29 protein-coding genes and 3 tRNA genes are annotated in these 47854 nt (G+C 55.4%); 20 read left to right on the top strand and 12 right to left on the bottom strand.

The features are described from left to right. Positions 1 to 90: 90 nt before the first annotated feature. Together ACUHMQ_RS12215 and ACUHMQ_RS12210 are read right to left on the bottom strand one after the other, a co-directional pair. Positions 91 to 1617: an ImpA family metalloprotease gene (locus ACUHMQ_RS12215; RefSeq protein ID WP_445295737.1), complete on the bottom strand. Its 1527-nt coding sequence runs from the start codon at positions 1615 to 1617 to the stop codon at positions 91 to 93. 206 nt (positions 1618 to 1823) lie between these two features. Then, positions 1824 to 2765, bottom strand: coding sequence for an MBL fold metallo-hydrolase (locus ACUHMQ_RS12210; protein WP_445295736.1), 942 nt, complete (start codon positions 2763 to 2765; stop codon positions 1824 to 1826). Between the two features lie 232 nt (positions 2766 to 2997). On the opposite strand from ACUHMQ_RS12210, the gene ACUHMQ_RS12205 reads away from it, so the two are divergent. Both ACUHMQ_RS12205 and ACUHMQ_RS12200 read left to right on the top strand, forming a co-directional pair. Beyond that, positions 2998 to 3930, top strand: coding sequence for a hypothetical protein (locus ACUHMQ_RS12205; RefSeq protein ID WP_445295735.1), 933 nt, complete (start codon positions 2998 to 3000; stop codon positions 3928 to 3930). Between the two features lie 68 nt (positions 3931 to 3998). Beyond that, positions 3999 to 4772, top strand: coding sequence for an inositol monophosphatase family protein (locus ACUHMQ_RS12200; RefSeq protein WP_445295734.1), 774 nt, complete (start codon positions 3999 to 4001; stop codon positions 4770 to 4772). Between the two features lie 128 nt (positions 4773 to 4900). On the opposite strand, the gene ACUHMQ_RS12195 is transcribed toward ACUHMQ_RS12200, so the two are convergent. The 5 genes from ACUHMQ_RS12195 to ACUHMQ_RS12175 all read right to left on the bottom strand — a co-directional run bounded on the left by ACUHMQ_RS12195 (position 4901) and on the right by ACUHMQ_RS12175 (position 17078). Then, positions 4901 to 11848: an autotransporter-associated beta strand repeat-containing protein gene (locus ACUHMQ_RS12195; RefSeq protein ID WP_445295733.1), complete on the bottom strand. Its 6948-nt coding sequence runs from the start codon at positions 11846 to 11848 to the stop codon at positions 4901 to 4903. Between the two features lie 500 nt (positions 11849 to 12348). Next, the gene (gene hrpA, locus ACUHMQ_RS12190) at positions 12349 to 16419 is read right to left on the bottom strand and encodes an ATP-dependent RNA helicase HrpA (protein WP_445295732.1); all 4071 of its coding nucleotides are present in this window, start codon (positions 16417 to 16419) and stop codon (positions 12349 to 12351) included. 260 nt (positions 16420 to 16679) lie between these two features. Then, positions 16680 to 16756: transfer RNA gene (locus tag ACUHMQ_RS12185), tRNA-Asp, on the bottom strand. Positions 16757 to 16787: 31 nt separating this feature from the next. Next, positions 16788 to 16862 (bottom strand) — tRNA-Val (locus ACUHMQ_RS12180). 139 nt (positions 16863 to 17001) lie between these two features. After that, positions 17002 to 17078: transfer RNA gene (locus ACUHMQ_RS12175), tRNA-Asp, on the bottom strand. Between the two features lie 198 nt (positions 17079 to 17276). Between ACUHMQ_RS12175 and ACUHMQ_RS12170 the strand changes: the two genes are divergently transcribed. From ACUHMQ_RS12170 to ACUHMQ_RS12100, 15 genes are all read left to right on the top strand, one after another. Further along, a complete protein-coding gene (locus ACUHMQ_RS12170) occupies positions 17277 to 18176 on the top strand; it encodes a type II secretion system protein N (RefSeq protein WP_445295731.1) in 900 nt (299 codons plus the stop codon). Continuing rightward, positions 18173 to 20257, top strand: coding sequence for a type II secretion system secretin GspD (gspD, locus tag ACUHMQ_RS12165; RefSeq protein ID WP_445295730.1), 2085 nt, complete (start codon positions 18173 to 18175; stop codon positions 20255 to 20257). Before ACUHMQ_RS12170 ends, gspD begins: the two co-directional genes overlap by 4 nt. Next, positions 20254 to 21726, top strand: a complete 1473-nt coding sequence (gspE, locus tag ACUHMQ_RS12160) for a type II secretion system ATPase GspE (protein ID WP_445295729.1) — start codon at positions 20254 to 20256, stop codon at positions 21724 to 21726. The genes gspD and gspE overlap by 4 nt, the downstream gene beginning before the upstream one ends. 269 nt (positions 21727 to 21995) lie before the next feature. After that, positions 21996 to 22151 (top strand): hypothetical protein, encoded by a 156-nt coding sequence (locus ACUHMQ_RS12155; protein WP_445295728.1) that lies wholly within the window; start codon positions 21996 to 21998, stop codon positions 22149 to 22151. Positions 22152 to 22252: 101 nt separating this feature from the next. Next, complete coding sequence (locus ACUHMQ_RS12150) at positions 22253 to 23455, top strand: methyl-accepting chemotaxis protein (protein WP_445295727.1); 1203 nt, start codon at positions 22253 to 22255, stop codon at positions 23453 to 23455. 137 nt (positions 23456 to 23592) lie between these two features. Beyond that, complete coding sequence (locus ACUHMQ_RS12145) at positions 23593 to 23958, top strand: response regulator (RefSeq protein ID WP_445295726.1); 366 nt, start codon at positions 23593 to 23595, stop codon at positions 23956 to 23958. 63 nt (positions 23959 to 24021) lie between these two features. Continuing rightward, positions 24022 to 26223, top strand: a complete 2202-nt coding sequence (locus tag ACUHMQ_RS12140) for a chemotaxis protein CheW (RefSeq protein WP_445295725.1) — start codon at positions 24022 to 24024, stop codon at positions 26221 to 26223. 154 nt (positions 26224 to 26377) lie between these two features. Further along, positions 26378 to 26863, top strand: coding sequence for a chemotaxis protein CheW (locus ACUHMQ_RS12135; protein ID WP_445295724.1), 486 nt, complete (start codon positions 26378 to 26380; stop codon positions 26861 to 26863). Positions 26864 to 26885: 22 nt separating this feature from the next. Further along, entirely contained in the window at positions 26886 to 29621 is a 2736-nt protein-coding gene (locus ACUHMQ_RS12130; RefSeq protein ID WP_445295723.1) for a methyl-accepting chemotaxis protein, read from the top strand. A 247-nt stretch (positions 29622 to 29868) separates the two neighbouring features. Then, positions 29869 to 30693, top strand: coding sequence for a CheR family methyltransferase (locus ACUHMQ_RS12125; RefSeq protein ID WP_445295722.1), 825 nt, complete (start codon positions 29869 to 29871; stop codon positions 30691 to 30693). A gap of 5 nt (positions 30694 to 30698) precedes the next feature. Beyond that, on the top strand, positions 30699 to 31301 hold the full coding sequence (gene cheD / locus ACUHMQ_RS12120; protein WP_445295721.1) for a chemoreceptor glutamine deamidase CheD: 603 nt from the start codon (positions 30699 to 30701) through the stop codon (positions 31299 to 31301). 57 nt (positions 31302 to 31358) lie between these two features. After that, on the top strand, positions 31359 to 32435 hold the full coding sequence (locus ACUHMQ_RS12115) for a protein-glutamate methylesterase/protein-glutamine glutaminase (RefSeq protein WP_445295720.1): 1077 nt from the start codon (positions 31359 to 31361) through the stop codon (positions 32433 to 32435). A 274-nt stretch (positions 32436 to 32709) separates the two neighbouring features. Next, positions 32710 to 33651, top strand: a complete 942-nt coding sequence (locus ACUHMQ_RS12110; protein WP_445295719.1) for a diguanylate cyclase domain-containing protein — start codon at positions 32710 to 32712, stop codon at positions 33649 to 33651. A gap of 159 nt (positions 33652 to 33810) precedes the next feature. Continuing rightward, positions 33811 to 34890: a sensor domain-containing diguanylate cyclase gene (locus ACUHMQ_RS12105; protein WP_445295718.1), complete on the top strand. Its 1080-nt coding sequence runs from the start codon at positions 33811 to 33813 to the stop codon at positions 34888 to 34890. 254 nt (positions 34891 to 35144) lie between these two features. Beyond that, a complete protein-coding gene (locus ACUHMQ_RS12100; protein WP_445295717.1) occupies positions 35145 to 36278 on the top strand; it encodes a response regulator in 1134 nt (377 codons plus the stop codon). A 248-nt stretch (positions 36279 to 36526) separates the two neighbouring features. Here ACUHMQ_RS12100 and ACUHMQ_RS12095 read toward each other — a convergent pair whose 3' ends face one another. After that, entirely contained in the window at positions 36527 to 38224 is a 1698-nt protein-coding gene (locus ACUHMQ_RS12095) for a SpoIIE family protein phosphatase (RefSeq protein WP_445295716.1), read from the bottom strand. A gap of 8 nt (positions 38225 to 38232) precedes the next feature. Continuing rightward, the gene (locus tag ACUHMQ_RS12090; RefSeq protein WP_445295715.1) at positions 38233 to 38541 is read right to left on the bottom strand and encodes an STAS domain-containing protein; all 309 of its coding nucleotides are present in this window, start codon (positions 38539 to 38541) and stop codon (positions 38233 to 38235) included. A gap of 422 nt (positions 38542 to 38963) precedes the next feature. Here ACUHMQ_RS12090 and ACUHMQ_RS12085 point away from each other — a divergent pair, with 422 nt between their 5' ends. Beyond that, on the top strand, positions 38964 to 39350 hold the full coding sequence (locus ACUHMQ_RS12085; protein WP_445295714.1) for a hypothetical protein: 387 nt from the start codon (positions 38964 to 38966) through the stop codon (positions 39348 to 39350). A 125-nt stretch (positions 39351 to 39475) separates the two neighbouring features. Here the strand turns inward: ACUHMQ_RS12085 and clpB are convergent, their stop codons facing one another. Beyond that, a complete protein-coding gene (gene clpB, locus ACUHMQ_RS12080; protein WP_445295713.1) occupies positions 39476 to 42058 on the bottom strand; it encodes an ATP-dependent chaperone ClpB in 2583 nt (860 codons plus the stop codon). A 71-nt stretch (positions 42059 to 42129) separates the two neighbouring features. On the opposite strand from clpB, the gene ACUHMQ_RS12075 reads away from it, so the two are divergent. After that, the gene (locus ACUHMQ_RS12075; RefSeq protein WP_445295712.1) at positions 42130 to 43245 is read left to right on the top strand and encodes a glycerate kinase; all 1116 of its coding nucleotides are present in this window, start codon (positions 42130 to 42132) and stop codon (positions 43243 to 43245) included. On the opposite strand, the gene ACUHMQ_RS12070 is transcribed toward ACUHMQ_RS12075, so the two are convergent. Both ACUHMQ_RS12070 and ACUHMQ_RS12065 read right to left on the bottom strand, forming a co-directional pair. Beyond that, a complete protein-coding gene (locus tag ACUHMQ_RS12070; protein WP_445295738.1) occupies positions 43237 to 44352 on the bottom strand; it encodes an acyltransferase family protein in 1116 nt (371 codons plus the stop codon). The genes ACUHMQ_RS12075 and ACUHMQ_RS12070 overlap by 9 nt on opposite strands. A 53-nt stretch (positions 44353 to 44405) precedes the next feature. Next, positions 44406 to 46223: a DUF885 domain-containing protein gene (locus ACUHMQ_RS12065; protein WP_445295711.1), complete on the bottom strand. Its 1818-nt coding sequence runs from the start codon at positions 46221 to 46223 to the stop codon at positions 44406 to 44408. A gap of 189 nt (positions 46224 to 46412) precedes the next feature. Here ACUHMQ_RS12065 and ACUHMQ_RS12060 point away from each other — a divergent pair, with 189 nt between their 5' ends. Continuing rightward, complete coding sequence (locus tag ACUHMQ_RS12060) at positions 46413 to 47513, top strand: PLP-dependent cysteine synthase family protein (RefSeq protein WP_445295710.1); 1101 nt, start codon at positions 46413 to 46415, stop codon at positions 47511 to 47513. Positions 47514 to 47854: the final 341 nt, after the last annotated feature.

The raw sequence follows: 47854 nt of genomic DNA, 5'->3' as shown, positions 1-47854 counted from the left end.
AAAGCTCGTCACTGAGCATCAATCGGGGCATAGCAAACCCGCAGGGTGATTGGTATAGGAACCGTAATTCTGCGGGTTTGCTGCGCTTCTTCAATATACCGAAGTCAAAACGTCAACAGACCCTAGTTCAATTTGCAGTGCTTTACCGGGAACTGCTAAGCGACCGACCGTAGTAAAGCCATGTTCTGCTGGCAATGTAACTGTTACCGTTTCATCCGCGGTTGAAACAGGCAAGCTGGCTGCAGTACTGGACGCGAAGGTGCCAAGGTCCGTTTGTGCAACGTTCTTGTTCCGTACGTAGGCAACCCAGGTATCCGCAACGATCGCTTTTTGGAAGGCGATGGTTTGGTTCGCTTTATCGAGTGGGTATTTGATCTGTTTACGCGTTACGTCGGCCCATAGTGCAATCAACCTTAGTAGTGTGGTGTTGGAGGTAGTGAAGATATTCCGCCCCCTTTGGTTGAATTCATCGATCTGGTTGCGAAACACTTCTGCAGGCTTAAGCAATTCAGTTTGAAGACCAGGGACGTCTGTGCAATTGTTACCAGAACACTTGCTCCAGTCGTAGTCTGTGCGGAAGCTTTCATTGGCTAGCCTGTTCAATAGTGGCAGTACATCCGTAAACTGGGTTGTAACGGTGAGGTTGTTCGCACTGCTGCGGCCTGATGCTACAGCATCTGCCTGCCAATAGTTGCCATTGTCACCACCGAACGAGAGGCCCATGGCGGCCAATGTTTGTTGGCCAGAATCGCTTTGGCTCCAATTGCCGGTATGCAGATAGAGCACGGGTTTGCCAGATTTGATTAGTGCACGGATATTGGCCTCAAGACTCGGGCTTGCTGTTACTCCGCTTCCAACCACTAATAGCTGTGCTTCCTTTGCACAATTTGAATCAGCGATGAAGTCACAATTTAAGTTGGTTGCTTTCACTTCCGCTTTGTTCAAACCAGTTAAGCCCTGATTGGCGTCGAGCCCAACCCAGGCTAAGCGCAATGAGCTGGACAAGGTACTGTCGGCATCGCCTTGAACCAGCCAGCTCAGTAAGCGTTTGAATTCGGGTATATGTGCTGTGTTGCTGCCGTTCTGGAATTGCTCCAATACATTGACACCATACCCGCCGCTACGACCGCCTTCTGCAACGCTGATACTGGCTAATACATTGCCTTTGTCTCCCACAATCAGTGGCTGTGCCTGTTCGTTATTCGAGGGCAATACAAATTGGCTTTGTTGGCCGGGCCGATATTCACTGCTTACACCTTTGCTTATTGCTGCAATCCGAGCAGTCTGCTGATCTGTGATCTGTGATCTGTGATCTGTGATCTGTGATCTGTGATCTGTGATCTGTGATCTGTGATCTGTGATCTGTTGAACAAAATCGCGTGCCCGAATAGCCACTTCCTTTGCATCATTAAGTGCACTTGGATCTCCACTGACTAGTGCTGCATCGAGTGCAGAACTGGGCGGTGTAGTAGGTGGGACAGTGGGCGGGACAGTAGGTGGCACAGTAGGTGGCGTGACCGGAGTAGTGCTTGTATTGCTATTACTGCCACCACCGCCGCCACAAGCGGTCAGCAATGCAGTGAATAAGAGGCTAAGTAGAAGGCTGGAGCGGCGCATCGGTCAAGATTCCTCGGCAAGTAACCCGGTAACTTCGTTCGAGTCACCGGAAAGCGCGCGAAATCTATCATGACGAATGCATTAATATGCGAATGCTCTGATAGTCTGTTGGAATAATTTCTCTGTGAAAACAGTTACCTATGTACCTGCTAGTAAGAGCAGCTTGGGTTGCAGAGTACCGGGCAAGCGTACCTCAATGAACGCACTTACGGCGCATTGCGAGGAAGTGGAATACAGTCCAGATCGTTGGCGAAAGACAGCTTACCTTGGTAATACTTACGTATGGCTTGTTGGGTATCCTGCTCACGTCCGAGCGTCCGATTCATACGATGCGACAGTAGCAGCGTCTTGATACCGCTTGCCGCTGCGATTTCTCCAATGCGCGAGGGTGGCATATGCAGCGCGCGTTCAACACCTCGGGCACCCTCCGGTACCGCATTGTGGGCGACGAGCAGGCCAGCTCCCTGCGCCAGCTTCTGCAACGCATCACCATTGCCATTCGTGTCGCCCGAAAAAACCACGGAACGATCGCCGAGCGTTACTCGCCATGCCAGTGCTGGTACCGCCCCATGTGTTACACCGGCCGCTGTCAATGTCAGGTCACCTTCCTGATAAGGTGTCAGGGTTGCACCCTCTTCGGGCAGGACATCTTGCGGTTGCAGACGGTAAGCCGGGTCGTCATTACCGGATACAAAGCTGTCCAGATAACGGTATGCGCCATCGGGAGACGCAAAAAGCGCTTTCAACCAATCGGTGGTTGCGGGAAAACGACTGCTGCCATCCGGCCCGAGAATGGGTAGATCTTTGTTGCGATCACTGAAGAAGCCATTCTTCACAAAGGCTGGCAGGTCAGCGCTATGGTCTGCATGGAGATGCGTCAAGGCGATTACGTTCAGCGTCTCATAGCGTGCGCCTACCCGACCAAAATTCACTGCACTGCCTGGCCCTGCATCGATCAGTACACGTGCATTTCCCTTATCCCAAATCAAATAGCTGCTCTGTGCCCGGCCATTAAGCTCCGGCCCACCAGAACCCAGGACTTGAAGATAAACCCCGTTTGCAGGGCATCGGCTTGGTGCTGCCAAGGCGATTGACCCGGACAGGACAGACAACGCAAGACACAGTGTCTTGAAGGCGGATGTATACATGAAGGGAGCTTTCGGATTGTTGACTACATTGAGTCATATGACCGTTGCCAGTCATTTGTCTGCTTAAGTGCTCAAGCATTATTGGCATCGAAGTCAGCATTTCGTACAAGAAATACGACGAAGATGCAGACTGATTGTGTTAACGCATAGGGGGTGCTTGCAATTGGGGGCTTCCATGCGGATGCTGTGAGCACAAAGACAAGCTGTAAAAGTGTATGGGAGGAGAAAAATAATGAACAATCCACGCCGGTCCAATCGGCCACTAGCTCAAATCCGGGCTGTTGGTGGGGTATATGTCGATCAGGTCGTGGCCGATTTTCGCGCATTACCACCTGAGGCTGAAAAGCTGCCTCGATATGCCGAAGCCAAACAGCTGGCGGATGACTGTGACAACCTTGACTGGCAGCAGCTGTTCACCCTCGAACTATGGGTATTGCAGCTGATGCCGAAGCATCAGTTGGAAGAGCGGGCTGCTGTGCTAGGGCAGATATTTACCAATGCTGCCAACGAACGCCCGGTGGAGACTGAAGAGGAGTATGAGGATCGCCTACGTTGCTGGGCGCTCAACATGCAGTCGGAACGTCAATGGGTGTTCCGCAAGAATCTGTTGCGGGAACAGGAAGCATGGCGTTTGAGAAAGCGGCTGGGCGAAACGCTTTTGTGGGTTACGGTGCTTGCTTTGGCTTTAGCCTGCTTTAGTTCACTGGTCGAAATGCCGGCAGTCGCTATTTTGGCGATGGTGTCCTGGCTTGGGATAAGTGGTGGCTATGCCAGTATCGCACGCAGGGCCCAGCCCGCCAGCGCCACCCGGCCTGGCGAGACGAACAGTGGTACCGCGTTTGGTAATCTGTGTGCGCTGGATGTGGGGCAGGGCAGTGTGGTACAGGCTATGCTGCTTGCCGGTTTGTTCGCAACGGTGGCTTATGGGCTGCTTGCCAGCGGACTATTGGGTCAACTGCTGCAGGATGGTGTCAACAACACGCTGTTCCCCCAGTTTTCCCCAATAAATGAGCTGGGCTTGCCGCTACCCAAAAGTGGTGACGATGTCGCCAAGCTTGGTGTATGGAGTTTTCTCGCCGGTTTCGCTGAGCGTCTTGTGCCGGATGTATTGGACAAACTCAGTGGCAAAGGAGGCGCGAAGGCTGATCCGTCTACCGCAGAATAAAGAGATCAGGGGTTTCGGCCAACCCCTCGTTTATCATAGGCAGCCCCAAGTTTATCTAAGAGCCGACCATGTCCCACGCTGCTGACTTTCTGCCCACTGCCCTTCGTTTGGCCAATGCTGCCCGTTCCGTCATCCTTCCTTACTACCGTTCTGGATTGGCAATCGACGACAAGGCCGATGCCAGCCCTGTGACATTGGCCGATCGTGGCGCTGAGCAAGCCATGCGTGCGATCTTGAATGCCGAGCTGCCTGAACACGGCATCATCGGCGAAGAGTTCGGCAATGAACGTGATACGGCGGAATGGGTGTGGGTGCTCGACCCGGTGGATGGCACCAAGAGCTTTATCGTGGGCCGTCCCACCTTCTGCACTTTGATCGGCTTGCTGCATTACGGTAAGCCGGTGCTGGGCATTATCGACCAGCCTGTGCTTGCTGAACGTTGGGTAGGCGTATCGGGGCAGTCCACCACGCTAAATGGTGTACCTGTGAGTACAGCGGAGACAAAAGATCTTGCCAAAGCCCGCCTTGGTTCGACGGGGCCGCAATATCTTACGGGTACTGTGGGTGAGCGCTTCAACGCGCTTGCGGCAAGTTGCCGTTTCACAGTCTGGGGGGGGGATGCGTATCTATATGCGTTGCTGGCCCAAGGTGGGTACGATTTGGTGGTAGAAAGTGGTCTGAAATTGCATGACTTCGCAGCACTGGTGCCTGTAGTACAAGGCGCGGGTGGCTTGATGACCGATTGGCAGGGGGAGCCGTTGACTCAGGCGTCAGCAGGGCAGGTGTTGGTTGCTGCGAATGCGTCATTGCATGCGGCAGCGAAAGCGGTCCTAACAGCTTAGAAGCTGTTCAAAGTCTGCTGCGCGTTAGCGATACGGCGTTGAAACGCCCTCGGAACACTTTGTAATTCGGCTTCCTCGGGCGTTCCCGCGTTGTGCTTGCCCTGACTCGCGAAGCGTTGATCTGGTTTCTAGAAAGTCTTCAGTGCCCCTATCTTGATGGCGTGATCACTGTTCGAACGGCTGCTCAGACCACGATACCGTGCGCTGATGCTGAAGGTTGAACTAAGCCGCTTGTCGTACGCGATATCGGTCAGCAAGGCATTGCGACCTGTCCTTGGGCCTGCAGTTTCAAAGGGCAAGGTTCCCGGCGCACTGGCGAAACTGAGCTGTGTGGTTGGAGGCGTTGCATGGTAGTAGTGCTGCCACCCAAGCTGAGCTGCCAGATACGATTGGTCGTGCAGATTCAGTTTACTCCGCAGGCCGAGCACCGACAGTGTGCTGGTCGTAGCGTGTGCGCTACCCGTTAGCGCAGCTGCACCACCAGATTCGGTCAGGGCGGCTTGTTTGACCCGAACGCTGGCCAGCATCGCAACTGGTTCGATTTCGGTAGCAGACCCTATCGGGACACGATAAGCGATTTCGGCAAATGCCTGCCGTCCCTTCACATCGTAATTTGCTGTCAGCGTATTGCTGATCGCACCAACCTGCACACGGCGGGTGCTATCCATCTCACCCTGGTTCCACCCCAAGCCACCACGTAATTGCAAGGTTTTCGACCGGCTGCCGGCATAGAGAAGCAGTTGCTTGTTCTTCAGGGTTCCATTGCTTGAACGGGCGTCGATATCCAGGTCGGTATCAGTAAATGCACCTGCTAAACCGATGCGCCAGTTACCTGCCGTTACTGTATCCAGACCGACGACAACGCCCTTTTGCTTGCGGTCCAACTTTGCGGCGTTGCCATCGTCTTTATGTTTACCCCAGTTATGGACCAATTGGGCCCATGCGCCGGACTCGCTATCGGTTGCGCCATATAGCCGTGATAGTGCGGCTTCACGCGATATGCGTGCATCCTCCCGCCCGGCAAGGTTGGAAGCGGTATGGATTTCCCCCGATGTGGCGTCAAAAGCAGCGCGTGCATTGGTTTCATCCATGGCAACTACTGCGTCATAAAGGCTGTTGCCGGCTCCGAGGGACTGCAGGCCGTCCGCTGTGCCGCGCTGATTCGGTGTCTGGGCAACCGTGCTGAAGGCCACGCTGTTACGGTTCAGCTGTAAATAGACATTGGTTGCATCGTATGCCAGTGCCGGGTTAAGAAACGCCAGATTGCTGGTGACCTGGTCGAACTTGCCGTTGACTGTGCCGGTAACGGTGGCGATCGTATAAGTAGTGGAAGCCTTGTAATCCCCATTGGCTGCCAACACCCGAACCGTACCGCCGGTGATGGTCATCTTGCCCGTGCCTTGCAACAGGTCGTTGTGCCCCGCTGCATCGACTTCAACTTCATAGATCGAGCCCGGTGTGAAATTGATGTCGTTGCTGACCTTGAGCACGCCGATTGAGTTACCCGGCGCGGTAATGCCACCATTGTTCACGGTGAGCCCACCTAAGGTGCCATTACCACCTACGGTGCCGCCGGTATCCACCATGACTGCAGATGGCAGCGACCCGTTGACAGCAAGCAGGCCGCCATTGACGGTAGTCCCTCCGGTAAAGTTGCTTGTACCGGTCAGGTTCAATGTGCCGGTACCGCTCTTGATCAATCGACTGGTACTGTCGCCTGCCAGTACGCCCCCAAACTCAGAGTCTGTCGTCTGGAGCAGCGTCAGCGTCCCATTGTTGAGGTTCAGCGTCCCAGCTGGGCCCGAGAGCCCTGCTACGGTCTGGCTGCGTCCTCCGAGGTCAAAATTACCCGAGGTAAGGACGAGTGTGGTGACAGGGTTCAGGTCCGCCGCCAGGATAAGTCTGCCGCTTTTGACGATGGTTGCACCGGTATAGGTGTAGGTACCGGTCAGGCGTACCAAGCCGGCGCCTTCCTGCCGTAGTTCGCCATCGCCAGACAAAGCCCCGGTGTAATCGTAGTCATCTGATCGTGCAAAGATCAGTGTGCCATCGTTGCGTATGGCGCCGGCGAGGTCCCCGCTGGCTCCGCCATTGCCGATCTGCAATGTGCCATTACGTTGCAATGTCACACTGCCGGCCAAGCGGCCTGTCAGCAGCACGCTGCCGGCGTCTATGGTCGTAGCGCCCGAGAAACCGCTGTTATCGCCCGTCAACGTCAGTTTGCCTGCACCTGTTTTGCCGATAGTGCCGGTGCCGCTGACCGAACCGGCAAACTCCAGGTCGTCTGTGCGGTTGAAGGCGAGCGTCGCATTATTGATGATATCGCCTGCAAGATTGCCACCATTGCCGATCTGTAAGGTACCTGCGCTGATGATGGTGCCACCGGTGTGGCTGGTATTACCGGTAAGCGTTAGGGTGCCGGCGCCATGTTTGACCAGTGTGCCACTGCCGGTGACCGCACCCGCGAAGTTGATGTCATCGGACCGATTGAAAGCGAGTATCGCGTTGTTGGTGATATCGCCGGTTACGTTACCACTGGTGCCGCCATTCCCCAGCTGTAAGGTACCGGTGCTGACGGTAGTACCACCTGTGTGAGCGTTCGTACCAGTCAGTATCAGCACACCGGTGCCTTGTTTGGTGACAGCACCACTGCCGCTGATAGTACCGGCAACGTTGATGTCATCGGATCGGTTGAACAAGAGTGTCGCGTTGTTCGTAATATCTCCGGCCAAGCTACCACTGTTGCCACCGCCTCCGACTTGCAAGGTACCTGCGCTGATCGTCGTACCGCCGGTATGGCTGGCAGCGCCAGTAAGTGTCAGCACCCCGGCACCTTGTTTGATGAGTGAACCGCTGCCCCTGACAGCACCCATGAAGTTGCTACCATCTGCACGGTGGAAGACAAGGGAGGCGTTATTGGTGACATCACCTGCCAAGCTGCCGGTGGTGCTGCCATTCCCAACCTGAAGCGTTCCTGCGCTGATCGTCGTGCCGCCGGTATGGCCGGCAGTGTTGGCGAGTGTCAGTATTCCACTGCCTTGTTTGACGAGCACCCCTGTGCCGCTGATGGTGTCGGTAAAGCTGATATCGTCCGACCGATTGAATGCCAACGCTGCGTTATTGACCACACTTCCCACCAAGCTGCCGCTGATGCCACCGCTACCAATCTGCAAAGTACCGGCGCTGATGGTAGTGCCGCCCGTATAGGTATTGGCATTGGAAAGTGTCAGTATTCCGTTGCCCTGTTTAAGGAGCGCGCCACTGCCGCTGATGATGTTGCTGAAGCTGATGTCATCAGACCGGTTGAAAGCCAGTACTCCATTATTGGTGACATCACCCACCAGACTGCCGCTGTTGCCGCCGCTGCCAATTTGCAGGGTACCTGCGCTGACGGTAGTGCCGCCGACATGTGTATTCATACCGGACAATGTCAATACGCCAGCACCTAGTTTGGTGAGCGCACCAGCGCCACTGATGTTACCGGTGTAACCGAGATCGTCCGACCGGTTGAAGGTGAGGGCGGTGTTGTTGATGACATTACCTGCCAAGCTGCCGGTGGTGCCGCCATTACCAACCTGTAGTGATCCGGCACTGATGGTGGTATCGCCGGTATAGGTATTTGTGCCTGAGAGCGTCAGTACCCCTGCACCCTGCTTGGTCAGCGCACCGGTTCCACTGATATTGCCGGTGAAATTGATATCGTCCGACCGGTTGAAAGCCAACGTTCCATTGTCGGTCACATTCCCCACGATGTTGCCACTGGTGCCGCCATTACCAATCTGCAGTGTACCTGCGCTGATGGTGGTGCCACCGGTGTAGGATTGGGTGCTGGAGAGCGTCAGGGTGCCTGCGCCCTGTTTGACGAGTGCGCCGCTGCCGCTGATGGTGTTGGTGTAGCTGATGTCGTCCGATCGGTTGAAGGCGAGAGCGGCATTATTGGTGATATTGCTTGCCAGGCTGCCCGTGGTGCCGCCATTTCCAATCTGCAGAGTACCCGCACTGATCGTCGTACCACCTGTATGGCTGATGGTGCTGGCTAACGTTAGTACTCCGCTACCTTGTTTGATGAGTGCTCCGGTTCCGCTGATAGCGCCGGCAAAGCTGCTGTCGTCCGACCGGTTGAAAGCAAGAGTGCCATTGTTGGTGACGTCCCCTGCAAGGCTTCCGATTGTGCCGCCACTTCCGACCTGCAAGGTACCGGCGTTGATGGTGGTGCCCCCGGTGCTGGTATTTGCACCGGTGAGTGTCAATGTGCCGTTTCCCTGCTTGGTAAGCGCACCACTACCGCTGACCACGCCGGTGTAGCTGATGTTGTCGGACCGGTTGAAAACGAGGGCAGCATTATTGGTGATATCGCCGACAAGGCTGCCGGTGGTACCGCCACTGCCGATCTGCAATGTGCCCGCGCTGATCGTGGTGCCGCCCGTATAGGTATTGGCATCCGAGAGTGTCAACACCCCGGCACCTTGCTTGGTGACCGCACCACTGCCACTAATCACATTGGCAAAACTGATGTTGTCGGACCGGTTGAAGGTCAGCGCCGCATTATTGGTGATGTTGCCTGCTACGCTGCCGGTAGTGCCACCACTGCCGATTTGCAGCGTGCCCGCGCTGATCGTCGTGCCGCCGGAATGCGTATTGGTACCCGAGAGCGTCAATATCCCAGCGCCTTGTTGGGTAAGTACCCCAGTGCCACTGATGTTACCGGTGTAGCTGAGATTGTCCGACCGGTTGAAGGTGAGGGCTGCATTGTTGGTGATGTTCCCAGTCAAACTGCCTGTGGTGCCACCGCTACCGATCTGCAAGGTGCCCGCGCTGATCGTCGTGCCGCCGGAATGCGTATTGGTACCTGAGAACGTCAATACCCCAGCGCCTTGTTTGGTCAGCGCCCCTGTGCCGCTGATGTTTCCGGCGTAGCTGATGTTGTCTGACCGATTGAAAGTGAGGGCGGCATTGTTAGTGACGTTGCCCGCAATGCTGCCGGTGGTGCCGCCGTTACCGATTTGCAAGGTACTGGCGCTGATGGTGGTGCCACCGGTGTAGGTATTCGCGCCGGAGAGCGTCAGTGTGCCCGCACCCTGTTTGATGAGTGCGCCACTACCGCTGACCACGCCGGTGTAGCTGATGTTGTCGGACCGGTTGAAGGCGAGGGTGGCGTTGTTGGTAATGTTACCTGCCACGCTGCCGGTGGTGCCGCCGCTGCCAATCTGCAAGGTGCCTGCACTGATGGTAGTGGCGCCGGTATAGGTATTGGCGCCCGTCAACGTCAGCGTGCCGCTATTTGCCTTGGTTAGGCCGCCAGTACCCGAGATGACGCCGGAAAGTGTCTGACTGCCGCTGGTGCCAGCTGTTAATGTGCCGCTGCCCAGTACCACATTACCGGCCCCGCTTACTGCACCGAGTGTTTTGCTGAAGTTGTTCAGGTCCAGCGTCGCACCGGCGCTGATGGCGACATCATTGCTGTCTGCAATCCCGCCTACCGCACCCAGTCTTACGGTACCGGCCGATATGGTTGTGGTGCCGGTATAACCATTGGCATACGACAGTACGAGCGTGCCTGCGCCGGTCTTGTTCAAGGAACCGGCAGGTGTGCCATTGCCGACATACCCCAGCACCGTGGTAGTGGTACCGGTGGCAATGTCCATTGTTGCGCTGCCGTTCAGATAGATGTAGCGGGTATTTTCCAGCGTGGTCGTGTTGGTAACAGCCAGGGTGGTACCAGTACCAATCGTGACATTGTTGTAGGCATAGCCCAGGTTGGCTGCTGCCCCGACCGAGAGCGTACCGCCGTTGATGGCGATTCCACCGACGAAATTATTGGTAGCAGAGAGGGCCAGGGTACCGCTACCCATTTTATTGAGCGCTTCGGTTACACCCGAAATCACTTGCCCGTTACCACTGATCTCGTTTCCGTAGGTTACTGTGCCGGAAGTCACCGAAACACCAAGACGCAGGCCGTTGAGGTAGATGCTTGCGCCCGATGCACTGCCATTACTGCCTACTGTACCAGGAAATGCGCTTGACCCGGCTCCCGTCCCACCCGCACCTGCAGTCCCGCCCGTTGCTGTAGCGCCGCTAATGGCGGTGTCGATGATTGTTAATGATCCACCCGCATCGGCAAAGATTGCACCGCCATTCCCATTACCGCCATTACCGCCATTACCGCCATCGGCCCCAGGGCTGTTGACACCGTGCTGAGTGGCACCTTGTCCGCCAGTACCACCTGAACCACCGCCACCACTGCCTGCGCCACCAGACAAACTTGGGGCCGAATAGTCTCCATTGCCGGCTGGTTCTTTGCCACCACCACCGCCACCACCCGAACCTAAGGCAGACCCAGCTGTTCCGACCGTGGCATTGCCACTATGGCCACCCGTACCACCTGCGCCGCCACCGCCGATAGTGGCGCCGCCATTCAACACGCCACCTGCGCCACCATTGCCCCCGGTGACCATATCTGCCGAGGTGTTCTGCGCGCTCCCACCGGCTCCACCCGTACCGCCGATAGCACTGTTGGAACTGAAGCTGACACCCGTCAACGTCACGTTGGCACCACCACCGACGAACAGACCACCACCGGCACCAGTGCCACCCCCACCACCGGCGCCCGACCCATAGGCCAGCGGGACAGTGTAATAACCAGCGTAACCTGCCTGGCCAGTACCACCTTGGGCGCGTGTATTGGAAATGGTCAGCGAGGAGATATTGACGGTGGGTGTTTGATTACCTTGTATGGATATGCCTTGGTAGGTGGAAGCGCCATTGACAGTCATGCCTCCGCCATTGATGTTGACGGTGACGTTGGCGGCATTTGCCTGTAACGCGGTAAGCGAGCTGGTAAGTGTAAAATTCGAGGTGAAGTCAATGGTGATGGTGGAACCCGCACCCGCGGCGCTGACAGCTGCCATGGCAGTTGCCCAGTCTGACTCGTTGGCAACATTGATCGCGAAGCTTTGTAGGGGAAAGGCCAGCAATATGGCCGCTACGCTGCGACGCAAAGCATGCCGTACTGCAGCTGGTCTATGCCTTTGGGCCGCAACAATACCGCACACGGGGGAAGGGTTACGACGCGCCATGCTGGATCTCCTCGACAAAAGAAGCCTTAGAACCTGCTTAAACAGCTTCCAGGTAACCACCGGTTGCCTTCAGCCTTTGGCTTTCACGCCATTGACAGTGCAACGCTCGTTATCCTTTTGTCTTATAAGCTTACTGATGCTTGTTCAAGGAATTTCGCATGGGGAATGCATGAGAGGTTAGCAAGCGTCTGTTCGTGATCAGCACTGGATTTGCCAGGTACAAAAAGTCATGCCTCCTTGCGGGGGCATGTGAACCAGCTGTAGGAACCCGTAAGTGGCATCCACAGATGGCAAATGGAGATGCCGAGGGTGTTTTCAGCTGCGCATCACTGATGCTCAGTGGGCCTTGAACGGATTCTTATAACCTGTTTACGATCTGTCACGAGCAGCCGTCAGCAGGGTGAAGCGCAGCACAGAAGCCGGAATGTACTCTTGTACATGAGGACTCGAGCAGCACATGATCCCGATCACGGCTGTGCAGTAAGATCCTAAACAGGTTCTTATTGCTTCATCAAATCCTCAAGCATCTTGGCCAGGCGCTTTACCGATACCGGATAAGGTGTACGTAATTCCTGCGCGAACAGGCCGACGCGAAGTTCTTCGAGCATCCACCGGAATGGCAGCAGAGGCGCAGGGTCGCGGCCCTGCTTACGCCACTTGTCCTGCTCGGCTTCCCAGCGTGCCCACAATGCCGCAACCTCTTCTCCACGTTGGGCATCGCGGATTTGATTGGCATTGAATTTCTCCAGCCTGACCTTGATGGCTTTCAGGTAACGCGAGAGATGAGTCAACTGCTCCCATGGCGTTGTGCTGAGAAAGCCTTTGTAGACAAGCTTTCCTAACTGCTGCCTCAACTCACTCTGTATGCGTACCGGTTTGGACAGCAGGTTCTGCAGCTGTTGATGTTCGGTTGCGACCTCCTGCAATACCCGGTAGGCAGCATCGCGCACTGCAGGCAGGCGGGTTTTGGCGCGCTGCCTCTGGTTGTCGAAATCCTTTTTCGAGCGGGGCAGCGGGTCTTCACCAATAAAAGCCCGGTCACATACCGTGGTGACCAGGTCATCCATCAAGCTGTCTGAATCGGTAACGCCGCGCAGCAGCAGGGCGGTTTGGGTGAAGTTGGGGAAACACTTGGGTAGCTGCTTGACCTGTTCCTTCAGCTCGAACTGCATCAAGCGCACTACGCCTTTGCGGTGCTCGGCTTTGGCAATCGACTCTACATCGAACAGGCGGATGGCGCAAGTGCTCTCATGAGGCACCAACGCCGGGAAACCTGTGAGCATCGCGCCGTGGCGCTCAAAGGTGAGTTTGGCCGGCAGGTCGCCAAAGTCCCAGCTTGTTATGCCTTCCTTCTCGATTGAGGGACCGCTTGCCTTGCTCTTTGTTGGTGCAACGTTGTCACTTTGGCGGTGTGGTTTGCCGGAAACAGCTGCTCCCTTATTCGTGCTGGTATGGGCTGAACTGGCAGGTGACGCGGCGACTTCGCGGAAGGTTATCTGCGCTGCCTCGCCAAGCTTGGCACGCAAAGCGACGAGGTCGCGACCACTCGCCAGCTCCTGCCCGGCATCGTCCACCACGCGGATATTCATGCGCAGGTGGGGTGGGAGATCACTGGTATCGAACTCATCCATGCTGACCGGCTGGCCAACACCCCGGCTGACAGCATGTGCCAGTTGGGGCATTAGCGCCGATTTGCGATCTGCTTTATCAAGCTCCACCAACATCCGGGTGACAAAGTCGGGTACCGGCACACATAGGCGGCGCACATTCTTGGGGAGTGATTTGACCAGCAGGGTGATTTTTTCACGGATCAGTCCGGGCACCAGCCAGTCGAAGGCGTAACCATTCACCTTGTTCAACAGATGCAGCGGGAGCTGCACAGTCACGCCATCGAGCAGATGGCCCGGCTCAAAGCGGTAAGCCAAGGGCAGGTCGATGCCATCGAGCGTCAGCTGCGGTGGAAACTGCTGTTCGGTGATGGCTTCACCGGCATGGCGCATCAGGTCTTCGCGGCTCAGGAACAACAGCTGTGGCTGTTCCTTCTCGATCTGCTTACGCCAGGTATCAAACCCTTGGCCGTTGACGATATCGGCAGGCACTTTGCTGTCGTAGAAAGCGAACAGCACTTCCTCATCGACCAGTACATCCTGGCGGCGCGCCTTGTGTTCCAGTTCCTCGATTTCGCTGATGAGTTTCTCGTTGTGTAGCCAGAACGCAGCGCGTGTGTTGAATCGCCGGCCAGCCAACCCCTCGCGCAGCATGATTTCGCGTGCATGACCCGGGTTGACGGTGCCGTAGTGGACCTTACGACGGGCGACGACGGGCAAGCCATACAGGGTAACCCTTTCGCTTGCTACCACCTGCGCCATGCCTTCGTCCCAATGCGGCTCGAAGTAGTCCCGCTTTACCAGATGACCCGCCATCTTCTCCAGCCATTCCGGTTGAATGGCGGCGACACAACGTGCATACAGCTTGGTGGTTTCCACCAGCTCCGCGCTCACTACCCATTTGGGCCGTGCTTTTTTCAGGCCGGAACCAGGAAAGATGTTGAACTTGATGCCACGGGCGCCGAGGTATTCATCGTCATCAGGCTGCTTCATACCGATCTGACCCAAAAGACCGGCACAAAGTGCACGATGCAAGGCGTCATGCGCCTGCTGTGCAACTTGCTGGCGTTCTTTCTCGGCCTTTTTAGGCAGAGGGGGAACGTTGCTGGCGCCATCACCATACTTTGTAGGAAGGCTTGGGGCGGTTGCAGTCTTCCAGCCCATATCCTCGACGATATCGGCCAGTTGCTTATGCAGCTCGCGCCATTCCCGCATGCGCAGGTAGCTGAGGAAGTTCGAATGGCACTCCTGCACCAACAGGCGGTTGGACTGCTTATTCTTCAATGCCTGGTCGAAGAAATGCCACAGATTCAAGAGGCTGACGAAATCCGACTTTTCGTCTGCGAACTTGGCTTGCGCCCGGTCGGCTGCATCACGCGCTTCGAATGGACGTTCACGTGGGTCCTGGATGCTCAAAGCAGAAGCGATGATCAGCAATTCAGGCAGGCAGCCTTCATCGCGGCCTGCCAGCAACATACGGCCAATCTTCGGGTCGATGGGTAGGCGCGCCATTTCGTTGCCCAGGCGGGTAAGCGTACCTTGTTCATCCACTGCGCCCAGCTCATGCAGCAAGGCATAGCCATCGGCAATCAATCGGCCCGACGGTGCTTCCAGGAATGGGAAGTCTTCCACTTTGCCCAGCCGCAAAGCTTGCATGCGCAGGATCACGGCAGCGAGCGAAGAGCGGATAATCTCCGGATCGGTAAACGCCGGGCGGGCGTTGAAATCTTTTTCCGAGTACAGCCGAATGCAGACGCCAGCAGCTACACGGCCGCAGCGGCCGGCACGTTGTCGCGCACTGGCCTGGCTGATTTTCTCTATCTGCAGCTGTTCCACCTTGGCGCGGGGCGAATACCGGTTGACGCGTGCAAGGCCGGAGTCGATCACATACTTAATACCGGGTACTGTCAACGAGGTTTCCGCCACATTGGTGGAAAGCACGATGCGCCGGCCATTACTGGGGCGGAATACCTTCTGCTGATCTTCCACCGAGAGGCGAGCGAACAAGGGAACGATTTCCGCCCCCATGATCTTGGCGCGGCGTAACTCTTCGGCTGTTTCGCGGATCTCACGCTCACCGGGCAGGAAGACCAATACATCGCCAAGCCCATCATGACGCCATACTTCCAGTACAGCATCGACCACGGCCTCTTCCATTTCCAGGTCGGCGTCGTCCGCGTCTTTAGATCGCAGCTCCTTGTAGCGAACTTCCACCGGATAGGTACGACCGCTGACTTCGATGACGGGTGCACCACCAAAATGTTGGCTGAAACGGTCGGCATCAATGGTGGCAGAGGTGACGATGACCTTCAGATCGGGCCGCCTGGGCAACAGCTGCTTGAGAAAACCGAGCAGAAAGTCGATGTTGAGCGAGCGCTCATGCGCTTCGTCGACGATGATGGTGTCGTATTGACTCAAAAAGCGGTCGGTCTGGGTTTCTGCCAGCAGAATGCCATCGGTCATGAGTTTGACGAGACTCAGTTCGGACGACTTGTCGGTAAAACGTACCTTGTAGCCCACCGCGTCACCCAGCTCGGTTTTCAGCTCCTGTGCAATCCGCGTTGCAACGGTGCGTGCAGCCAGCCTGCGGGGCTGGGTGTGGCCGATCAACCCGGCCACGCCGCGTCCCAGTTGCAGGCAGAGTTTGGGAAGCTGGGTAGTTTTACCTGAACCGGTTTCGCCACAGACAATCACCACTTGGTGTGCCGCAATCGCTTTGAGTAGCTCGTCACGCCGCTGATTGACGGGCAGTGCGTCATCAAACTGGGGCTTAGGCAGCTTGGCCATGCGGGCCTGGTACTTGGCTTGGGAGGTGGCAATAGCTTGTTCCAGATCTGTTGCCAGTCGGTCTGCCGGTTGTTTTTGTTTGATGCGCTCGCGCAGTGCACGGGCTTTCTGCCGAAGTGAGTGGTGATCACGCAACAGACAGGTAGTAAGGGCTTGGTCGAACTGTGCAGGCAACATAGTGGTGGGCTTATACAGGCAAGCCGCGATTTTAAGAACTTGTTTACGATCTGTCGCTAGCGGCTTAGAACTTGTTCAAAGTCTGCTGCTACGTTGGCAATACGGCGTTGAAAACGTCCTCGGAATACTCATTTACCATGAGTAAACGTCGCTTCCTCGGTTGTCTTCGCCTTGTCTTGCCTGGCTCGCGAGACTATGAACAGCTTCTTACAACGGCTGGAATGCAAAAAAGCCCAGTCTGATGACTGGGCTTTGCGTATTGGCGGAGTGGACGGGACTCGAACCCGCGACCCCCGGCGTGACAGGCCGGTATTCTAACCAACTGAACTACCACTCCATGCTTCAGTCTTATGACTTTTGCATTAACTTGGTGGGCGATACTGGGATCGAACCAGTGACCCCTGCCGTGTGAAGGCAGTGCTCTACCCCTGAGCTAACCGCCCGAATTCGAATAAACAAGTTCGACTTCGGAAGGGCACTTCACATATTTAAACAGTGACAGTACCCTTAACAGCGTCAAGTTATCGCTGTGTACTACTGGTTACTTGCTGAGTTTTGCTGCAGGTAACCGCCGAAATAATTTGGCGGAGTGGACGGGACTCGAACCCGCGACCCCCGGCGTGACAGGCCGGTATTCTAACCAACTGAACTACCACTCCGCGCTGGCTCTCTGCGACTTGGCGTCGTTTCGAGGGGGCGGATTAAAGCATAGGCCTTCAAAAAGTGTCAACTAAATTGAATTATTTTTGCTGTAATGGCGGTGAATCTGGCTTGCTGCTATAAATGCCGGCTCATTACCCCGTAATATTTACCCTTTTAGCCACTCTCAGCGGCCTTACACAAAAATACATAGCCGGATGATCATCTCCCTGCCTGCCTCGCCTTGGTTCTATCGCTGCCTCAACGGTCTGCTCGTGTTGTTGACTGCTTGGTTGGCGGCTGGCTTCCTATGGCAATTATTTGCACCTAAATCGCCCTTGCCTGTGGCAGCGCCAAACGAAGCTCCTGTGGTGCAAGCCAGTACCGATATGTCTGCGCTCAATGCGCTATTCGGTGAGCAAGCCAAGACAGAAGTCTCATTGTCTTCACTTGGTTTGAAACTTCGCGGCGTCATTGCCACAGCTTCTCCTGCGGCCGCTATTTTCGAGCGGTCGGGCGCGTCAGCGCTTGCGGTCAAAACCGGTGAGGAAGTCGAACCGGGTGTACGCCTGGTTGAAGTTGCCGGGGACCATGCCTTATTGGACAACCGCGGTCGTCGCGAACGTATTGACCTTGATGCCAAGCCTGCGGCACAGGGCGTCAGCCCTTATGCGCCACCCCAGGTCGATACAGAAATGGAAGAGGGCCCGCCAAGCCTGCCGCCACGGATGCCTGAACCGATCACGACGTCCCGCGCTGCGAATATGGGGGCAACAACCCAAAGCCGTGGTGGTGAAAACCTGGTGATCAGTCGTCAGGCGCTGGCTGCGGGTATGCAGAATCTGAATATCAATGACTGGGTCCGTGGCCTGAGCGATGCACCTGGTGGTGCAGGCTTATTGGTCGACAACGCTGCAGCGCAGCCGTTGGCTGGGCCATTGGGACTCCAGAGCGGTGATGTGCTGACCAAGGTAAACGGTAGCCCCTTGAAGCATGCCACTGATGTCTCTGCGCTGTATTCGGCATTCAGCCGTAGCAATACCGTCAATATCGAACTTCTGCGCAATGGGACACCCATGAACCTGCGCTTCAGCATCGAGAGCCAATCTGCACAATGAAACCTTTGAAAACGCTCGTTTTTGCCATGATGTTGGCTGGCCAGGTAATGGCTGCCGATGACAAGGTAATGCTCAACTTTGTTAACTCGGATGTCGAATCAACCGTGAAGGCGGTGGGTCTGATTACCGGTAAGAACTTTGTGCTTGATCCGCGTGTGAAGGGAACGGTGAATATCGTTTCGTCCAGTCCGGTACACAAACGCGAGGTATATACCATTCTGTTGTCAGCCTTGCGTCTGCAAGGCTTTGCCGTTGTTGAAACTCCAGGGGCAGTCAAGATTGTGCCGGAGGCCGATGCCAAGCAGAACTTCGGTGTGACGGCGAACCAGAAGCTTAATGTGGGTGGTGATCGCATCGTTACGCAGGTCTATCCGCTTATGCATGAATCGGCTGCCCAGATGGTGCCGATTTTGCGTCCTTTGATTACACCGAATAATTCGATTGCTGCCTATCCAGGCTCGAATGTATTGGTGATTACCGACTATGCGGACAACGTAAAGCGGTTGAATCAGATCATTGCCAATATCGACCAGCCATCCACCAATAATCTGATTACTTTGCCGCTTCAATATGCTTCCGCGCTTGAGGTCGCCCAGATGATCGGCAAACTGATGCCAGAGGTCAGTGTCCCCGGCGTCGCATCCGCCACACCGGCCGGTGCGCAGATGGAGGGTGTACGTAGAACGTCGTTGATTCCAGATACACGGGCGAATACCTTGATTGTGCGCGGGGATAACCCGGTGCATCTGGCTCAGATCAAACAGATGGTGGATAGCCTGGACCGTGCGGGTTCAACAGGCGGGAATATCCATGTGGTCTATTTGAAAAACGCCAACGCCACCAAGCTTGCCGCGACGTTGAAAGCCATTCTGACGGGTACCGATGTCCCACAGCAGACCACGAGTACGAGCAGCAGCGCCAGCGGTACTTCGACGACCGGCACTGCCTCTGTCCCAAGTAGTACAGGCGGTGGTGGGCAGATATCACCCGGAGTGGCTGTGCAGGGTGACCCGACCACCAACGCCCTGATCGTTACCGCGCCTGACAATGTCTACAACAATATCCGTGCAGTGATTGATAGGCTCGATGTACGTCGTGCCCAGGTTTATGTGGAGGCGCTGATTGCTGAAGTCAATGTCGGCAAAGTGGGCGAATTTGGTGTCCAGTGGCTTGCTCGCGGTGAGCGTGGGGATGTGGCTGCTGCGGGGGTGAGCAACCTGGGTAAAGAAACTAGCAGCATCACCTCCATTGCTGGTGCTGTACTCACTGCAAAAAGTAATCCAGCCAACCTCGCGAATTTGCCGGCAGGCATGATCATGGGCATTGCCAATTCCAGTAAGACCTTGGGTGCAGTGGCCACGATGTTAGAAGCCAATAATGACGGCAATGTGCTGTCCACGCCAAACATCATCACCCTGGATAATGAAGAAGCCAGCATTATTGTGGGTCAGACGATTCCCGTTATTACAGGAACTCAGTCCGCCACGGGTAGTAACCCAAACCCGTTCACCAGTGTGGACCGAAAGGATATCGGCATTACTTTGAAGGTGACGCCGCAGGTGTCGGAAGGTGGCTCGATTACCATGACGGTGGAACAAGAGGTCTCAAGCATTGATACAGAGGTGTCAGCTCTTGTTACCGGTCAAAATAGCGGCGTAACAACCAAGAAGCGGCAGATTAAATCCAAAATATTGGTTAATGATGGCCAGACGATTGTGTTGGGTGGGTTAATCGAGAACAAAGTGACCCAAAGCGAGAGTAAAGTGCCACTCTTGGGTGATATCCCGGTGCTAGGGCGCTTGTTCCGCTATGAGAAGCGGGAAAATAAACGTTCCAACCTGATGGTCTTTCTGCGGCCTGTGATTTTACGTGATGACCAGAGTACTTCGGCATTGAGTAACGACCGTTACGAAATGCTGCGTAGAGACCAGATGGGATTCGTCATAGAGAATCGTGCACTCTTGCCGGATGTGCCCCAGTTGGTAGCCCCTGTATTGGATGCCCGCCCAGGAAAAGGCTTGCTGGCCCCCGAACCCGCGACGCCTGAACCGGCAGAAACTGCACCAGCTACCGCCCCATGAGCTACCAGAAACTCGCCAGTTATGGCTTTGCCCGCCAGCGTGGTGTGGTTGATGTCGCCGAGCACGACGGTACCGTGGATGTATTGCTGCGCAAGGGGACAGATCTTTCCGGGCTGATGGAGCTGCGGCGCCTGTTGGGACGGCCTGTCAATGTTGAAATGCTGGACGTGGCAATCTTTGATGCGCGCTTGGCGGGCTTGTTTTCCCGGCAGGACAATCATTCTGCCGATGTGGCGGAAGATGTTGCCGCGGATATGGACCTGAGCCGGTTGGCGCAGGATCTTCCGGCTATCGAAGATTTGCTGGAAGCCGAAGACGACGCGCCGATCATCAAGCTGATCAACGCCTTGCTGACCGAAGCCTTGCGTGAAGGGGCATCGGATATTCATATCGAGCCCTTCGAAACGCGATCTGTCGTGCGTTTCCGTATCGACGGTAAGCTCAGCGATGTGATCGAGCCCAAGCGCCAGCTGCACTCAGCTATCGTCTCGCGGGTGAAGGTGATGGCCAATCTGGACATTTCGGAAAAGCGCCTGCCACAGGATGGTCGCATCACTTTGCGTATTGCGGGTAGACCAGTGGACGTTCGTGTGTCGACCCTGCCCACGGGGCACGGTGAGCGTGCAGTGCTGCGTTTGCTGGATAAGTCTGCCGGCCGGCTCGATTTACAGAAACTGGGTATGGAGGGGCGCACCCTTTCCGTCATGCATAAGCTGATCGCCGAGCCGCATGGCATTGTGTTGGTGACGGGGCCTACTGGTTCGGGTAAGACTACCACCCTGTATGCCGCATTGGCTGCGATGGACGCGTCGACCACCAACATCATGACAGTGGAAGACCCGATTGAGTACGACCTCGATGGCGTGGGGCAGACCCAGGTCAATGCCCGAATTGAAATGAGCTTCGCCCGTGCTTTGCGCGCCATTTTGCGCCAAGACCCGGACGTGATCATGATCGGTGAAATCCGTGACCTTGAGACGGCGCAGATTGCTGTGCAGGCTTCGTTGACTGGTCACTTGGTGCTGGCAACGATACATACCAATGATGCGCCAGGCGCGGTGACCCGTATGGTGGACATGGGGATCGAGCCTTTCCTGCTTGCTTCGTCGCTGATCGGTGTATTGGCCCAGCGTCTGTATCGACAGCTTTGTCCCGCTTGCAAGATTGCCTATACGCCCGATGAAGCTGAAATGGCTGCGTTAGGTATGCGTGAAGCAAAGCCCCTATATCGGGCGGTCGGATGTGAGCAATGCAACCAGTTGGGCTACAAGGGCCGGGCTGGTGTGTATGAATTGCTGACGGTGGATGACGAAGTGCGTCGTCTGATCCACGATAGCGCAAGCGAAGCGCAGATACGTGATTACGCCAGTACGCGGGGTATGAGCAGCCTGCGTTCGGATGGCATTACCCAGGTATTGGCAGGCAGAACCACCTTGGAAGAGGTGCTGCGGGTAACGCGGGAAAGCTGATGGGTTCTGCAAAAAAGAAAAAGGCCGCAATTTGCGGCCTTTTTCTTTTGGCTTGCGAAATAACGCAGCATTTCCTATCGGTTAAGAGTCGCTAACAAAACCCGGCGAAGGGATTCTGGCTAGGCGTACAAGCGTAGACAGTACGTGGGTATGGCACGCTTGCGCAACAACGCCAGAAGGGTTTTGTTAGCGGCTCTAAATATGTAAGCAGACGGTGAAGGCAGGGTTATTTGCCGGCCATCTAATTTCCCAGATTTTGGTGGCGCGTAATGTTGGGTGAAATTCGCATTGTCTCTGCCTATATTGACTTCGTCTTCAAGCGTGCTTTGCCTGGTGTGATTGAAGAAGCTGTTCACGACTTGTCATGGATGGTCGTCAGCAGGGTGACATACGGCAAAGAAACCAGGGTGTACTACGGTATATGAGATTGTATGCATCCTGGTACGAATCCAGAACATCGCTTTAACGACGTTGAAGCGAATAAAAAACACAATCCTCAGCCCCATATGAGGAGGAAACCTGAAACATGGTAGATCTAATGCGTAACAAGTGGGCGCTGTTCGCGGTCTTCAGCATAGGCAATCTGATCCTGTGGCTCACAGAACTGCAGCATGGGTCGCTGGCGTTGGTTCAGATCGCGGCGATGGCTTTCATATTGGCGTTCTCACAGGAGAGCCGCCAAGAGACGGCTATGCCGACACAATCCCAGGGTAGAGGGTTGTTGCAACAGAACGGTCGGCTATTTGAGGAGGCTGCAACGCTCAGTACCCAGCAATTCATGCTCGCCGACAATGAATTGAAGAATGTCCTGGGTGTGCTTCACCACGCGATTGAGGAGTTAATCCGTAGCTTCAATAGCATCACCCAGCTGGCTAAGCAGCAGCAGGGGATTGTTGTGACGCTTACAGACACTCAGATCGCCAGTAATGATTCCGACACCATTACTTTCGAGCGTTTCGCACGCGAAACCAACGAGACGTTGGAGATGTTCGTCGAAAATATGCTGCAAACCAGCCATGTCAGCATTGAGCTGGTAAATCGCATGCAGGACATCGGCAACATGATCAACGGCATTCTCGCCTTTCTGGGCGATATCGATGCCATTTCCAAGCAAACCAATATGCTGGCGCTCAATGCCGCCATTGAAGCCGCCCGGGCAGGTGAGGCCGGCCGTGGTTTTGCTGTGGTGGCCGATGAAGTACGGAATCTTTCCCTGCGTACCAATGAGTTCAGCCAACGCATCCGCGACACGATCGATAGTGTCCGAACTTCCGTTTCTGCAGCCGACATCAGCATTTCGTCGCTGGCTTCGCAGGACATGAGCTATGTACTCCGTGCCAAGGAACATGTGGCGATGACTTTGGCACAGGTCAAGTCGCTTAACGATGGCATGGAAAAAGCCATGAGCGACTTGCACGTGATCGCCGGCGAGGTGGAGATCAGCACCAATGCAGCGGTTACTTCCTTGCAATTTCAAGATCTTGTTTCCCAGTCCTTGGTGCATACCAAGCTCAGGGTTGGGGTGGTCTCCAACCTGATGATGGGGCTCAAAACCTTGGCGGGTTCGTTACAGCATGGCAGCAGCCATGGCGATGAAACCCGGCACCAGGATGCGCTGAAGAAATTCGCAGATTGCGTTCATGTAGCCATGAAAGATCTGAACGATGTGGTACATCGCAATCCTGTAACGCAAACCGCCATGAAGGTGGGCGACGTTGAGCTGTTCTGAAGTTGGCTGGTCACCATAGGAGCAGGGCGACGATAAAGCCGACAAGTGCCATTGTATCGGTACACGATGTGTAGCAGGTCGTAAACAGGTGCAGATGCAGGCGCCAATGACTACGTATCACAAGCAGGGAGCACTTCATGGCAAAGACCATACTCACCGTTGATGATTCCGCAGCGATTCGGCAAATGGTGACATTTACCCTCAAGACGGCAGGGTTTCAGGTGGTGGAGGCCTCCGATGGTGAAGCTGGCTTGCGCACAGCCAAGTCGCAGAAGGTGGACCTGGTGCTTACCGACCAGAATATGCCGCGCATGGATGGCTTGAGTTTGATCCGCGCTCTACGTGCTGAACCTCAATACAAAACCACGCCGATACTGATGCTGACCACCGAGGCGGGGGATGCCATGAAGGCGCAGGGTCGGGAAGCCGGCGCAACGGGGTGGCTGGTCAAGCCGTTTGATCCACAGAAACTGCTGGATGTGGTGCGCAAGGTTCTGCCGTAAGTGCAGCCAGCATCGCTGAGATGAAGACAATCTAGGTAGGGGGAGCGTGCGTTGAACATCGATATGTCGCAGTTCATCCAGACTTTTTTCGAGGAGACAGGTGAACACCTGTCCTCGATGGAGAACCTGTTGCTCTCGTTGAATATCGAGTCCCCGGACGCGGAGGAGCTCAACGCCATTTTCCGTGCCGCGCATTCCATCAAAGGTGGGGCTGCAACCTTTGGTTTTACTGACCTGACCGAAGTCACCCATATTCTTGAGAATCAGCTTGATCGTGTACGGCGCGGTACCTTGAAGCTGCGGACCGATATGGTCGATACCTTTCTACAGGCTGGCGATGCCCTACGCGGCATGCTGGAAGCCCATCAAAATGGCGTGGAAGAGGATAAAACCTTTGCGGATGGTATCTGCAAGAAACTTCAGGCATTGGAGCAAGCTGCGCCATCGGCGGAAGCCGTAGCATCGTATTGGTGTCTGACCCTCCAGGGGCAAAAGAGTGTTGATGATAGTCTGTGCCAGGGCCTGCTCTCCCAAGGGTGGGTGCAGGATGAGGACGAGAAGGATACCTGCCGGTTTTATCTCGCCACTATGGACACGGAAGCCCAGCTGCGCGACACCCTGGATTTTGTGCTGGCGAGGGACGAATACACGCTGAAACCGGGCGATAGCGAAGCCCCATCGGCCGCACCTTCAAACGGTGTAGCGGAAGAGGGGGATGGTTACGGCTTGTTTGCCACAGAGCCCAGTACTTCTGCGAATGCGGGTGTCTTGGAAGAAGGTGACGGCTTTGGTCTGTTTGCACCAGTGCCGGACACAGGCGTACTGGAGGAAGGAGATGGCTACGGCTTGTTCGTGGCTGCACCACCCACTGCGCCTGTCAGTAATCCGATCTTGGAAGAGGGGGATGGTTACGGCATTTTCGCGCCAACACCGCCCGCGACAGCAGCAACTGCTGCACCCGCTGCTGAAGAATCCGGGCCTGCCGTCAATATGGGGCGCCGTGCAAGCGACAGGGGGGGCAAAGATGCGGCCGCCAATGCTGCTGAATCTGCTTCCATCCGCGTAGGGGTCGAGAAAGTTGATCAGATCATCAATCTGGTAGGTGAACTTGTTATCACCCAGGCCATGCTTGCGCAGGTAGCCAGTAATTTCGACCCTGCCGAACACGAACGCCTCCATAACGGTGTTGCCCTGCTGGAGCGTAATACGCGCGAATTGCAGGAGTCGGCGATGTCTATCCGCATGATGCCGATTTCATTTGTGTTCAGTCGTTTCCCGCGAGTGGTCCGCGATACCGCAGCCAAGCTTGATAAGAAGGTCAGGTTGGTTACCCAGGGTGAAGGGACGGAGCTTGATCGTGGCTTGATCGAGAAACTGGCGGACCCGCTTACCCATCTGGTCCGCAACAGCCTGGACCATGGCATTGAACGCCCTGAAGTACGGCTTGCCAAGGGCAAGGATGAGCAAGGTACCTTGACGCTGAAAGCCTTTCACCAGGGCGGCAATATCATCATCCAAGTGCTGGATGATGGTGCAGGCTTGAATCGCGACCGTATTCTTGCCAAAGCCAAGTCGCAGGGGATGAATGTCAGTGACACTATGACCGACGCGGAAGTATGGCCGTTGATTTTCGAGCCGGGCTTCTCGACTGCCGAGACCGTTACCGATGTATCCGGCCGTGGTGTGGGCATGGATGTGGTGCGTCGGAATATCCAGAGCATGGGTGGGCGCATTGATATCGATACCGTCAAGGATGGCGGGACCAGTATGACCATTCGGCTGCCGCTTACATTGGCGATACTTGATGGCATGGCCATACGCGTCGAGAAGAATGTCTATGTGATTCCATTAGCCTTTATTGTTGAATCGTTACAGCCCGACGCAGAACATATCAAGACGGTGGCCGGTAAAGGCCGTGTGGTGCATATGCGCGGCGAATACTTGCCGGTGATCACTCTGCACGAAGTGTTTGGCCTCGAGGACAGCATCCAGAGTTTCGACAATGGTCTCTTTGTTGTGTTGGAATCGGATGGTGGTCGAACCGCTTTGTTTGTCGACGATCTGTTGGGTCAGCACCAAGTCGTGATCAAAAGCCTGGAAACCAACTTCCGCAAGGTCCCCGGTGTATCGGGCGCGACCATCATGGGGGATGGGCGTGTTGCTTTGATTATCGATGTCGAATCCCTGGTACGGCTAAGTCAGGAAAAAATCAAAACGCCAATGCTGGCTGCTGAAGCGCCGGTACACGGTGCAAGCCTGCATTGACCTGCTCTGTATAGAAAATCGATTAATGAATTAGGGCGAATAAGGAAATCAGACAGCAGGCATTCAGTAAGGCAATACAGCAACTGGCATCAGAGACTTATTAAAAAAGCAAAACACACGACAGTTGGTCATTGAATGAGGATGGAGAAGAACAATGGAGGCAAAGCAGAACAGCAGCCATGCCGGTGGTGAGTACTTGGTGTTTACGCTGGGCCTGGAGGAGTACGGAATCGATATCCTCAAGGTGCAGGAAATCCGTGGTTACGACCAGGTTACCGCAATTGCCAATACCCCGCCTTTTATCAAGGGCGTGATCAATCTGCGCGGCACGATTGTGCCCATCGTGGACTTGCGGATCAAATTTTCCTTGGGTGAGCCAACCTACGACCAATTCACAGTGGTGATTATCCTGAACGTTGCCAAACGGGTGATCGGCATTGTGGTGGATGGTGTCAGTGACGTCATCACACTGGTGAGCGAGCAGATTCGACCGGCACCGGAATTTGGTGTGACGTTGAATACGGAATATATCCAGGGATTGGGCACGCTCGATGAGCGAATGATCATCCTGGCGGATATCGAAAGATTATTGACCAGCCAGGATATGCAGCTTGCCGAAGAAGCAACCGAACAAGCCTGATTCAAGAACGGAGTAGACAGTAATGCAAACCCTGCCATTCAAAAAAAAGCTATATATCGCGTTCGGAACTTTGCTGGTGTTGATCATCATGCTTAGCGCAGTATTGATGAAGTCAGCAGTTAAATCGGCTGAAAGTATGCAAACACTGGCTGAAGATCACATTCCTCATGCCAAAGGTGCTTATCAAGTATTTTCCGAAGTTAATTTTATTAATCGCATCATGCGCAACATGCAGATATTTGGGCCAGGTGCGGAAGCGGAAGCGGAGTGGCTACGGATATCTGAGTCGCGCGGCAAGATACGAGACCTGTTGGCTGAGATGGGCGCGCGAGCCAAGCGAGGAAGCGATGACGCAGGAGTAGCTGAGCTTGCCGAGATTGAAAAGCTTCGAGTCGATTTTGAGCAGAAGCAGGATGCTTATCGTGCGTTGTTTAGTACAAAGGATATGGCCAAAGCACAATCTTTTTTAATGAAGGATACGCGTAATAGTTTCAAGGCTTATTCGAGCAAAGTTGAAGAACTGGCGATGCAGGAAATGGCAGATGCCACCACGTTATCGAAAGAATTACTTGCTAGCGATAAACAGAACGAATTCATTGCTCTCTTACTTGCGTTGGTAAGTACCGTAATTGCAGTGGTGATGTCGATATGGATATTGCGTAGCTTGGCGAGAGTATTGGGTGCGGGACCAGAGGAATTGGGGAGGGTGGCGCGACAAATTACCGAAGGCAAGCTGGATATAGGTATTCCGGTTCGTGCTGGCGACACCACCAGTGTGTTGGCCAATATGCGTGATATGCAGGCTTCATTGCGCGCGAGCGTTGAGCGCGCACAGGAAAATGCCCGTGTTCGCTGCGCATTGGATTCGGTATCGACCTGCGTGATGATTGCCGATGCAGACCGTAACATAATCTATGTCAACCCTGCCCAGGTTCACATGTTGACAGAATGCGAAGCAGATATTCGCAAAGAGTTGCCCAACTTCAATGCACGCAATCTGATTGGCGTCAATATCGACGAATTTCATAAGCAACCAAGCTACCAGCGTGGCGTGCTTGAGCGGATGAGCGCTACGCATGTGGCCAATCTTGCAGTAGGTGGCCGTCGGTTCAAGCTCACCATGAACCGCATTCGTGACGACAAAGGCGGGGTGCTGGGTACCGTGGTGGAATGGATAGATCAGACCCAAACCCTCACCCAGCTTGAGCGTGAAGAAACCGCTGCCCGCGAGAGCGCCCGTATGGTCTCTGCGCTCGATAACACGAGCGTCAATATTATGATTGCGGACAACGAACGCACCATCATCTACATGAATACGGCGGTGGAACGCATGTTGCGCGATGCCGAAAGCGACCTACGCAAGGTGTTGCCGCAGTTCTCTGTCGACAAGATATTGGGCAGTTCGATGGACAGTTTCCACCGCAATCCAGCCCATCAGGCAAGCCTGCTCGCCGGTATGACTGGTCCTTTCCAAAGCCGGATCCAGGTGGGTCCACGCCATTTCAAACTCAATGCTAGCCCGATCCGCAGCCAGTCAGGCGAACGCCTGGGCACCGTGGTGGAGTGGATGGATACCACCCGCGAAATCGGTATCGAGAAGGAAGTCGCCGCCATCATCCAGGCTGCAACGCAGGGGGACTTCAAGCAACGGTTAACGGTGGAAGACAAGGAAGGCTTCTTCAAGCTGCTGGCCGACAATATCAATATTTTGGTGGAAACCACCGACCGGGGTCTTGCCGAGGTAGTGGGAATGTTTGGTGCGCTTGCCCAGGGCGACCTTACCCAACGCATCAGCGGGGAATATGCCGGTACCTTTGGCCAGCTGCGCGACGATGGTAACCAGACTGCCGAACAGCTGACGGAGATCATCGGCCAGATCAAGACCGCGGCCGATACGATTGCCACCGCTTCACAGGAAATTGCCAGCGGTAATCAGAACCTGAGTCAGCGTACCGAAAGCCAGGCCGCCAGCCTGGAAGAAACGGCCAGCAGCATGGAAGAGCTGACTAGTACGGTGAAACAGAATGCTGAAAACGCCAAACAGGCCAATCAGCTTGCCCGTGGTGCCAGCGATATCGCAGTGAAGGGCGGGAATGTGGTCGGCCAGGTGGTGGCGACCATGCAGGATATCAATACCTCTGCCAAGAAGATCGTGGACATCATCTCGGTTATCGATGGCATTGCTTTCCAGACCAATATCCTGGCGCTCAATGCTGCGGTGGAAGCCGCACGTGCTGGTGAACAGGGCCGTGGTTTTGCTGTGGTAGCCAGTGAAGTGCGCAATCTGGCGCAACGTTCCGCCGCAGCTGCCAAAGAAATCAAGTCCTTGATCGGTGATTCGGTCGACAAAGTGGAAAGCGGCTCCAAGCTCGTCGATGAAGCCGGGTTGACGATGAATGAAGTGGTGAACGCGGTGAAGCGGGTGACCGACATCATGAGCGAGATATCAGCCGCTTCGATGGAACAAAGCGCCGGTATTGAGCAGGTGAATACCACGATTACCCAGATGGACGACATGACGCAGCAGAACGCTGCATTGGTTGAGCAGGCTGCAGCAGCAGCCGAGAGTATGGAAGAGCAGGCGCAGACGCTAGCCAAGAGCGTTGCGGCATTCCGGCTTACCAGCCAATTGGCGGCGCTGGGTGCCGGGCGGATGGCAGTGACACAGCGTAGTACGGCGAAATCGGCCAAACCAGCCAAACAACAAGGTAAGAGCCTGCCTAAACCCAAGGAGGAGGATGACTGGAGTGAGTTCTAGGCTTAAACACCTTGCTTACCACTGTGCAGTAAAAGCTTGAGTGGGTTCAAAAGGGCTAATCCAGAAGCACTCTTGCTGGAGACAAGCCTTAAATTTGGTGAATCCCCAACCGCTTGGGTGTGTTGCACCAGGTGGTTCAGGGTCTCATGTTCCGGCCCGCATATTTTGACGTTTGTCTGTAGCGTGTATTGCGCTGGAATGTACGCGGCAGATTTTGAATGGGTACATATCGGGAGTCGGGTACACCTTGGCTAACACAGAATTTGGCTTCACCGACAACGATTTTGAGCAAGTCCGTCAGATGATCTATGCCCGGGCCGGCATTGCGCTAAACGACAGCAAAAAGCCCATGGTGTACAGCCGGCTGGCCAGGCGGCTACGCGAGCAGCACATCACCAGCGTGGCGGCTTATCTGCTCATGCTGAAGAAGAATCCCAACTCACCGGAGTGGGAGCGGTTCACCAATGCATTAACGACCAATCTAACGTCTTTTTTCCGGGAAGAGCACCATTTTGAGGCATTGGCCCAGATGGCGCCACAATGGGCTAGGGTGCATGGGACGATAAAAATCTGGTGCAGTGCGTCGTCTACTGGAGAAGAACCCTATTCGATCGCCATAACGGTTGCAGAGGCACTGCATACCATGCAACCGCCGCTGAAGCTGGTTGCAAGTGACTTGGATACTCAGGTTCTGGCAACCGCCAGCCGTGGGGTTTATTCGATGGACAGGATAGAAAAGCTGTCGTTGCAGCGTAAGCAACGGTTTTTTCTGCGTGGGCACGGGGACAATGTAGGGTTGGTGAGAGTACGCCCGGAATTACAGGAATTGATCACTTTTTGCCAGATCAATCTACTGGAGAGGTCCTGGGCGCTGGATGGACCGTTCGATGCAATTTTCTGCCGCAATGTGATGATTTATTTCGATAAGCCAACCCAGCGCCGTATTCTCGAGCGGTTTGTCCCTTTGCTAAGGGGGGACGATAGCAGGCTGTTCGTAGGTCATTCCGAACATCTTGCGCATATGGTGGATATGCTGCTGCCTTGCGGCCGTACGATATACAAGGTCAAGTAGGCGAGATGAGCGCAAAAAACGTCATAGCCCCTTCGGTCTATTTCGATAAGCACTTCGACAAAGAGGCGGCGAAGATTCTGCCTGGCGAGTACTACGTGACTGGGCGCGATATGTTGATTGTCACCGTGCTGGGGTCCTGTGTGTCCGCATGCATACGTGATGTGCTGTCCGGCATTGGGGGGATGAACCACTTCATGCTGCCTGATGCCCGCCAGGATGAGACCGGGCCACTGTCGTCGTCTGCCCGTTATGGCACCCACGCCATGGAAATACTGATCAACCAGATACTGAAGGCAGGTGGGCGGCGGGACCGCCTTGAAGCCAAGGTATTCGGTGGTGGTCAGGTACTCAAGGGCTTTATGGTGGGCAATGTGGGTGAACAGAATGCGAGCTTTGTGAAACGTTTTCTCAAGCTGGAGGATATTCCCATCGTTGCGGAGGACCTGCTCGATGTGTACCCACGCAAGGTCTACTTTTTTCCCAACACCGGCAAGGTGATGCTGAAAAAACTCAAATCGGTGCATAACAATACGATTGTGCAGCGGGAACGTGAGTACAGCACGCGTATACGCCAGGATGATGTGGCAGGCGATGTCGATCTATTCTGAGCCAATGATGGGAGATGCCGGAATCGTGCAGCGGTGTGGGCTGTGGGGACTATGTCGATGAAGTCAATCAAGGTGGTGGTGGTAGACGATTCGGCGTTGATTCGTCAGCTGCTGGCTGAAATTATCAATAAAAGCCCCGATATGACGGTAGTGGGCGTCGCGGCAGATCCGCTTGTTGCGCGTGAAATGATACGTACCACCGACCCGGACGTCATCACGCTAGACATTGAAATGCCGCGTATGGATGGGTTGGATTTTCTGGAAAAGTTGATGCGGCTGCGGCCCACACCCGTGGTCATGATTTCCACCCTGACCGAACAGGGATCGGCCGCTGCAGTGCGTGCGTTGGAGCTGGGGGCGGTGGATGTGATTGCCAAGCCTAGGCTTGATGTGGTGCAGAGCATGCAGCAATACGCAAGCGAGTTGTGCGAACGCATACGCAATGCGTCGCGTACCCGGCCGCGGCGGTGGATGGGGGGAGAAACCGTGGCGCTGACAGCAGACAGCGTACTGGAGAAGAAAACCCGACCAGTATTGGGTGCGACTGAGAAGTTGCTGGCGATCGGGTCGTCGACTGGGGGGACCGAAGCGCTCAAGGAGGTGCTGATCGGTTTGCCCGCAGATTGCCCGGCGGTATTGATTGCGCAGCATATGCCGGAGGCCTTTACCCGCTCGTTTGCCAATCGGCTGAACATGCTTTCCCGTATGGTCGTCAAGGAGGCGGAACATGGGGAACGGGTTTTGCCCGGTCATGCGTATGTGGCGCCGGGGCACTCGCACATGCTGCTTACGCGCAGTGGCGCCAATTACTTGATTGGCCTGAGCCAGGGGCCGGAGGTCAACCGGCATCGGCCCAGTGTGGACGTGTTGTTCCGGTCGGTCGCCAATGTCGCTGGCTCGAATGCAATCGGGGTGATACTCACCGGTATGGGCAAGGATGGTGCGCAGGGCATGCTGGAAATGCATCAGGTCGGTATCTGGACCGTGGCGCAGGACGAGGCCACTTGTGTGGTGTTTGGCATGCCCAAGGAGGCGATTGCCATGGGTGGTGTCGACGAAATAGTGCCTTTGGAAAAAATCAGCGCTACGTTGATGGGGCGACTGAGGGGGATGGGATATGCGAACCGTGTCTAGCCTGCTCCAAGTCTGCTGCGCGTCAGCGATACGGCTTTGAAAACAACTTCGGAATGTTCATTTACCACTTGTAAATTCCGCTTCCTTAGCTGTTTTCGTCTTGTCTCGCCCTAGCTTGCGAGACTTTGAATAGGTTCTTGTAATGGGTTGTTTCTATTGAAAACTAAGTGGGCGTTGCCGTGAACATAGCGTTCACAGAACACTAACCTCATTGCTGTGGTGAAAGCAGAGGATGGTTCTCCCTCTACGCAACACGGCGTTGGAAAGAAGGCTTATGAACGAGTTACGGGCGTTTGGTGTGGAAGCCGCGAAGATATTGATCGTCGACGACGCGCCGTTGAATCACCGTCTGCTCAGTCATGTTCTTTCTGATCTGGGCAAGATCATGTCGGCCAAGGATGGTATGGAAGGGCTGGCGATAGCGACTCAGGACCTGCCCGACCTTATCTTGCTGGATGTCGAGATGCCCGGTGTTGATGGTTATGAAGTGTGTCGGCAACTGAAAGAGGATAGAAAGACCGCTTCCATCCCAGTTATTTTTGTAACCGCCCACCGCGATATGGAGCATGAAATTGCGGCGCTGGAAGCCGGTGCGGTCGATTTCATCGGTAAGCCTTTCGTCCCGCCGGTAGTGCGTGCCAGGGTAATTGCGCAACTGACATTGAAGCGACAATCGGACATCCTGCATGAGATGGCGATCTACGACGCAGTGACCGATGTCTATGGCCGCCGCTACTTCGATATGCGTCTGAATGAAGAATGGATGCGCCACGAACGGGACCACCAGTGCCTGGGGCTCCTGATGATTGATGTTGATCATTTCAAGCAATATAACGAGCGCAATGGCCATTTTGGCGGCGATGCCTGTCTGCAACGGATTGCGACGGTATTGAAACAGTGCTGTACAGGGGGTGGGCAGGAGGTTGCCCGGTTCGGCGGTGAGGAATTTGCATTGCTGGTGCTCAATACCTCGTCAGAGCAGCTTGCCCAATTTGCCGAAACCTTGCGGGTAACTATTGAGAAGTTGGTTATCCCTACCGGTTTGGATTCGTCTGAACAGCTCATTACCGTTAGCGTTGGTGGCTGTGCAGTGGTACCCAAGGGTGGTGATGCAGTGGATCTGGTATGTGCGGCTGATGCTGCGCTTGCGCAGGCCAAGCAGCAGGGTCGTAATCGGGTTGTGATGTTGACGATGCCGGATACCGTCGACTACTAGTTGCCGGCTCGATATATGGCATGAGCTACCTATCTGTGTAGGCTTTGTAGCGACAGGCAGTTCGTACGGCGGGTTTGATGGTGCGTCTCGAAGTTGCGCCACCTATAGTGTACTTATGTCCTTGGCCCTGAACATGGGTGCTTGCACGAGAATATGCTTATGGAAAAGCCGCCGCTTCCCGACAATGAGCCTGCACGTATTGCTTCGCTGCAGAATATGCAGCTGCTGGATACGCCCGGCGAGGAGACTTTTGACCGTATCACTCGGCTTGCCAAGTCAGTATTCGACGTGCCGATTGCACTGGTGTCCATCGTCGACGTGAACAGGCAGTGGTTCAAGTCCTGCATCGGCCTGCCGGTCAAAGAGACTGGTCGTGATATTTCGTTTTGCGGCCATACCATCCTGCGAAATGAAACCATGGTGATATCGGACCCGCTTCTGGACAACCGTTTTGCTGACAACCCTTTGGTGACGGGGGAGCCAGGCATACGTTTTTATGCAGGTTATCCAATCAAGAACAGTGAAGGATTTGCCATTGGCACCCTATGCATTATCGATCGCAAGCCCCGCACGTTAGACGGTACGCAACTACAGGCATTGCAAGACCTTGGTACCTGTACCGAAGAAGCATTGCTGAGTTGGCAAATCAATAAAGGCAGGTGGGTGCGGTTGGAAGACAAAGAGGCCAGTGGGCACCAGCTGCTCGACCCTGACCTCGGTATCTGGCTCTCTGCACCGTTGATGTCGCTGTTTGAAAGAGAGTTGGCGCGTACGAGGGTACAACGCCTGAGCTTCAGCGTTGCTGTGATTTCGCTCGATAGATATAACGAATATGTAGCCTTGTTTGGCGCACAGACCGGTAATGAGATGTTGCAGATGGTGGTGTCACGTTTGCGCCCGCAAATACAGGGGGACTGGACACTCGGGCGTTACAAGCAGGACGAGTTGCTGTTGTTTGCCGCGGTTAGTTCGCAGCAGCTCTACGACACAGCCTCAACCCTGTATGCCGCGTTGAACAAGTTGGACCCTATTTCGGGCCGCGCAGACCGGATGGTGGTGGAGACAAGTACTAGCATAGGCATTGTCAGTGTGGACTTTGCCGGTTACGAGCAGGCTTTTACCAGCAGTGATCTGCTGAGTGCAGCCAACGCAGCGTTGTTCCAGGCCAGGAATGAAAAGGGAAACCGTATCTTCCTGATGACGCTGGGTATGAAGGAGGGAGATAGAGTATCTGGTTGAGGGGCCTGTTCAATGCTTCATTTGAACGGGTTCTGAGAGCCTATTCACGATCCGTCACGAGCAGCAGTCAGTAGGGTGCAAAGCAGTGCAGAAACCGGAATGTACTTTTGTACATGAGGATTTCGAGCAGCGCATAAGCCCTAATCACTGCTGCGCAGTAGGATCGTAAGCAGGCTCTTGGGACGGTAGGCATACATAGCCAGCGCGACGACCATGCTCTATTGCAGTTAAATAATTGGCAGGAGGAGAAAGCTATGTCTGATGAAAAGCCAGTCATCCTGAGCGTGGATGACGATGACTTTACCCACGAGCTGGTGAAGGAAGCGTTAGGCGAATATTTCGAGATCCAGTTCGCCGTCAATGGCAGGCATGCTCTTGAGCGGCTTACCAGTGTGCATCCGGACCTGATACTGCTTGATGCCGAAATGCCAGTCATGGATGGCTATGAAACATGTCGCCGTATGAAGCGGCATGACAGTCTGGTCGATGTGCCGGTGCTGTTCCTTTCCGCCCGCGTAACCAATGACGACAGGTATAAAGGTTTTGATGCGGGTGGCGATGACTATCTGACCAAACCTTTTGACCTTTCCTTCCTGTTGACGCGTGTGCAAGCGCTGCTTGCCCTGGCGCGTGAACGCAAGCAGCTCAAGGAAGGCGTTTCCTTCGCGACCAATGCCGCCATGACGAGCTTGACGAGTCTTGGCGAAATGGGCGCTGTGGTAGAGGGTATCCGCTCGTTCAACAGCTGTACCACGCAGGAACAATTGGCAGATGCGTTGCTGGCTTCGATAGTCAGTTTCGACCTGAACGGTGTTGCCCAGATACGTTCCTTCTCCCAGCTTTACACCCGGACCAGCAAGGGGCCTGCCAGCCCATTGGATGTGTCGGTTGCCAACCACATGGCGGGCATGGACAGGTTGGTGCAGCTGAAGACCCGGCTGGCGATCAACTACCCCCCGGTTATTCTCTTGATTAACAACATGCCGTTGGAGGATGCCGACTTCTGTGGCCGGCTACGTGACCACCTCGCGGTATTAACAGAATCAGCTGCTTCAAAAGCCAAGGCAATTGATGCTGCAGTCAGGTCGGAACAGCGTGGCGCGTTGCTTACCAGCCTGATGCAGGAGGTGTCGACCACACTGGTGGGTATCGATTCAGCGCAACGCGAGATGCAAACGGCCGTCACGGTGGCGGCGAATGAGGTGGTGCACAGTGTGGAGCAAGCCTTGTTGAGAATCACGCTGACCGAGGCGCAGGAAGATTACCTGGTGACCATTGTGCGTGATGGGTTGTCGCGGCTAAGCCAGATGCAGGTGGGTGGGTCGGAGATACAGGATAAGCTGACGCATATTGTGCAGATGATGAAACGGGAGTCGGCTGAGGGTTAACAAAGTCTGCTGCGCGTCAGCGATACGGCGTTGAAAACAACCTCGGAATGCTCATTTACCACGCGTAAACTCCGCTTCCTCGGCTGTTTTCGCCTCGTCTCGCTTTAGCTCGCAAGACTTTAAGCTGATTTACGACCTTTCATGATCTTACTGCGCAACTGTGGCCAGATTCTGACAAGCCCACGTTGTCCGTTTCCTGTCGCCTTACCCAGGCAAAAGCAAGATTGACCGGCAGGCGCGTGTTGCCTTCAGTCCTGCAGGTCTACAGTCACCACTACCCGGTTGCCCTTGCCGCTATATTCGATTTTTTCGCACAGGGTTTTGATCAGTGCGATACCTCGGCCGAATGTCTGTTCGCCGTCACCGCTGATTTCGGCATTAAGAATATCGGCATGGTTAAAGCCTGGGCCAGAGTCCTCCAACCATAGTATGAGTTTGCGCTTACCTTGGACGGTGGAGCTCGACATGCCGACTTCAATTTTTCCCGACTGGAGCTTTGTCAGTCGTTCCTGGCGCAGGGCAATGTAGTGGTCGAAGCCGTCCTGGACGTTCTTTTCGCGTGAGTCGAGTCGCAACAGCCCGTGATCGAGCGCGTTGTTGAGCAATTCGCTCAACATCAGCAGCACCTCGCTGAATTGCTTTTCGTTCAATGCAATCTGGTTCAACCAGCCCAGTAACACAGGCATGCAGGCGTCCTCGCGGATCTGCGCAGCATGGAACGTCATCTTGATTTCCCAATCGGCAAGGTTCAGATGAACCGGTGTGATGGGTTCGCGCGGCGCAGTTTCAAGCTCGTGCTGGACGCATGGCGCAGCCAGGAGAGATAGATCGTCGTGGCACTCTGCACCTGCAAGATGGCTTTCCACGGCCTCCATTACCGACGAGGGAATATCGGCCTTGTTCGAACGTGCAATAGCCTTGAGCAGTCTTTCTTCGCCAAATGCTTCACCTTCAGCATTGGTGGCTTCGGTCAGGCCATCGGAACAGATGACCAGATGCCCGGGGACGGTCCAACGGAAGTGTTCGAGTACGGTTTCGCACGCGTCATTGGAAAGAATGCCAAGCGGCGGATACTTGGAATCGAACTGTCGTACGAGCCGACCTGCGTCATCGACATAGGTGGCAAACGGAATACCGCCGTTCCAGATGCTGATAAGACTTTCCTGGTAGTCGATCTCCGCCATTACTGCGGCGACAAAGCGGCCGACCGGTAGTACCTCGTGCAGCTTGTAATTGATTTCACGAACGATGGCCGGGATGTTGAATCCCCGTGCCGTCATGGTGCGAAAGGCGGTAACCACGGGCAGACAGCTGATTGCGGCGGCCAGGCCGTGCCCTGTGCTGTCGGCCAGCAGGATATGGTCTTTCCCGGTCGGCGTACGGGCGACGGAAATGACATCACCGCTGAAGTTCACCGCCGGGTGGGTTTGGTAGGGGATGTCGCTGTGGGCGGCATTGTTCAATGTGGTCATCTGCCCAAGCACATGGTGGGCAAGTATCTGTTCCTCTTCATTCTTGTGGTAGTAGGCATGCAGGGCGGCCGTATCCTTCGCGATATGCTGCTGCATTTCGACAATCCGGCCAAGCACCTTGATCTTGGCGGATAAAAGCGTGACATCCAGCGGCTTGGTGAGGTAATCGTCCGCGCCGGCTTCAAATGCGCGTAGCAGTTCCTCACGTTCATGGACAGCGGTCACGAAGATGATGGGCACCCAACGGTTGCTGGGCAGCTGCCGTATTTCCCGGGTGGCATCTAAGCCATCCATTTCCGGCATCATCACGTCCATCAGAATGATGTCCGGCATGGAAACCCGGCAGGCATCGACAGCTTCGCGGCCATTGACTGCCATGGATACCTCATGGCCCAGATGCCCGATCAAACGGGCGAGCAGTTGACGATTCATGGCGACATCGTCAACCACCAAAATAGTCAGTTTGTTGGCCACAGGTTTACCTACCCGATGGTGTAGAACTTTTCGAAGCGTGCGATATTCAAGACCTGTTGCACCGTTCCCCGCGCCCCTACAATCCGCAGCTGTGTAACACCGGCGGAGTGCGCCTGGTCGCGCAATACCAGCAGCATGCCCAGGGCAGAACTGTCGGCATAGGTTGCCTCATACAGACTGACATCGATGGCTTGTAGTTCAGGGGTGGCAAGCGCTTTCTGCATACATTCGCGAAAGGGCGTATTGAGGGCGAAATTGAAGTTGCCACTTATCGAGATCGTTGCCAGGCCTTCATTGGAATGGACGCTAACCGACATGGTTGCTACCTCTTAGTTAGGGGCTGTTGAACATTGCTCGTATGGCCGGAGTGGATGAACCGACAATTGTTCGATATTCGGTGGGCAAAAGCCGGTTCTTAATCTTAGAACCTGTTTTCGATCTTGCTATGCAGCTGTGTTAGATAGTGTTACAGGGGCGCGCGGCAAGGGGGCGGATGTATCAAAAACCTATTCAAAGCCTTGCGAGCTAAAGCAAGACAAGGCGAAGACAGCCGAGGAAGCGGAGTTTATGCGTGGTAAATGAGCGTTCCGAGGATGTCTTTAACGCCATATTGCAGATGCGCAGCAGACGGTAGACCGGTTCTTTGTGGTTTTGACAAGCCGCCAGCAAGCGATTGTGAGCAGGACTACAATCAAACCAGGATAGCGTTGCGCCTGCTTGGCTGGCATAGGATGGAATCATGTTCGGTTTAGGCAAAAAGAAAGACCCGTACTTAACCGTGACCTGCAAGGGGCGCAAGCTCGATGGTCATGCAGTATTGGCTTTGTCGGTGAAAGATATCGATCTTGTCGAAATGGTCAAAAAGATCGATACGGTGGATGCCTGTACCCGCGTATCGTTCGGGCGCATTTATCAAAAGCCCGGCACCATGCTGGCTGAGAATAACCAGGAAGAGCAGGGTTATACCGCCCGTTACGACAACATTACCAAATCAATCGGCGTCAACCTGCGTCAGGGCTTTATGCGGCAGACTTTGGTGCTGGCGACCAAGGATCCGACGACTGTTTGTAGTGAGTTGGGGTTGTCGATGGAGGTGGCGGGGCCTAGTGAGCCGACAGTCAGTTAGAACCTGTCCACGATCCTACTGCGCAGCCGTGATCAGGGCTCATGTGCTCTCAGTAATATCTTTCTAGATGTGTTTTTCTCAGGTGTTAACGCAAGAAAAAAGGGACGCTTTTGCGTCCCATGTGTTCAAGCTGCCTTACCAAACACCAGTTTCCCATCGTGGACGTCCACCTTTATCGTGTCCTTTGCCGCGAATTGCCCACCGAGAATCGCCTTGGCAAGCGGGTTTTCGATTTCGCTTTGGATGGCACGTTTCAAGGGGCGTGCACCGTATACCGGGTCGAAGCCTGCCTCAGCAATATGCTGAAGTGCCGCATCGCTGACCGACAGCGCCATGTCCATCGCTGCCACACGTTGTGCAAGGCGCTGCAGCTGGATGCGGGCGATACCTGAGATCTGGCGCTCACCAAGTGCGTGGAATACCACCACCTCGTCGATCCGGTTCAGAAACTCCGGCCGGAAGTGCGTTTTCACCTCTCCCATAACCGCCAGTTTCACCACCTGGTAGTTATCAGTTGCCATAGCCTGGATATGCTGCGAGCCGAGGTTGGACGTCATCACGATCACGGTGTTCTTGAAGTCCACCGTACGGCCCTGGCCATCGGTCAGTCGGCCATCGTCTAGTACCTGCAGAAGCACGTTGAATACATCGGGGTGGGCCTTTTCGACCTCGTCGAGCAGAATCACCGAGTAAGGCTTACGGCGCACCGCTTCGGTCAGCGTGCCACCTTCCTCATAGCCCACATAGCCCGGAGGCGCCCCAATCAGGCGGCTTACCGAGTGCTTCTCCATGAATTCGCTCATGTCCACGCGGATGATGTGTTCCTCGGTGTCGAACAGAAAGGTTGCCAGTGCTTTGCAGAGCTCGGTCTTGCCCACACCGGTAGGCCCAAGGAAGAGGAAAGAGCCATAGGGGCGGTTCGGGTCGGCCAGGCCCGAGCGTGAGCGGCGGATGGCATCGGCCACCAGCGTGACAGCCTCGTCCTGCCCTACAACGCGCTGATGTAAAGCGGTTTCCATCTGCAAGAGTTTGTCGCGCTCCCCTTCCATCATTTTGCTGACAGGAATACCAGTAGCACGGCTGACTACTTCCGCGATTTCCTCTGCACCTACTTGGGTACGCAGCAGCTTGTTTTCACGCGCCCCGGTTTCGCTGGCTTCGGCAGCCTTCAGCTTGCTTTCCAGCTCGGGCAGCTGGCCATATTGCAACTCGCTCATGCGTTGCCAGTCACCCTTGCGGCGTGCTTCTTCCATCGTCTGCTTGATCTGGTCGATTTCTTCACGAATGTGTTGCGAGCCCAATACTGCGGCTTTCTCGGCTTTCCAGATTTCTTCCAGGTCGGAATATTCCTTTTCCAACCGGGCAATCTCGTCCTCGATCAAGGCAAAGCGCTTGATCGAACCCTCGTCTTTTTCACGCCGTACGGCTTCGCGTTCGATTTTGAGCTGGATGGTACGCCGCTCCAGCTTATCCATGACCTCGGGCTTGGAGTCGATCTCCATCTTGATGCGTGAGGCAGCCTCGTCGATCAGGTCGATGGCCTTGTCGGGCAGGAAGCGATCGGTGATATAGCGATGGCTAAGTTCGGCAGCTGCGACGATGGCCGGGTCGGTAATCTCCACGCCGTGGTGTATCTCGTACTTTTCCTGTAGTCCGCGCAGGATAGCGATGGTCGCTTCGACGCTGGGTTCATCGACCAGCACTTTCTGGAAACGCCGCTCCAACGCGGCATCCTTTTCGATGTATTTGCGATATTCGTCGAGCGTGGTTGCACCCAGGCAGTGCAGTTCACCACGCGCAAGGGCCGGCTTGAGCATATTGCCGGCATCCATCGCGCCTTCCGCCTTGCCTGCGCCCACCAATGTGTGCAGCTCGTCGATAAAGATGATGGTGTTACCTTCGTCCTTGGCCAATTCGTTCAGCACAGCTTTCAGGCGCTCTTCGAATTCCCCGCGATATTTGGCCCCAGCCAGAAGGGACGCAAGATCAAGCACCAACAACTTTTTGTGTTTGAGCGACTCGGGCACTTCGCCATTGACGATGCGCTGGGCCAGTCCCTCCACAATCGCAGTTTTACCCACCCCGGGTTCACCAATCAGCACGGGGTTGTTTTTGGTGCGCCGTTGCAACACCTGGATGGCGCGGCGGATTTCGTCATCTCGGCCAATCACCGGGTCGAGCTTGCCTTGGCGCGCCCGCTCGGTCAGGTCCAGCGTATATTTGGACAGCGCCTCGCGCTTTTCCTCGGCATCGGCGCTATTGACGCTTTCGCCACCCCGTACGGCTTCGATGGCAGCGGTGATGGCTTCCTTCTTGCCCCCGTGTTCTTTAAGCAGCCGACCGGTTTCTCCCTTGTCCTCGGTCAATACAAGCAGAAACAGGTCGCTCGAAATGAACTGATCACCACGTTTCATTGCGGCTTTGTCAGTCAGGTTGAGGAGGTTGCCGAATTCCTTCGATACACTGATCTCGCCACCGGTGCCGCTGACTTGCGGCAGGCGCTTGATGGCATCATCGAGCCCTGTACGCAGCCGGTTCACATTGACCCCGGCACGCGCCAGCAGCGAACCCGCACCGGAGTCGGTATCGTTCAGCAGTGCCAGCAGCGCGTGTTGCGGCTCGATGTATGGGTTGTCACTCGCCAGAGCCAGCGATTGCGCATCGGCAATGGCCTGCTGGAATTTGGTTGTCAGTTTGTCGTAGCGCATGGTGCCTACTCCTGGTTAGCAATACTTACAAGTTGGGGGAGGCAACAGCGCATTTCAAGATTAGGTCGACTATGCAAATTGTGATCGCGCCCGATTCATTCAAAGGCTCGCTTGGTGCTGCAGAGGTTGCTGCTGCCATGGCGGCGGGTGTGCGGCAGGTGTGGCCAGATGCCGATATCCGCTTGCATCCAATGGCAGATGGGGGTGAGGGCACCATGGCAGCGATTGCCGCGGTCTTGCCAGCAGACGGGTTGATCGAAGAGGTGATCAATCTGGCAGGCCAGCCTGTTTCCGCTAAATGGTTGCGTCTAGCCGATAACACTGCGGTGCTGGAGTCCGCCGAGGTGGTCGGGCTGCATGCGGTGGGCGACAGCCGGGTGGAACACCGGCATAGCTTGGGTTTGGGCATGTTGGTCAAGGCTGCCTTGGACGCGGGTTACTCACGCATTCTGGTGGGGTTGGGTGGCACAGGCAGTAATGATGGTGGGGCGGGTCTGTTGGTTGCGTTAGGGGCAAAGTTACTCGATGCAAAGGGGGCTGTGCTACCACCTACGCCAGCAGGGTTGATGGGCCTGCACCGGCTGGATCTGAGTGGTTTGGACCCCAGGTTGGAACATACCGAACTGGTTGGGTTGGCAGATGTAACCAGCCCCTTGGCTGGACCCATGGGGGCGACTGTAGTATTTGGTCCGCAAAAGGGCGTAATTGCGTCTCAGATTTCCGAGTTGGATGAATGCCTGGCGCATTTGGGGGAGCTGGGCGATGCGCTGGTGGGCAAGGACTATCGCCTTCAGGCCGGTAGCGGTGCGGCAGGTGGCTTGGGTTGGGCGATACGATTGTTGGGTGGGCGACTTGAACCGGGGGCTGAGACAATAGCCCATCTACAAGGTCTGGAAGCCAGTCTTGCGGGTGCCAATTATGTGCTGACAGGCGAAGGCCGCTCGGACAGGCAGACCTTACTGGGCAAGGTACCGTGGCGGGTAGCAGGCTATGCCGCGGAACGGGGAGTACCGGCGGTGCTGTTATCGGGTGGTATAGAACCTGCAGCCTTGCCAGCCTTGCAAAGCTGCTTTGCTGCCTGCTTGAGTTTGACGGGCCCCACCGTGTCTGTAGCAGAGGCGACACAATTCGCCGCCCATTTATTGACGAAGCAGACGGTGGAATGGGCTAGGGCCTACTTACGGTAGCTCGGATCGAGCTTCCAGCGTTTGTGACTGGATAGGGGAAACACGCGGTTGGAGTTTCTTATTGAGCCAACCCGCCAGTGGCCGTTCAACGCCGCGGTGTATTGCCCAGGCGCACAAAACAGCCAATGCAGTGACGGTGATCAACTGCAGGCTCGCAAAGCGTTCATCGAGTTTGCCGAACAGCAGCAGCTTGCCCAGCAATTCGTGGACCAGATACAGCGGGTAGGTGAGGGCGCCGACGCTAGCCAGGCGGCCCAACTTGATTGCAGGCAGCTTACGCAGCGCAATCGCCATGAACAGCGCAAACAAGGCGAGCACCACGGCGCACACCACCCACCTGTCCATCGGTACCGCAGTCAGTTTTACCTTCAGCAACATATACCAATAGGCATGTTGAACAGCCCGTAAGGCGCATAAACCCAGCAGCAGCCAACGGTGCCAACGCAGCCCATGCAGCCAGACCAGATAGAAGGCAGCACCTGCAATGAAGTAATGCGCCCACGGGCGTAACAACGCTTCGTCCAGCCACTGCGGGCTGCTGACGACATGCAGGTCGATAAGCAGCAAACCACCCAGCCAAAGCCACAAAAAGTATTCGATGCGGCGCATCTGGCCTAGCAACAGCACGATGAAGATCAATAAATAGAAGCGCAGTTCAACCGCCAAGGTCCAATAGATGCCGTCGATATGTTCAGCACCCAGGAATTCCTGGAACATAGTCAGGTTGGCGAGCAAAGTCAGCCAGGCATGGCCGTCATTTCGGCTTTCCATCAGGTAAAAGCCCGTGAACGCTGCACAGACGCATAGCCAATAAGCCGGATAAAGCCGGGTGATGCGCGATGCCACAAAACCGCTTGGGCTGCGATTCAGCGCGGTAAGCAGGATCACGAATCCGCTGATCAGAAAGAAGGCGTCGACACCGAGATAACCATACTTTGCGATGGGTGCGACATAGGGGAAGACGATGTGGCCCGAGGCATCTTCTATCCACCCACGGAAACCGAAATGAAAGAGCGTGACCGCCAACGCAGCGGCAAAGCGCAACAGGTCGAGGATGACGAAGCGTTGCTTTTCGGTGCGGGCGATCGGATCGGTCACGGAAGTCACACTCAATGGATAAGACGCCTCGGTCAGAGGCGTCTTGATTTGGTACGCAGGGCTCAGCTGGTGAGTGCTTTACCACCCTGCGCCACCCAGTCGTTTACCCCACGTTCGAGCAAGTCCAACGGCAATGGGCCATTACGCAGCACAAGGTCGTGGAAGATGCGTTGATCGAAGCGCGGCCCCAATTGCTGTTTGGCGCGTTCGCGCAACTCCAGGATTTTCAGCATGCCGATCTTGTAGGCGCAGGCCTGGCCCGGGGCGACCAGATAACGCTCAATCTCGATTACGCTATCGCCCTCGCTCATGCCGGTGGTCTGCATCATGTAGTCCACTGCTTCCTCACGCGTCCAGCGCTTGGCATGCATGCCGGTGTCCACGACCAGCCGTACGGCGCGGAAGAGTTCTGCGCGCAGGCGGCCCAGTTTGTCGTAGGGGTCGGTTTGCAGGCCCATTTCATCAGCCAGCTTCTCGGCATACAGCGCCCAACCTTCACCATAGGCGGTATACCAGTTGAAACGACGGAAGCTGGGCAGATCGGTTTGTTCGCGCGCTACCGCGGTTTGCAAGTGATGCCCAGGCAACCCTTCGTGGTAAGCCAGCGTACGCATGTTCCAGCGAGAGCTGCTCTTGATGTCATGCAAATTGGCATAGAAGATGCCAGGTCGGCTGCCATCGAGCGCGGCGGCTTCATAGTAGGCGCCTGCGGCCGTCTTCTCGCTGAGCTTGGGCACGGGCTGTACGTCGAGATTGGCTGCGGGGAGTCGGCCAAATGCTTTGGGCAGCAATGTCTGGGCTTCGGCCAGAATCTTCTTGTAATCGGTGATGACCTGTTCGCGTCCTGCATCGGTATCGGGGTAAAGGAAACGCGGGTCGTCGTTAAGTCGTACCAAGGCTTGCCCTACATCCTCATCCTGTTCGCCCGTCGCCTTCAGAATGGCGCGCATCTCGTTCTGGATACGGGCGACTTCCACAAGGCCCAGCTGGTGCACGGCGTCGGGAGACAGACTCGTTGTCAGATGACCGCGCAGCACCCAGGCGTAATAAGCAGACCCATTGGGCAATGACCAAACCCCATCGTTACGCGGATGTGTTTTCGCCAAAGTTTCGGTTGCATCTGCCAGCTGCTGATAAGCTGGGTATACCTGAGCATTCAGCAGGTCTTTCACGCCAGCCAATAACTGCTTCTGGTCGGCATCAGAGAGTTTCGTCTGCTTGAGCTTGTCGGCAAAGCTTGTATAGAGCGGGTTTTGTTCCGGTGGCATATCCAGAAAGGCATGCATGCCATCGACGGCTTTTTGTAGCGCAAAGTTGGGCGCGACAATGCCTTTCTTGGCTCGGTTGGCCTGTGCTTCTTCAACTTGAATAAGCTTTGCAGGCACGGCGCGCAGACGGGCAAGATAGTCTTCTGCATCGCGGACGTCGTTTACCTGATGGGTGCTGACCAGAAAGTTGATGATATTGATCTGCTCGCCCCAGATTTGATTGACCGGGTAATTGTGCAAGGAAAAATCTGCTCCGGCCATGCGTTGCTCCAGGGCCCAGCGCAGGGTGTCGTACGACAATTGCTGCGAAGGGGGGAGGCTCGTACGGTCGTAAGCCAGCAAAGAACTCAGGTTTTGGCGGGCTCGGGTCTGTTGACGGTCGAATCGGGTATCGCTTGCATCATCCAGCAAGGCATTGTGGCGGCGTATGCCCCAAGGTTCAAACAGGCGCAGATCCGAGAGGGTTTGGGGGGACTCCAGTAACTCCTCAAACGCAACGCGTTCGAAAAACACCCTGATAGACCACGGACGGAAGAATAAGGTGTTGGTCAGCGCGACGGCGGCCAATCCTGCGACAACGGCGCCACCAATAGCGACATGTTTCAAACGCATGCGAAATCCTCTGTTGTTGGTATTGGTTGACGCCGATTGTAGCGAGCAGACGGCCCAAACCGTGGTTTTGCGGGCGTAATTGGCAAACAAGTGTGGCTGAACTGCCGATTCTCGGGTTTGCGGCAATTCGCCAAGTGGGCATATGCCTTCTAAGATCGAAACTTGTTCCCTATCCTTTCGTCTACCATCATGCCCCAGCGTCAGTGGGTGGCCGCCGCCATCCAGAAAATCGAGGCCGACTTCAACCGTTCAGCCGATACGCATCTGATTCCACTCGCTTTGCCGGCTTATCCGGGCATCGAGGTGTATTTCAAGGATGAGTCGAGCCACCCGACGGGCAGCCTTAAGCACCGCCTTGCCCGTTCCTTGTTTCTGTATGCGCTGACCAATGGCTGGCTGCATGAGCAAAGTACGGTGATCGAGGCTTCCAGTGGTTCTACTGCGGTGTCGGAGGCTTATTTCGCCCGGTTGTTGGGGTTGCCTTTTGTGGCTGTGATGCCTGCTTCCACCTCGCCGGACAAGATTGCCGCCATCGAATTCTATGGCGGTCGTTGCCATCTGGTGGATGACCCGGGCGCCATCAATGCCGAATCGGCACGTCTGGCCAGCGAGACCGGTGGCCATTTCATGGACCAGTTCACCTATGCTGAACGCGCGACCGACTGGCGCGCCAACAACAATATTGCAGAATCTATTTTCAAACAGATGGCAGACGAACCGCACCCCATCCCTTCCTGGGTGGTTTGTGGGCCGGGGACGGGTGGTACCAGCGCCACATTGGGCCGCTATGTACGTTATCGCCGGCATCCAACCCGTATTCTGTGCGCCGACCCAGAGGTTTCAGTCTTCTTCGATTACTACCGCAGTGCATTGGCTGGTAAGCCAGATACCAGCTTGGTATTGCCCTGTGGTTCAGGCATTGAAGGCATCGGTCGGCCGCGCGTGGAGGCGAGCTTTATCCCCACCTGTGTTGATGCCATGTTGAAGGTGCCGGATGCGTTGAGCCTTGCTGCCATGCGTTATGTCAGCACCCAGCTGGGGCGGCGGGTGGGTGGGTCGACAGGGACCAACTTTGTGGGAGTGCTGCAGGCGGCGCATAAGATGCATGCTGCTGGTCAAACCGGTTCGATCGTGACGATACTGTGCGATAGCGGCGAGCGCTATGCCCACAGTTATTACCGGCCGGATTGGTATACCGAGCGTGGCATCGACACGGTACAGGCCGATGCAGCATTGGCGCGTGCGCTGGCGGGGGAGGCTTTGCCGGGGTTGCCCATGTGTGAAGCGTGAGTGGATCCTACTGCGCAACCGTGAGCAGGACTCATGTATCGCTTGAGTATCGCCGATGTGCAGTAGACTTGGGCACCTCGAATAACCCGACTTTTTGACATTACAGCGGCGTAAGTCGACCTTGCGTTGCTTCCAGACAGCTCGTTCCGGAACTTATCACTCGTCTTGCATCGTTTTCTCTCCCGAATTGGTCATTTCCAGCCAATCCAGACAGATTCCTGGCATCAGAAGGCCACCACGCCAGCGACCTTCAGATAGCACAAGCGTTGCAAGTTGTACCCCGCAATCTTCCAGTGCAGATTCAAGGTGGCGCGTGCCAACCCGATGCAACGTAAGGCTTT

The sequence above is a fragment of the Chitinimonas violaceus genome (assembly GCF_052601015.1).
This window is presented reverse-complemented; position numbering and strand designations above follow the sequence as displayed.

Bases quoted from the DNA above. Each gene is read 5' to 3' on its own strand.
- ACUHMQ_RS12215 (WP_445295737.1), bottom strand. From the start codon at position 1,617: ATGCGCCGCTCCAGCCTTCTACTTAGCCTCTTATTCACTGCATTGCTG.
- ACUHMQ_RS12210 (WP_445295736.1), bottom strand. From the start codon at position 2,765: ATGTATACATCCGCCTTCAAGACACTGTGTCTTGCGTTGTCTGTCCTG.
- ACUHMQ_RS12205 (WP_445295735.1), top strand. From the start codon at position 2,998: ATGAACAATCCACGCCGGTCCAATCGGCCACTAGCTCAAATCCGGGCT.
- ACUHMQ_RS12200 (WP_445295734.1), top strand. From the start codon at position 3,999: ATGTCCCACGCTGCTGACTTTCTGCCCACTGCCCTTCGTTTGGCCAAT.
- ACUHMQ_RS12195 (WP_445295733.1), bottom strand. From the start codon at position 11,848: ATGGCGCGTCGTAACCCTTCCCCCGTGTGCGGTATTGTTGCGGCCCAA.
- hrpA (WP_445295732.1), bottom strand. From the start codon at position 16,419: ATGTTGCCTGCACAGTTCGACCAAGCCCTTACTACCTGTCTGTTGCGT.
- ACUHMQ_RS12170 (WP_445295731.1), top strand. From the start codon at position 17,277: ATGATCATCTCCCTGCCTGCCTCGCCTTGGTTCTATCGCTGCCTCAAC.
- gspD (WP_445295730.1), top strand. From the start codon at position 18,173: ATGAAACCTTTGAAAACGCTCGTTTTTGCCATGATGTTGGCTGGCCAG.
- gspE (WP_445295729.1), top strand. From the start codon at position 20,254: ATGAGCTACCAGAAACTCGCCAGTTATGGCTTTGCCCGCCAGCGTGGT.
- ACUHMQ_RS12155 (WP_445295728.1), top strand. From the start codon at position 21,996: ATGTTGGGTGAAATTCGCATTGTCTCTGCCTATATTGACTTCGTCTTC.
- ACUHMQ_RS12150 (WP_445295727.1), top strand. From the start codon at position 22,253: ATGGTAGATCTAATGCGTAACAAGTGGGCGCTGTTCGCGGTCTTCAGC.
- ACUHMQ_RS12145 (WP_445295726.1), top strand. From the start codon at position 23,593: ATGGCAAAGACCATACTCACCGTTGATGATTCCGCAGCGATTCGGCAA.
- ACUHMQ_RS12140 (WP_445295725.1), top strand. From the start codon at position 24,022: ATGTCGCAGTTCATCCAGACTTTTTTCGAGGAGACAGGTGAACACCTG.
- ACUHMQ_RS12135 (WP_445295724.1), top strand. From the start codon at position 26,378: ATGGAGGCAAAGCAGAACAGCAGCCATGCCGGTGGTGAGTACTTGGTG.
- ACUHMQ_RS12130 (WP_445295723.1), top strand. From the start codon at position 26,886: ATGCAAACCCTGCCATTCAAAAAAAAGCTATATATCGCGTTCGGAACT.
- cheD (WP_445295721.1), top strand. From the start codon at position 30,699: ATGAGCGCAAAAAACGTCATAGCCCCTTCGGTCTATTTCGATAAGCAC.
- ACUHMQ_RS12115 (WP_445295720.1), top strand. From the start codon at position 31,359: ATGAAGTCAATCAAGGTGGTGGTGGTAGACGATTCGGCGTTGATTCGT.
- ACUHMQ_RS12110 (WP_445295719.1), top strand. From the start codon at position 32,710: ATGAACGAGTTACGGGCGTTTGGTGTGGAAGCCGCGAAGATATTGATC.
- ACUHMQ_RS12105 (WP_445295718.1), top strand. From the start codon at position 33,811: ATGGAAAAGCCGCCGCTTCCCGACAATGAGCCTGCACGTATTGCTTCG.
- ACUHMQ_RS12100 (WP_445295717.1), top strand. From the start codon at position 35,145: ATGTCTGATGAAAAGCCAGTCATCCTGAGCGTGGATGACGATGACTTT.
- ACUHMQ_RS12090 (WP_445295715.1), bottom strand. From the start codon at position 38,541: ATGTCGGTTAGCGTCCATTCCAATGAAGGCCTGGCAACGATCTCGATA.
- ACUHMQ_RS12085 (WP_445295714.1), top strand. From the start codon at position 38,964: ATGTTCGGTTTAGGCAAAAAGAAAGACCCGTACTTAACCGTGACCTGC.
- clpB (WP_445295713.1), bottom strand. From the start codon at position 42,058: ATGCGCTACGACAAACTGACAACCAAATTCCAGCAGGCCATTGCCGAT.
- ACUHMQ_RS12075 (WP_445295712.1), top strand. From the start codon at position 42,130: ATGCAAATTGTGATCGCGCCCGATTCATTCAAAGGCTCGCTTGGTGCT.
- ACUHMQ_RS12065 (WP_445295711.1), bottom strand. From the start codon at position 46,223: ATGCGTTTGAAACATGTCGCTATTGGTGGCGCCGTTGTCGCAGGATTG.
- ACUHMQ_RS12060 (WP_445295710.1), top strand. From the start codon at position 46,413: ATGCCCCAGCGTCAGTGGGTGGCCGCCGCCATCCAGAAAATCGAGGCC.